Genomic DNA, 57,207 nt, shown 5'->3' on the forward strand with positions numbered 1-57,207 from the left:
CGTCTTTGCGCCATGCCTGCCGCATGATTGCGGCATGGCGCGCCGACTACAATCACAACCGGCCTCACTCCAGCCTCGCTGGCATGACGCCACACGAATATGCTAACCGGTCAAAGGAAGACCAAAACCTGAACAGAGCTAACTTAAATTAGCGGACTCAAAGGGGAGCAGGTCAAAAACGCTCTTCGTAGATTTGCAAGCAAACTGTTCGACAGTTTTTTAAAGATAAATATTAGTTTTGCCAGTGCGACCCGCCTTTCCTTTGATGCTGTCATATCTTGGCGGTTAATGTCAGGGTCGGCGAGTTTGACATAAATGATAAACTTGCTTCCGATTGAACGGAAGTCGATTAGAAACGTCGTGCTTATTGATATTCCCCTTCATGCACGACTTGACTTCCGGTGCGCCAAACGGTGTATCTGGCTCGAATTTCAGAGCCCCGAAGGGATACGACAATGCATGCCTACCGTAGCCATAGCTGCGCTGATCTGACTGCTGGAAACGCGGGCGAAAATGTGCGCCTGTCCGGATGGGTGCACCGAGTTCGTGATCACGGTGGCGTGCTTTTTATCGACCTACGAGATCATTACGGGCTAACGCAGGTTTTGTGTGATCCGGATAGTCCTGTTTTTGAGCAGGTCGAAAGAGTGCGGGCGGAGTGGTGTATCCGTATTGACGGGACGGTTAAGGCGCGTGACGAGTCATTGGTGAATTCCAAGATTTCCACAGGGGAAATTGAGGTGTTTATTGAAGATATAGAAATACTCGGTGCTTCAGGTGAGCTGCCGCTTCAGGTGTTTGGGGATCAGGAGTATCCTGAAGAAACACGCCTCCGTTACCGCTACCTCGATCTGCGCCGCGAAAAAATGCAAGCGAATATGGTATTGCGTTCAGACGTTGTAGCTTCTCTGCGCCGACGAATGTGGGATGCCGCCTTTCGAGAGTTTCAAACCCCGATCATTACCGCGTCAAGTCCGGAAGGTGCCCGGGACTTTCTGGTGCCGTCCCGTTTGCATCCTGGCAAGTTCTATGCGCTGCCTCAGGCCCCTCAGCAATTCAAGCAGTTGCTGATGGTTTCCGGGTTCGATAAGTATTTTCAGATTGCGCCTTGTTTTCGTGATGAGGACCCGCGGGCTGACAGATCACCTACGGATTTCTACCAACTCGACCTGGAAATGAGTTTTGTAACTCAGCAGGATGTTTTCGACACTATTCAACCTGTACTGACCGGCCTCTTTGAGGAGTTCGGCGGCAAAAAGTCCGTTGACCAGGAGTGGCCGCAGATTTCCTACAAGGATGCCGCGCTGTGGTATGGGACCGACAAACCAGATCTGCGTAACCCACTCAAAATGCAGGTTGTTTCGGACCATTTCGCCGGATCAGGCTTTGCAATCTTTGCCAAGCTTTTGGAGCAAGAAGGTACGGAAATCAGAGCAATCCCGGCACCTACGGGTGGCAGTCGCAAATTCTGCGACCGTATGAATGCTTTCGCGCAAAAGGAAGGCCTGCCCGGAATGGGGTATATTTTTTGGCGCGATCAGGGTGAGGGCATGGAAGCAGCTGGTCCTTTAGCGAAAAATATTGGACCCGAAAGGACTGAGGCCATTCGTCAGCAGCTTGGACTCGGTGTCGGGGACGCAGCCTTTTTCCTGGGCGGCAAGCCCAGAACCTTCGAAGCCGTCGCGGGAAAAGCGCGCAACGTTATCGGTAACGAGCTTAACCTTACCGACACGAACCGATATGCTTTTGCATGGATTGTCGACTTTCCGATTTATGAAAAAGACCCGGAAACCGGTAAAATCGATTTCGAACACAACCCATTTTCTATGCCGCAAGGTGGTATGGAGGCTTTGAATGGCGATCCGCTGGATGTGCTCGGCTATCAATACGATCTCGCCTGTAACGGGTATGAATTGGTTTCAGGTGCGATCCGTAATCACAAGCCGGAAATCATGTTCAAGGCGTTTGAAATTGCGGGCTATGGCCAAGATGAAGTGCGCAAACGGTTTGGGGGTCTGGTCAATGCGTTTCAGTATGGCGCGCCGCCTCACGGTGGATGTGCGGCTGGCATCGACCGCATTGTTATGCTGCTCGCCGATGAGAGCAATATCCGTGAGGTAATACTCTTCCCAATGAACCAACGGGCAGAAGATTTGATGATGTCCGCCCCAGCAGAGCCGCAAAGTGACCAATTGATGGAGCTTGGGCTGCGGGTGATCCCACAGGATTGATATCGGCCGTTAAAACCAAAATGCTCAAGCCGGGCAAGTCGTGTTATGCGGGTTGGGTATTGGCCTCTGACCTTCTAAAGTGCGGGCCATGGCGCACAACAATTACGATACTCCGCAGTTTGGCCGAAAGGTAACAAACTGGACATCACCTTCGGTGCCGGATGCCGATGTTTTGCAGGGACGGTATGCAGAGCTGGTGCCTCTGAAAGCGGACGATCATGCCGACATGCTATACAAGGCTTATGAGGGACACGATCAGCTCTGGGATTACATGCCTTATGGCCCATTTTCGTCGGCTTCCGAGTATCGACGGTGGATCCAGCAGACAGTGAATACCTCTGGCCATCGGTTCTATGCGATCAGAAATCTGGAAACCGAGACCTGGGAGGGGGTGGCGAGTTATCTGCGGATTGATCCCGCGAACGGGTCTATCGAAGTTGGCAATATAACATACAGTCCCGCCTTGCAGAGGACCCGCGCCGCGACGGAGGCCATGTTTCTCATGATGCAATGGGCCTTCACCGCCGGATATCGGCGATATGAATGGAAATGCAACGCGCTGAACCTGCCGTCCCGCCGTGCGGCTCAACGCCTCGGCTTCAGCTTTGAAGGCGTTTTCCGGCAGGCAACGGTGGTCAAGGGGCGTAACCGCGATACCGCTTGGTTCGCGGCCATTGATGGCGAATGGCCCGCCTTACAGAAGGCCTTTGACACATGGCTGTCATCGTCGAATTTTCGCGAAGGGGTCCAGATTAAGCGACTGGCTGACCTGACGCAGGCGATCCGCGTCAGCAGTGACCCTTTGTTGCAGAACCGAGGCTGACGCTAAATCGCAAGTTTTTGTGTTAGTCGCTGTTGGACCAAGCCGACCAGATTGTCGGTTTCTGACCGGAAGGAGGCCCCTGATGCACGCGCTTTTGCCAGCGCAACTGCAGCTTGCTCAAGACGAGTGTCCTGGGCAGAGCGCGCGACGCCGCCGATGAATTGCGCGACATAGTCGAGCGCGCTGTCATCACCGGGATCATCGAGGACATCCGCAATATGTGCCATATCATCCTGAAACGCCATGATGTCAGGTTCAATGACCTCATCGGGAATGGACCGCAGACCGGAGGGTTGCCGCTCAGCCGGCAGGTTTGACAAGACGGCCTGCTGGAAAGCCGCCAGCGAAGTGATTGGTTTTTCCAGATACCCATCGGCACCGGCACCCATCGCCATTTCTTCGCCGGTCAGGTCGCCCGATGTGCCCAGAACGACATCGACGCGGGGTTCGGTCGTGACCAGTTCACGAATGAGATCGACGCCGTTTCCATCCGGCAGGCCAAGATCAACAATCACAACCGAGGGGCGGTAAACCTGCAGATGGCGCCGTGCAGACCGCAGACAGTCGGCCCGGCGAATCCGGGCACCGCTGCGCAGGCACAAAAGGCGCATCGCTTCACAGGCAAATCTGCTGTCTTCGATCACCAGAACGGTGAGCCCCAGCAAAGGGCGTGTGGCTGTCGGCGCGGGAATCGTCGCCGCAAAAGGGTCCTTTTTGTCCATCTTCGGCTCCTGACTGAATCGGTCTGAGCGTCACCATGGCGCATAGATGGATAACAGGTCGTTAATGGCCACCCAGATCCCTGCGGCGCTGCGTCTCTTGCGCTCGACTTCAGTGCGCCGCATAACCACTGAAATAGCTCAACACCGGAGAAACATCATGATCGGACGTCTCAACCACGTCGCCATTGCCGTACCTGATCTGGAGGCCGCGGCGGATCAGTATCGCTCTGCTCTGGGGGCCAATGTAGGTGCCCCGCAAGATGAGCCGGACCATGGTGTCACGGTCATTTTCATTGAGCTGCCGAACACCAAGATCGAACTGCTCTACCCCTTGGGCGACAACAGTCCGATCCAGGGGTTTCTGGATAAAAATCCCTCCGGTGGCATTCATCACATATGTTATGAAGTAGACGACATCCTGCAGGCGCGGGACCATCTGCTGGAGACTGGCGCGCGCGTGTTGGGGACGGGCGAGCCCAAGATCGGGGCGCATGGCAAACCGGTTTTGTTCTTGCACCCCAAGGATTTCAACGGCTGTCTGGTCGAGTTGGAACAGGTCTGACCCAAAGGAGGGGATAAAATGGGTATTACCTCTGCACTGGTTCTTTTGGCGGTGATCTGGTCGCTGATGTTCCTCATCATCCTGCCGATCCGTGTGAAAACGCAAGGGGATCTGGGAGAGATCGTGCCCGGCACGCATGCGGGTGCGCCGGAAGTTCACAACATCGGCAAGAAGGCCAAGATCACCACGGTGCTGAGCCTGATCCTCTGGGTAATCATTTCCACGATCATTCTGTCAGAGTGGATTACGGTACGGGATCTAGACTGGTTCGATCGTATGGAGGCTGAGGGTCCAGCCGGTGAAACAGATGGGTAAAGGTGGCCGCCCCCAAAATCGGAATGATGAGGTTCAGGAGCGGCACCGAAAGAGGGATGGCCATGAGGACTCCTGCGGCCCAGATCCTCAACAGGTAGCGGGATCGCAGGGCTTTGGCCTGCTGACGCCCGACGCGCCGAATCGCGGCGAGGGTGAAATATTCACGACCAAGCAGGAACCCGTTCAGCCCCCAAAAGATCAAAGGGGCAAAAGGCGTCAGAAACAGATAGAGGATCAGCGCCGAGAGGTTGGCGACAATCAGCACACCCAGAAAGCTCACCGTGTCGCGTAGCGCATCCATCAGCGGGACCGGGCGTGCGACATTGAGCATCGGGTAGTGTTCGTCCTCCACGGCTTGCGCCACGGTATCGAGAAACATCGAGGTGATCGCAGAGGCGACAGGGACCATCAGGAAGGTCGAGAGCACCGCCAACAGCACTGCGGATCCCCAGCCGACCAGATCGTTGAGCCAGGTCACTTCGCCAAGGAAGGGCAGGGAGACCACATCCCCTACCAGCCCGCCCAAAAGCCACACAAAACCCGCAGATATCGCGATCAGCAGGGCGAGTGTCAGCCCGACACCGGTCAGCAGAACTTTCCTGAACCGAGGGTCCGTGAGCTGGTTCAGGGCGGCAAAGAAAGACGCAAGGATCATGCCGACACCCAGCTTGTCACCGCATCAAGATCAGGGCGCGGACGTTCGGGTGCGGCAGAGGTTTCAGTGGCGATATGAATGATCCCGGCGATGCGTTCGTGTGAGGCGAGCCCCAGCGCCTCGGTCATGAAGCCCCGGTCGTGACTGGGCCAACCCGAAAGCCAGTTCGCCCCCCACCCAGAAGCCAGTGCCGCATTCAGAAGGGCCAGACAGACCGCCCCGGCAGAGTAGGTCTGCTCAAGAGCCGGAATTTTTTCCGACGGCTTCGGGCTTTCGATCACCGCAACGGCGAGCAGCCCCTGGTCAAACTGCGCGCGGCCTTTGTCGATCTGGTCGGGGTCGAGGCCAAGCGCTGCCCCACGGGTTTGAACAACCTGCGACAGCCGTGCCATTGCAGGCTGTTCAATGACGATAAAACGCCAAGGCTCCAGCTTGCCGTGGTCCGGCGTGCGGGCGGCTGCCTGCAACAGGGGACGGAGTTCATCCGCATTGGGTACGGGGGGCTGCAAGGTCTTTGCAGGCCGCGAGCGACGGGTCATCAGAAAGTCCAGAGCAGCTTGGTTGGGCGCGGGCATGTAAAACCTCAATGGTCAGAGTTGGCGGGCCAGATGGTCGATTTCGGCCTTGATGAAAGCATCGAAGCGTGGACCGGGTTGTCGGATGGTCAGCGCTTCGGCAAGCGGGTCGGGCGCTGAGATATCGCTGCCTGACAAGGCCTCTAATGTCGCATGGCCACAAAAGGGGACATAAACTTCGGAGTATCCACCTTCGTGCACCAGAACCAGCCGCCCGTCACAAAGATCCTCTGCCGCGGCCCTGATCCGCAGGGTCATCTGGCGGAAGGTTTCTGCCGTGGCAAGCATCCGGGCCAAGGGGTCGGTCGCCCCGGCATCAAAGCCGCAGGCCACAACGATGAGATCCGGTTCAAAGGTGGCAATCTGCGGCAGGACAACGGTGTCCATCGCATGCAGATAGCCGGTATGGCCGGTGCCCGCAGGCAGCGGCAGGTTGACGTTATAGCCAAGCCCCGGACCCCGCCCGCGATCCGCGACAGCGCCTGTGTCCAGCGGGTAGTTGCCTTCCTGATGCAGTGAGAGGGTCAGCACGTCGTCGCGATCATAGTAAATCGCTTCGGTGCCGTTGCCGTGGTGCACGTCCCAATCCAGCACAACCACCCTTTTGGCCATGCCTTTGGCGCGCGCCGCCTCAATCGCGATGGCGATGTTGGCCAACAGGCAAAACCCGTTCGGGAAGTCCGGCAGGCAGTGATGGCCGGGGGGGCGCGACAGCGCATAGGCGTTTTGCAAATCTCCTGTCATCACCGCGTCCACCGCGGCAACGGCCAGGCCCGCAGAGAGGGCGGCAATCTCGTATCCCCCCGCGGCAAAAGGCGTCCGCCGGCCCAACTCGCCCCCGCCACTGTCGGACAGAGTTTTGAATTCAGTCAGGTAACTCTCCGGGTGAACCCGCAGCAAGTCCTCGGTGCTGGCCTGCGGGGCGGTGCGCAGATCGAGATCCTCCGAAAGCCCCGTGACATCCATCAGGTTTTTCAAACGCCGCTTGGTCTCCGGGTTCTCCGGCAGCCCCCCTGCCGCGAGCGGCTGGACATGGCCCCCGATGGGTAGGGTGAAGGCATAGTTGCCCCCCGCATGCCAAAAGCATTTTTCATCCCAAAAAAAGCCGGTGGCCATTTCATCGTCTCCCTGTCACTCGGGCGTGAAATTGACCGAGCATCGTGGAATTGTCCATCCATCCCGGCATCTCGGCAGGAGGGGGCGGAACTGCCTCTTGCCTCGATGTAGGCATTGCCCACTCGAATGCGATCCACGCCGCGCTTGATTCTCCGGATTGGCGTTCGTTTGTGCCGCTGATCGGTCGACCGGCTTGCCACGCATCGGCGGAAACCTGCGCGTTATGGTGTCTGGCATAGGACTCATTTCGCCACCTATGATAGTCAAGCGTATTGCCAGATGGAGGATATCTCTATGTTGCGCTTTGTGAATGCCCTGATGTTGCAGGATAAATTTCAAAAACTAATTATGTCGCCGCGCCGTCTCGCGCTATGTCTGCTGATCATCGTGTTAGTGTTGATTGCGGTCCTCTTCACCAAGGCGTTCTTTGTTGCGGTGTTGGGCCTTGCCGGGATGGCGGCCGGATATCTTTTCCATGCAAGGCAGGAAGATGACAACCCGATCCGCGCGCTGCGGTCGATCCTGAACATGCGCCGGATATACGCCCTCACCCTTGGCAGCGCGCTTTGCGCCGTTGCGGCGGTCTTCCTGCTTTGGGAAGGTGTCTCCATCGCGGAGGCATCGCCCATCATCAGCACGATCTGCACCTCCTGCGCTTATGCGTTCTTCTCCTTTAGCCTGTCGTCCTATGTCTTTGGTAGGCAGGCGATCTCACGGGCCAGGCGAAAGCTGGCCAAAGCAAGTGTGGAGCAGCGGCACCTGTGGGAAGCGCAGGCAGAGGCGGGTCAGAAAAGCGCCGCCCTGGGGGATGCCTTTTGAAAGGGCGACCTGCCGTTAGCGCACCATCCCGATGATTTCATATGTTTTTTCAAGGATTGGCGCAGTGATTTCGCGCGCCTGTTCCGCGCCACGACCAAGGATGCGGTCGATCTCGGAGGGATCATTCATCAGCCGCGCCATTTCCTGAGAAATCGGCGAGAGCTTTGCAACGGCGAGGTCGGCTAACTGCGGCTTGAAGGTCCCAAACTGCTGACCGCCGATCTCTGCCAGCACCGCATCGACGGGCTGGTCACTGAGGGCGGCATAGATATTCACCAGATTGCGCGCTTCGGGCCGGTCCGCCAATCCCGCCGCTTCGGAAGGCAGCGCGTCCGGGTCGGTCTTTGCCTTGCGGATTTTCCGGGCAATCGTGTCCGCGTCGTCTGTCATGTTGATCCGGCTGGCATCTGACGGGTCGGATTTCGACATCTTCTTGGATCCGTCGCGCAGCGACATGACACGTGTCGCGGGCCCTTCGATCACCGGTTCCGTCAGCGGAAAGAATTCGACGCCATAGTCATGATTGAACTTGGCGGCGATGTCGCGGGTCAGTTCCAGATGCTGTTTCTGATCCTCGCCTACAGGCACATGGGTTGCATGATAGATCAGGATATCCGCCGCCATCAGCGCCGGATAGCCAAAAAGCCCCAGCGAGGCTGCTTCGGCATTCTTGCCTGCTTTGTCCTTGAATTGCGTCATCCGTTTCATCCAGCCCATGCGGGCCACGCAGTTGAACACCCAGGCCAATTGCGCATGTTCGGGCACCTGGCTTTGGTTGATCAGGATGGATTTTTCCGGATCGATCCCGCTGGCGATGAAACCTGCCGCCAGTTCGCGCGTGCTGTGGCGTAGATCGGCGGGCTCCTGCCAAACGGTGATCGCATGCAGGTCGACCATGCAATAGATGGATTGTATCCCCTGGTTCTGCGCATCGACAAAGCGTTTGAGCGCGCCCAGATAGTTGCCCAGATGCAAATCTCCCGACGGCTGGATGCCCGAAAAAACGCGGGGGACAAAGGGTGGGGTCGTCATGCAAAGGCTCCATTCTCGCTGGCAATGCGGTTCGCGCTGGCTTACCCATGAGGCAGAGCATCGTCAAGGAAGCCCGACCATGAATGACCCTTACAACGCGCCTCCGGTGAACCCGTTACCGCCGGTGGTGGTGATCCTCTTTATGTCCATCGCGCTGCCCGAAGTTGTGTTCAGCCTCGGGGCGCAGGGCTGGATCGGCGGGCCAGAGGCGGTGGGCTGGCGACTGGCAGCCGTGCAGCAATACGGGTTCTCCGGCGATCTCTTTGACTGGATGCTGGAAAACGGGCGCTGGATACCCGAGCATCTTTTGCGTTTTGTTTCCTATTCCTTCGTACATGGTGCCTTTACCGCCACGCTTTTTGCGGCTGTGCTGCTGCTCGCTCTTGGCAAGCTTGTAGGCGAGACCATGGGGCAGGTAGCCGTCGTGGTGCTGTTTTTCGGAGGCAGCATGTTTGGCGCGCTGATCTACGGGCTTTTTCTGAATGATACAGCCTGGCTGGTGGGGGGCTTTCCGGCCGTCTACAGCCTGATTGGCGGGTATTCTTTTTTGATGTGGCAAAGACTGGCAGAGACCGGGCAGCAGCAGATGCGCGCCTTCAGTCTGATTGCCATATTGCTCGGCCTGCAATTGATCTGGGGCGTGTTTTTCGGCCCCACAACGCAGTGGGTGGCCGATCTTGCCGGGTTCGGCTTTGGCTTTGTGGCGTCGGTTTTATTGGTGCCGGGCGGGCTGGCGCGGCTGCTCTATCACCTGCGCCGCGACTAGGGCGCGCGCCGCAGGGCAGCCTTGAACTCTGCCAGGCGGAAGGCGCCCAGCAGTTGCCCGGCGCCAAAATAGGTCACGATCCCGACGGCAATGAGAGCTGCAAGCGCCAGCGCCCGCCACCACGGCAGGCTCAAAAACGGGCTGAGCATCGCCGCCGCGATCCAAAGGGCGACCCCCATCACAAGCGAGGCCGCCACCATGCGCCAGATGCGGGCGCGAAACCGGTCGTCAAACTGCGCCACATCGCCGTAGGTTTGCGCGCCCTGTCGCAGCAGGCCCACCATGACCCAGGCGGCCACGGTCGTGGCAATGGCGGGGGCAAACCACCCGATGACCGGGGCCAGCCCGATGGCAAGCACCGCGTTCACCACCATGGAGACAACCGCATATTGAAAGGGTCGCTTGGTGTCTTCGCGGGCAAAAAACACCGGCTGCATGATCTTTTGCAGCACAAAGGCGGGCAGGCCAAGACCATAGATCGCGACGGCCAGCGCGATGGCTGCGGTGTCGTCAACGGTGGCCGCCCCCCGTTCGAACAGCACCGACACGAGCGGCAGCGGGATGATGATAAGCGCCACCGCCGAGGGGATGGTCAGCGCCAGAGCGATCTCGCCCGCCCGGCTGAGGGCGGATTTTGCGCCGCTGTCATCCCGGGTCTTGAGGCGGCGCGAGAGGTCCGGCAGCAGCACAACCCCTACCGCAATGCCGACAACGCCGAGTGGCAACTGATAAAGCCTGTCTGCTGCAAAGAGCCAACCCACCGCCTTGTCGAAATAGCTGGCCACCTGCTGGCCCACCAGCAGGTTGATCTGGACCACCCCGCCGGCCAGAGCCGCCGGGAACGCCACACGTACGAGGTTGCGCATCTCAGGCGTCAGTCGCGGGCGTCTGATAGAGAGGGTGAAACCCGCCCGGCGGACTGCAATCCACAGCAGGCCGAATTGTGCCACGCCTGCCAGCGGGATCGCCCAGATCAGCGCGCGGGCCACGTCCCCACCGGCCCAGGCCGCCAATGCCATCGCGGCAATCAGCAGGACGTTCAGCAAGACCGGAGCAGCGGCAGCAGCCGCAAACCGGCCCGCCGCGTTCAGCATGCCCGACAGCAGCGCTGCCAGAGAGATAAAGAGGATATAGGGAAAGACGATGCGCCCGAATTCAACCGACAGGCCGAACTGCTCTTGCCCCGCAAAGCCGGAGGCCAGCGCATAGACCAGCCAAGGCATCGTCGCCAGCGCCAGCAGTGTCAGCGCGATCAGCACCGTGGCCAGCCCGGCAAAGGCGTCCGAGGCAAAGCCATCCGCGTCTTCGCCACCTTCCATCCGCTTGGAGAACATAGGCACGAAGGCCATGTTGAAGGCCCCCTCGGCAAAGAACCGGCGGAACATATTGGGCAGACGGAACGCCACCACATAGGCCTGATAAAGGGGTCCGGTGCCCAGATAGGCGAGGATCATCGCGTCACGGACAAAGCCGAGCACGCGGCTCATCAACGTCCAGCCCCCTACCGTGAAAAAGCCGGACATGAGCCGGATGGGTTTCAACTCTCGGCCCTTTCGACGCCCTGGTCGATGGCCGCACGCAGGCGGCGTTCAAGGCTGCGCTGCTTGCTTTCGGAGTAGTATTTCAGCCCGAACATATCCTTGACATAGAAGGTATCGACCACCTGCTCGCCGTAGGTCGCAATCACGGCATTGGCGACATAGACGTTCGCCTCTGCCAGCGTGCGGGCCAGATCATGCAGCAGGCCGGGGCGGTCGCGGGTATCCACTTCGATGATCGTGTAGATTTCCGAGCCTTCGTTGTCGAAGGTGATATGGGTCGGCACCTTGAACGCACGTTCGCGCTTTTTGACCTTGTCGCGGGATTTCATCGCCTCGGTGGTGACCACTTCGCCCTTCAGGGTCCGCTCGATCATCTTGCGCAGGCGGGGCAGACGGGCGGCGTCGTAAGGGTTCCCATCAGCATCCTGTATCCAGTAGGCGTCCGTGACCATGCCGTCCTTGGTGGTGTAGCTGCGCGCGTCGACCACATTGGCCCCCACAAGCGCCAGCGCCCCCGCAAGTCTCGCAAAGATGCCCGGGTGGTCCGACATGACAAAGCAGGCGCGGGTGGCGTCCCGCTCTTCGTCAGGGTGCAGATCAATGAGGATCTCGTCCTCTTTGACGTTGCGCAGCATTTCGGCAAAGACCTTATGCGCGGTGACATGCAGACCCTGCCAATAGGGATCGTAATGGCGGGCGGTTTCGGTCTGCAAATCCTTGCGCGACCAGTCGCTGAGCGCCTCGCGCAGGGCTCGTTTTGCTTCCACCCCACGGTTCTCGCGATTGAGATCTTCGAGACCGGTTTCAAGCGCCCTTTTGGTCTGACGGTAGAGCGCGCGGATCAGAACGGCTTTCCAGTTGTTCCAGGTGTTCGGGCCGACACCGCGAATATCGCAGACCGTGAGAACGCAGAGCAGATCAAGCCGTTTAACCTCTCTCACGGCCTTGGCAAAATCGCGTACCGTGCGCGGGTCCGCAATATCCCGCTTTTGCGCCATGTCCGACATCAGCAGGTGATAGCGCACCAGCCAGTCGATGGTGTCCGTATCCGCCTTGCTGAGCCCCAGACGGGGGGCAATCTTGCGGGCCATCTGTGCGCCGAGAATGGAATGGTCTTCGGGGCGGCCCTTGCCGATGTCATGCAGCAACAGCGCGGTATAGAGCACCTTGCGATCCACCCCCTTCTTGAGGATGGAAGACACAACGGGCAGGTCTTCCTCCAACTCGCCGCGTTCGATCTGGGCGAGGTTCTTGATGCATTGGATGATGTGCTCGTCCACGGTGTAGCTGTGGTACATGTTGAACTGCATCATGGCCACGATGGGCTCGAACTCGGGGATGAAACTCGCCAGCACCCCCAGTTCATTCATGCGCCGCAGCGCCCGCTCCGGGTTGCCATGCTTGAGCAACAGATCAAAGAAAATCCGGCGCGCTTCGGGGTTGGCGCGCATGTCGTCGTCAATCAGGTGCAGGTTGGATTTGACCAGACGCATGGCATCTGGATGGATCAGCATGCCGGTGCGCAGGGCTTCTTCAAAAAGCCGCAGCAGATTGACCCGGTCTTTGAAAAACACCGCGTCATCGGCAATAGCTATCCGGTTGTGTACGACCTTGTAGCCGGGTTTGACCTTTGGCTTGCGGCGAAAGATGCGGTCCAGCAGCGGGTCGTCCTTGACGTGATCCGCCTCCAGTTTGGTCAGAAAAATCCGTGTCAGATCGCCGACCTCGGTGGCATGCAGAAAGTACTGCTGCATGAAGACCTCGACCGCGCGGCGGCCGTTGACGTCTTCGTAGCCCATGGCCTCGGCGACCTGCACCTGCATGTCAAAGGTCAGCTGTTCGATGGCGCGCCCCGAGAGCAGGTGCAAATGCCCGCGCACCGCCCAGAGGAAATCCTCGGCGGCCACAAAGCTTTCAAACTCTTCCGCCGAAAAGACTCCCAGGCCGACAAGGTCCGCGGCATCCTTCACCCCGTGAATATGTTTGGCGATCCAGAACAGGGACTGCAGATCCCGCAGACCGCCTTTGCCCTCCTTGACATTCGGCTCAACCACGTACCTTTGACCGTATTTCACATGACGGTTTTCGCGTTCCGCCAGCTTGGCCTCGATGAACTGCTTGCCGGATCCGGTAAAGAGATCGGTGCGCAAGCGATCCGCAAAGGTTTGCGCCAGCGCGCTGTCACCGGCCAGAAAGCGGTGTTCCAGCATGGCGGTCTGGATGGTGAAATCGGATGCCCCCAGACGCAGGCAGTCTTTGATCGTACGGCTGGCGTGGCCCACCTTGAGCTTGAGGTCCCACAGGATGTAGAGCATTGATTCGATCACGCTCTCGGCCCAGGCGGTGATCTTGTAGGGGGTCAGAAACAGCAGGTCGACGTCCGAAAAAGGCGCCATTTCGCCCCGCCCGTAGCCGCCAACAGCAATCACAGCGAGATGTTCGCTGGACGTCGGGTTTGGTTTGGGATGCAATACGTCTTTGGCCACATACAACGCTGCTGTCACCAATCGATCTGTCAGGTAGGTATAGGCCCGCGTCATCGCGCGGGCCTCAAAGGGGGCGTCTGAAAAAGCCTCCGCAATGGCCTGACGGCCCGACCTTTGCGACTCTCGCAGCAGCTTGACGGCCGCCGCCCGCACCTCCGAGGACTTCCCATGATGGGCAGTTGCCTCGGTAAACGAGCGATGAAAGGCTGCCGTGTCAAAGATGCGTTCAGGGGCGCAGATCAACTGGGCCGGGGGGCGTTGATCTGCCGATAAGGCGGGTGAATTCATGCAGTGTGCCTTAGAATCCCGCCCCGCCAAAGCGTTGGGGTGCCGGGCTGATGATTGAAACCTGTGCATTAGCGATGGTCGCCACCGCGAGGCCACGGGTGTTGGTCCCGTTGGCGTTCAACCGAAAGATACCGCTTGCCCCGCGAAACCCGGCACCCTGGGTCAGGGCCGCTGTCGTGAGCGCGTCGGACTGACCTTGGCTTGCAAGCGCGCCAATGGCGGCAATGGCATCGAATGCAAGCCCGCCGATGGGGTGCGGTGCCGCGCCGTAGGCCGCTTGATACTGGTTGCTGAAGGCTGCTGTTGCGCTTTGATCCGGAATGGCGAACCAGCCGTTTTGTACACCGGGCAAGCTCAGGGTCTGGGCCGGAATATCCCAGCGTGTCAGACCGATGAACTGGGTCACATCGCTTGATACGCCCGCCTCTGGCAGGAGCTGGGACAGAAGTGGCAGGGCTGTGGCCGTATCAGTGGTGAAGAAAACGGCGTCTGCACCGTTATCCGTCACGGCGGCCTTGATGCGGGGAATGGCTGCGATCACATCCTGCTGAGACAGCGCATATCCAACCGTTTCAACAACGCTGGCACCCTGCGCTGCGACCGCTTGCTGGATGGCATCTCGGGCCTGCATGCCGGCGGCATCCTGTCCGTAAACGGTCACAAACCGTTGCTTGCCCTGCGATGCGGCGTAGCTTGCCATCCGGCGCGCTGTATTCTGAAAGGTTGGACCCAGAACAAAGAGGTTTCCGCCGGCAATGGCGGCGTTATTCGAGAACGACAGCACATTCACACCCCGGCCGGCCACGGCTTTGCCAACGGCGTTTGCCGAGGCGGCAAAAACCGGCCCAATGATGATCTTGGCGCCTTCATCCACGGCCTTGTTGGCATTTGCAGCCGCCAGCGCGGCATCCCCCGCAGTCTGGTAAACCCGCAGGTCAATCTCCACACCGTTGAGGTCACGCATGGCCAGGCGCGCGGCGTTCTCAAGGCTGCGGGCCAAGAGCTCATCGGTGCCTTGGCCCGATCCGCTTGGGACCAGCAAGGCGACCGGAACCGGGTCACCCGTTGGCCCGCCTGCACCTGAAAGCCCACCGGGGATGGTGTCGCAGGCCGCCAGCGTCAAGGCGAGCAAAGGCAAAACCAGCGCACGGAGTGTCTTGCGGGCGGAGGGGAAAACGGCAAACATAAGGTGGTACTCCAGCAGGGGTGGCGCGGCTTTTCGGGGCCGCACCAGGATGGGGCAATCATAGTCGTCACGAAAGGCGGGTCCAGCGTTGAATTTTCGAAAGGTGCCTTTGGCGGCGGGGCTCCACTTTGTCGGGGTGCCGATTGGAACGGCGCGCGACATCACGTTGCGCGCGCTTGACGTGCTGGCCAGCGCGGACATTCTCGCGGCCGAAGACACCCGCACCCTGCGGCACCTGATGGATATTCACGCCATCCCCCTGGCGGGTCGGACGGTGATCGCGCTGCACGATCACAGCAAGCGCGGCGTGTCAGACCGGCTTGTGGCGGCGATGGCAGAGGGGAAATCCGTCGCCTATGCCGCGGAAGCGGGCATGCCATTGATCGCGGATCCGGGCTTTGAACTGGGCCGCGCGGCGATTGCCGCAGACCAGCCCGTGACCTGTGCGCCGGGACCTTCGGCGGCTCTGACGGCGCTGGTGCTTGCGGGGCTTCCCACGGATGCGTTTTTCTTCGCCGGTTTTTTGCCCAGTGCCAAAGCGGCGCGACGCACGGCGCTCGAAGGGTTGCGAGAGGTGCCGGGGACGTTGGTTTTCTACGAGTCGCCAAAGCGTCTGGCGGCGATGCTTGAGGATGCCGCGGACGTGCTCGGCCTGGCTCGGGCCGCAGCGGTTGCCCGTGAAATCACAAAGAAATTCGAGGAAATACGAAGAGGTAGTCTGCAGGAATTGGCGGCAGGTTTTGCGGGTGAAACCGTCAGGGGTGAGATCGTCGTTCTGATTGATCGTGCGCGTTCAGAAAAAATTACCGAATTGGATATAGAAGCCGATCTTGAAACGGCGTTTGCGGCACATTCCATGCGGGACGCGGTTGATCTGGTCGCCAAGGCCCATAACCTGCCACGCCGCCAAGTTTACCAGATGGCGTTGGCGCTGCGTAAGGAATGACATTGTGCAAACCGGCGTGTCTAAAGGTCATACCGGCAGAATGGCCTATCATGCCGGCCTCGCTGCGGAGGATATCGTTGCGCGCACCTATCTTGAGTGCGGCTATGAGGTGGTTGCGCAGCGTTGGCGCGGATCTGGCGGAGAAATTGATCTCATCCTGCGCGGCGGCGATGTCCTGGTCTTTGCCGAGGTCAAGAAAAGCGCCACCTTTGCGCGGGCGGCAATGCGGATTACGCCCAAGCAAAAGCAGCGTATTTTTGCCGCGGCAAACGAATTTGTCCTCGAAGAACCCAAGGGGTTGCTCACCGACATGCGGTTCGACGTGGCCTTGGTGAACGGGATCGGTGACGTTGATATCGTCGAGAATGCGCTGGGTGATGGCTAGTTTCTGAGCGGGTTGGCATTGCGTCCCTGCGCTGGCTGCGCCATTTAGGCGCCAGCAGTGCAAGGAACAGCCATGAAAATCTCTTTTCAGATGGACCCGATCGAAAGTGTCGATATCAACGCCGACAGCTCCTTCAGGCTGGCGGAGGAGGCACAGACACGTGGACATACCCTGTTTTTCTATACGCCGGATCACCTTGCCTATCAGGAAGGGCGTATAACAGCGCGAGGCCATGATCTGAAGGTCCAGCGGGTTCAAGGCAATCACGCCCTTTTGGGAGAACGCCGCGAGGTCGATCTGGCGGATTTTGACGTGGTCTGGTTGCGCCAGGACCCGCCTTTCGACATGCACTATATCACATCGACACATTTGCTGGATCGGCTGGCCCCGCAAACTCTGGTGGTGAATGATCCGTTCTGGGTTCGAAACTACCCGGAAAAGCTGCTGGTTCTGGATTTCCCGGACCTCACGCCCCCCACGACCATTGCGCGTGACCTTGAGACCATCAAAGCCTTCAAGAAAAAGCACGGCGATGTGATCCTCAAACCCCTCTATGGCAATGGCGGGGCAGGGGTGTTCCGGCTGGATGCACAGGATCGTAATCTGACGTCCTTGCATGAATTGTTTTCGGGTTTTTCGCGTGAACCGCTGATTGTTCAGAAATTCTTGCCCGCAGTCTCAAATGGTGACAAGCGTATCATTCTGGTCGATGGCGCACCGGTTGGTGCCATCAATCGTGTTCCCGCGACAGGTGAGACGCGATCCAATCTGCACGTTGGTGGCCGACCGGAAAAGATCGGACTGTCTGACAGAGATCAGGAGATTTGCACGCGGATCGGTCCTCTGTTGAAAGAAAAAGGTCAGATTTTTGTAGGGATCGATGTGATTGGTGACTACCTGACTGAGATCAACGTCACATCGCCGACAGGTATTCAGGAACTGGAGCGGTTTGACGGTGTCAACATTGCCGCGAAAATCTGGGATGCTATCGAGGCGCGTTGCGCCTAGCTGCCGCCCATACGGTATCCGACAGCTTCGGCGACATGGGGCCTTCTGACGGTGTCTGAATGGTCCAGATCAGCAATGGTACGCGCAACCCGCATCACGCGGTGATATCCCCGTGCCGAAAGACGGAACCGCTCTGCCGCGCGCAGCAGCAACTCGCGCCCTTCGCTGTCGGGTGTTGCAACCTCTTCAAGAGCCTCGCCTGCGGCATCGGCATTCGAGCGCATGTCGGGGTGTGCGTCAAACCGTGCCCGCTGCACCGCCTGCGCCGCTGCGACCCGGTCTGCAACGGTGCTTGACCGCTCGCCGGCCTTGGGCAGATCGAGATCGGTGTAGGACACCGGTGGCACATCCACGCGCAGATCAAAGCGATCCATCAGGGGGCCGGAAATCCGCCCCAGGTAGTCGTCGCCACAGGCCGGAACGCGGGCACAGGCGCGCTCGGGGTCCGTCATGTAGCCACATTTGCAGGGGTTGGCCGCGGCCACAAACATAAAACGGCAAGGGTATTTTACATGGGCATTGGCCCGTGAAATCATGACGTTGCCTGTCTCCAGTGGTTGGCGCAGGGTCTCAAGCACATTTCTAGGGAACTCGGGCAGCTCATCCATGAATAGGACACCGTTATGGGCCAGTGAGACCTCCCCCGGTTTAGCCATTCTACCGCCACCGATGATCGCCGCCATGGAAGACGTGTGGTGCGGGTCACGAAAAGGGCGTTCGCGCGAGATGCCGCCTTCGTCGAGCAGGCCCGCGACAGAGTGGATGATCGACGTCTCCAGGGCCTCCTGCGCCGAAAGAGGGGGCAGAATGCCGGGCAGGCGGCGTGCGAGCATGGATTTACCGGACCCGGGCGTGCCCACCATCAACATGTGATGGCGGCCTGCCGCGGCGATTTCCAGCCCACGTTTGGCGCGCTCTTGGCCTTTCACATCATGTAGATCCAGTGTGGTGGGGGCGGCGAGCACCTCGCCCGGTTCGGCGTCGCTGATGGGGTTCTGACCGGTGAAATGGCGCACGACATCGCCAAGATTTTTGGCGGCGACGACCCGCGCGCCGCTGACCCAGGCGGCTTCCTTGCCGCAAGCCAGCGGGCAGAGCAGGATGTGCGCGTCCTCCGCCGCGGTCATCGCAGCGGGCAGCGCCCCCGTGACAGGTACCAGCTTGCCGTCCAGCGAGAGTTCACCCAGAGAGACGACGGACATGATGATGTCATGGGGGATGATGTTCAGCTCGGCCAAAAGCGAAACTGCGATTGGCAGATCGAAGTGGCTGCCTTCCTTGGGCAGATCGGCAGGGCTCAGATTGATGGTGACCTTTTTTGACGGAAAGGCGATCGCCATGCTGGCGAGAGCCGCGCGCACACGCTCCTTTGCCTCGGACACCGCTTTGTCGGGCAGGCCCACAATGCTGAAGCCCGGCAACCCCGGCGAGAGCGAGCATTGAACTTCAACCGGGCAAGCCTCAACGCCCCGAAAAGCCACAGAATAGGTCAGTGACACCAAAAACCCCCAAACATGTTGTCGAGATTAATCGCTAAGTCACTTAAGTTACCGAAAGGTTAAGGCGGGGGGAGATCAGTCGAGCGGCCAGGGCCTTGCCGATGCGCTGATGGGGTAGGGGAAGGGGTCGTAGGTGACTTGGAGCCCATCCCGACGCCACTGTCTGAAACTGGGGTCAGAGACCGTTTTGAGACAGTATTCTCTGACCTCTGTCGAAACGGGCAGGTCGTAGCCGATAATGCGCGCGGCGACTGGTGCATAAAACACATCCGCCAGCGAATAGGCTCCAAACAGCCATCCATCTTTTGCGCCGGAAATCCCGCGGGCACTGCGCCAAAGGACCTCAACCCGGGCGAGATCGGTTTGGACGTCCGGCGTTGTGTCAAACCCTTCGTTCACATGTTGGAGCTGCATTGGACATGACGCGCGCAGCGCTGAAAACCCCGACGCCATTTCGGCGCAGAGCCACCGCGCCCGCAGGCGGTGCGCGGCATCCTTGGGCCACATCTCTGCCTCCGGGTGGCGTTCCGCCAGCGTTTCAGCGATGGCGAGGCTTTCACCAACCACGTCGCCCTCTGGCGTTCGGAGCACAGGCACCAGGATCGCTGGGGCGAGCGGGGCGAGGTCTTTCGCCATCGTGCCGGCGTAAAGACCGACCATTTGCACGCTGTGTGGCAGGTTGAATTTCTCAAGCATCAGCCAGCCGCGCAGCGACCAGCTGGAGAAGGTGCGATCCCCAATAAATAAAGTATAGCTCATCTCGCCACTTTGATGCTCTGTGGTATCACAGGCAAATTCCGTTCTGTGCGGTGATCGATCAGGGAAGGTGATTGATGTGCGGCACGGTTGCAGAGGCCCTGTGCCAATCGATCCGGGTCACAGAGAGATTGTCGATCCTTTGTGCCAATGCTTCATAGGGTGCAATGGCAAGAGCGCGCTGCAGCTGCGTCAGGATCACGCCGAAATGGGCCACCGCGATGATGTGCTGATCCGGGTAGCGGCTGGAGATACTTTTCACCGCTGCCGCAACCCGTGCGGAGGTCATGTTCCAGCTTTCCCCCCCTGGGGCTGTGATGTCGCCCGGTGCCTCCCAGAATGCGCGGCTCAGGACCGGATCACGCTGTTCCACGGCTTCGAAATGCAGGCCGTCCCAGAGACCGAAGTGCATTTCCCTGAGGTGCGGATCATGGGGCAGGCGTCTGTGCCCCGGGCCCAGGATCGCATCCGCAGTGTCCCGGGCGCGCGACAGATCGGAAGAAACGACAACCGCGTTTTCAGGCAGATGGTCGCGCAGTCTCTTGATCTGGTCCGAAGCGGATAGATCCGCAGGGACATCCCGCCAGCCGACAAAGGACTTTGCATGTGTCGGACCATGGCGAACCCAATGCCAGGTGGTCATGGCAGGTCCCCTTTCAGCACCTGTGGCAGACCAGCCGTGACAAACACCACCAGATCTGCCTGTTGGGCCAGCGCGATGTTCAGCCTGCCCTGTGCTTCCCGAAACCGGCGCGCCAGCGCATTATCGGGTACGATGCTCTGGCCGACTTCATTAGAGACGACGATTGTCGGGGCGGCGCAGTGCCCCAGTGCAGACAAGAGACCGCCCTGGGCTGCATCAAGATCATGGTCGTCCATCATCCGGTTGCTAAGCCACATCGTTGCACAATCGATCAGAACGGCTTGAGTCGATTCAAGCGGTACAAGCGCCGTCCCGATGTCGGAATCCGCCTCAATCGTGTGCCATCGATCATTTCTACGTGATCTGTGAAGGTCTATTTTCAATTTTATTTCGTCATCGAAAACTCTGGAAGTGGCAAGGTAAACCGGAGCTAAACGACTGCTTAACAAAAGGTTTTCGGCCCAGAGAGACTTGCCGGATGCTGCCCCGCCCAGAACAAGAGTCATTTTTGGCAACATTTTATCAACCTTTGCGGTGAACCAATCACGTGTATGGTGCGTACCTATATCAATTGTACACGGCAAGGTGTGCTTCATCTGACTGGGAGATGTCGCTATGGCTTTGGACACCGCAAGAGATATGACCCTCTCGCGCACAGCTATGAAAGCGGAATTACTAGACGCTGAGACTGAGCTAAGACTGGCATATGCGTGGCGCGATGATCGCTGCGAGGAATCGCTTCACAGGCTCATCACGGCGTACATGAGGTTGGCAATTTCCATGGCGTCGAAGTTCAAACGCTACGGGGCGCCGATGAACGACCTGATTCAGGAAGCAGGTCTGGGCCTCATGAAAGCCGCCGATAAGTTCGATCCGGATCGTGGCGTTCGGTTTTCAACCTACGCGGTCTGGTGGATCAAGGCGTCCATTCAGGACTATGTGATGCGCAACTGGTCCATGGTGCGCACCGGCTCGACATCCTCCCAGAAATCCCTGTTTTTCAACATGCGCAGGGTTCAGGCGCGGTTGGAGCGGGAAAGTGCTGCCGCAGGCGAGGTGTTGGACCGACACCAGCTGCGGCAGATGATCTCCACCGAGATCGGTGTGCCGCTGCACGACGTCGAGATGATGGAGGGGCGCCTTTCGGGCTCCGACTATTCGCTGAACGCGACCCAATCGACAGAAGACGAGGGGCGCGAATGGATCGATGCGCTGGAAGACGACAGCGCGCAGGCTGCGGAGACCGTCGAACATCAGCACGATACCGAACAACTGCGGGCATGGTTGCTGCAGGCGATGAACGATCTGAACGAGCGCGAACGTTTCATCGTCCGCGAGCGCAAGCTGCGCGATGCGCCGCGCACCCTGGAAAGCCTGGGTCAGGAGCTGAGCCTCAGTAAAGAGCGTGTCCGGCAGCTGGAGGCCGCTGCTTTTGGCAAGATGCGCAAATCGCTCGAAAACCAGTCGCGTGAGGTAATGCACTTTCTGGCGTGACAGGAATCAGGCATCTTTCCCGAACAGTTCTGGGCGCGCTTTTGCTGGCCGCGCCTTTCTCAGTTGCGGCGGATGCCGAGCCCTCAGAGCCGCCAGCTGAGGTTTTCGCGGCTCAGGTTATTTTTCTGGGGGAACAGCACGATAACCGTGGCCATCATGAGGTTCAGGCCTTATGGACGTTGAAGCTGGCCCCCCGCGCGATTGTTTTTGAAATGCTGACCGCGGATCAGGCTGCAAAGATTACACCCGAGAACCGTCAGGATGAAACCATGCTTGAGCAAGCCCTTGCGTGGGAAGCATCAGGCTGGCCGGATTTCTCCATGTATTACCCGATATTTGCCGCCGCCCCGAAGGCAGAGATCTATGGTGCAGGCGTGCCGCGAGACCAGCTTCGTGATCTGATGGCGGAGGATCTTGCGGATGTCGTCGGGGCTGAAACCGTTGCGCGCTTTGCACTCGACCAGCCTTTACCTGCCTCAGAGCAGACGATACGGGAGGATTTGCAACGCACTGCCCATTGCGATGCGCTGCCCGAAGAGCTTTTGCCGCGAATGGTGAGCGTACAGCGTCTGCGGGACGCCAACCTGGCGCAGGTGGCCCTGCAGGCGTTAGAGACCCATGGCCCCCCGGTGGTCGTTATCACCGGCAATGGACATGCACGCGAAGACTGGGGCGCGCCCTTTCTGCTGCGGCAGGCGGCCCCCGAGGTTGCGGTATTTACCCTCGGTCAGGGCGAAGCGGGCCGGATGCCAGAGGGTGGGTTCGCCTTTGTGGTGGATGGCGCATCGGTTGATCGCGGTGATCCCTGCGCGGCCTTTAACTGACACCCTCTCTGGGATGAAGGGCTGGCGGTTGCCGGACCTGCGGATTATGGTCCGTGTAGCACCCGGGCTGGACAAGGGCATAACATGCTGAGCGGAAAACATATCTTGCTGATCATCGGCGGTGGCATTGCGGCCTTCAAATCACTCGATGTGATGCGTCGCCTGCGCGAGCAGGGGGCGGCCGTGACGCCGGTTCTGACCAGGGCTGCCGAAGAATTCGTCACGCCGCTCTCCGTCTCTGCATTGGCCGGGGCCAAAGTATACCGTGATCTCTTTGACCTGACGGATGAGGCGGAGATGGGGCATATCCAGCTCAGCCGTGTTGCGGATTTGGTGGTTGTCGCCCCCGCCACTGCAGATCTGATGGCCAAGATGGCCCAGGGGATGGCCAATGATCTGGCGAGCACACTGCTTTTGGCAACCGATACGCCCGTGATGATCGCGCCCGCGATGAATGTGCGCATGTGGGAGCATCCCGCAACACAACGTAATGCGACCCGGTTGCAGGACGATGGCGTGGCTTTTGTTGGCCCCGTCGCAGGCGACATGGCCTGCGGAGAGTTCGGCCCCGGCAGGATGTCGGAACCACTGGAAATTGTCGCGGCGATTGCGGCGCATTTTGACGGGGGGCCTTTGAAGGGGCGGCGGGTTCTGGTCACCTCCGGCCCGACGCATGAGCCGATTGATCCGGTGCGCTATATCGCGAACCGCTCTTCCGGGGCGCAGGGGGCGGCCCTGGCCGAAGCGTTTGAGGCCAAGGGAGCGCATGTGATCTTTGTCACCGGCCCTGCGGATTGTCCGCCGCCTGCGGGTGTCGAGGTGTTGCGCATTGAAACGGCTCAACAGATGCTGGAGGTCGTGACCGCCGCGCTGCCGGTTGATGTCGGTGTCTTTGCAGCCGCCGTGGCGGACTGGCGGGTGGCGATGGCGAGCGACCGGAAGTTGAAAAAGACCAAGGACGGGATACCGGAGATCGCCTTTGCCGAAAACCCTGACATTCTGAAGGAAATCTCCAGTCTGACGCAGGGTCGACCGAGGCTGGTTATAGGGTTTGCCGCAGAAACAGATGACATGGTGGCCCACGCCACCGCCAAGCGGGCGCGCAAGGGCTGTGACTGGATCATTGCCAATGACGTTTCTCCGGCAACCGGGATCATGGGCGGAGAGGAAAATGCCGTCACCGTGATCGACGCGGGGGGGGCGGACACATGGCCTCGCATGTCCAAAAAAGCCGTGGCAGAGCGGATCGCGGACCGGGTTGTCAGCTATCTCGCTGCGACCCCGTTCTGAGCATTCCGGAGGCTGCCCCATGATATCGATCCGCCTGAAATGGGCCGAAGGGGCGGATCGCGACCTGCCGTTGCCGTGCTACCAGACGGCGGGTGCGGCGGGCGCGGACATTCGCGCGAACCTGCCCGAAGCGCCCATAACCCTTGCGCCCGGTAGGCGTGTGCTGGTGCCGACGGGCCTGCATATGGAAATCCCGCCTGGCTACGAGGTGCAGGTCCGCCCGCGTTCAGGCCTTGCGCTCAAACACGGGATCACGCTGGTCAACAGCCCCGGCACAATAGACAGTGACTATCGCGGTCCGGTCGGGGTCATTATGCTCAACACCAGCGACACCGCATTTGACGTCACCCACGGCATGCGAATTGCGCAATTGGTGGTTGCCCCGGTCATTCGATCTACCTTCGACATCACAGACACCCTGGAGGATACCGACCGGGGGGCTGCCGGGTTCGGCTCAACAGGGAGCAGCTGATGGTTTTGGTTCTGGGACTATGCGCCGTTCTGTGGGGCGTTGGCAGCCTGATGGGCGCGCCCCGCTCTGCGCGACTCACGATGATCGGTCTGCTTTACATCAGCGTGCTGGCGCTTCATGTGGCGCTGCCAAACGGACATCCCCTGCGGATGGCGACAGGGGAAAGCCCCGCACTCTGGCTTATCATCGGTGGGTTTGTCGTCCTCATTGTCATCTACCGCAGCGGGCTGGCAAAGCTGCGAACCCGCGCGGATGCCAGTGAAACCCGGATACGTGCCTCTGAAAAGCAACCGCTCTTTAACGACACCGAACTCAACAGATATGCGCGGCATATGGTGCTGCGCGAGCTTGGGGGACCAGGTCAAAAGAAGCTGAAAGAAGCCCGCGTGCTGGTCATCGGCGCGGGGGGGCTGGGTGCGCCTGTGCTGCAGTATCTGGCGGCGGCGGGGGTGGGCACCATCGGTGTGATCGATGATGACACTGTCGAGAATGCGAACTTGCAGCGTCAGGTGATCCACCGCGACAAATCCATCGGAATGCCAAAGGTTTTTTCGGCCCAGGCCGAGATGGTGGCGCAAAACCCTTACGTGGTCGTACGCCCCTATCATCGGCGCCTGACAGAGGATATCGCGGCAGAGCTGTTTGCGGACTATGATCTGGTGCTGGACGGGACCGATAACTTCGAGACGCGCTATCTTGTGAATGCCGCTGCGGTGACCGCAGGTATTCCGCTGATTTCAGGGGCATTGAGCCAATGGGAGGGCCAGTTGAGCGTTTTTGATCCCGCGGCAGGGGCTCCCTGCTATCGCTGCGTCTTTGACAGCCCCCCTGCGCCAGAGCTTGCACCCTCTTGCGCCGAGGCGGGTGTTGTCGGGCCGCTGCCTGGTGTCATCGGCGCGATGATGGCTGTCGAAGCGATCAAGTTGCTGAGCGATGCAGGTACTCCGCTGCGCGGACAGATGGTGATTTACGATGCGCTCTACGGGGAAAGCCGGACGATTGCGGTGACGCGGCGGGCGGATTGCCCGACCTGCGGCAGTATCGAGGCCAAAGCCTCCTGATGCGCGTGGTGAATTCCCGCCGGTCCGGTTGCAGGCGCATGCCTCCCGACCTAGCTTTGTTGAACAAAGGAGTTTCGTCATGACCAATCCGCTTTTGCAAGACTGGGCCACCCCCTTCGAAATTGCCCCCTTCGATACGATTTCGGACGATGATTTTGCGCCGGCTCTGGACCAGGCTCTGCAAGAGCACATGGCGGAGATCACAGCCATTGCCGGGGCAAAGGAGCCGGCAAGCTTTGGCAACACCATCGAGGCGCTCGAAGCGGCAGGAGCGGCCCTCGACAAGGTGCTCGGCGTCTTCTTTAACGTGGCCGGCGCGGACAGCAATCCGGTTCGCGAAGACCTGCAACGGCAGTTTTCACCCAAGCTGGCGGCTCACTTCTCTGAGATCTCCAGCAACAAGGCGCTCTTTGCGCGGGTGGCGGCTTTGTGGGCGGAGCGTGACAGGCTTGATCTGAGTGCCGAGCAGGCGCGGGTTTTAATGTTGACGCACCGTGGATTTGTGCGCGCCGGGGCCGCGCTGGAGGGGGCGGCAGAAGTGCGCATGAAAGAGATCAAGGCGCGTCTTGCGGTCCTGGGTACGGAATTCACGCAGAACCTGTTGGCGGATGAGCGGGACTGGTTCATGCCCCTGACCGAAGAGGACCTGAAAGGGCTGCCTGAATTCGTCGTCGATACGGCGCGTGCGGCGGGGGAGGAAAAGCAGGCCAAAGGGCCGGTCGTGACCCTGTCACGATCTTTGATCGTGCCGTTTTTGCAGTTTTCGCCCCGGCGTGACCTGCGCCGGAAGGCCTTTGTGGCCTGGGCCGCGCGGGGCGCCAACGGCGGTAAGACCGACAACCGGGCGATTGCCGCCGAGATCCTGTCCCTGCGCCAAGAACGCGCACAGCTTCTGGGCTATGGGAGTTTTGCCGCCTTCAAACTGGAAACGGAAATGGCCAAGACGCCGGAGGCCGTGCGCGATCTGCTGATGTCGGTCTGGGCCCCTGCGCGCGCGCAGGCTGACGCGGATGCGGCGCGTCTGACTGAGATGATGCACGCGGACGGGGTGAACGGAGATCTGGAGCCATGGGACTGGCGCTACTATGCCGAAAAGCGGCGCGCGGTCGAACATGATCTGGATGAGGCGGCGCTGAAGCCCTACTTCCAGCTGGACCGCATGATCGAGGCGAGTTTCGCCTGCGCCGAGCGGCTTTTCGGTCTGGCTTTCACGCCCCTGGAGGTGCCGCTCTATCACCCCGATTGCCGGGCGTGGGAAGTCACCCGGGACGGCAAGCATATCGCGGTCTTTATCGGGGATTACTTTGCCCGCGGCTCAAAACGCTCAGGCGCATGGTGTTCTGCGATGCGGGCGCAGGCAAAGTTTCCGAAAACGCAGAGCCCTGTGGTCATAAACGTGTGCAACTTTGCCAAGGGGGACCCGGCGCTTTTGTCTTATGATGATGCCCGGACGCTCTTTCATGAATTCGGCCATGCGTTGCACCAGATGCTGTCTGACGTGACCTATGAAAGTGTTTCCGGCACGTCTGTGGCGCGCGATTTCGTTGAGCTGCCGAGCCAGCTTTATGAACACTGGCTGGAGGTGCCCGACGTGCTGGCGGAATTTGCAGTGCATGCCGAAACCGGCGCCCCGATCCCGCAGGATATGCTGCAAAAGGTGCTGGATGCCGCAACCTTTGACATGGGGTTTCAGACCGTCGAATACGTGGCCTCTGCGCTGGTTGATCTGGCGTTCCATGATGGTCCGGCCCCGGCTGATCCGATGCAGAAACAACGCGAGGTGCTGGAGGCCATCGGGATGCCTCCCGCCATTGCGATGCGGCATGCGACCCCGCATTTCGCGCATGTGTTTGCAGGGGACGGCTATTCCAGCGGGTATTACAGCTACATGTGGTCGGAGGTGATGGATGCGGACGCTTTCGAGGCCTTTGAGGAGGCAGGTGATCCCTTTGACGCTGAACGCGCCGCAGCGCTTGAAAAGCATATCCTGTCGACCGGTGGAAGCGCGGATGCGGCAGAGCTCTACACCGCGTTCCGGGGGCGGTTGCCGGGGGTGGAGGCTTTGCTGAAAGGGCGCGGTCTGGCGGCGGAGTAGGGGCTAGTAGCCCTGCGACCGGTCCACCAGATTAAGCAGCGCCTCGCCGGCTTCTCCGCGACGGATGTTATTTGCAATCTCGACAGAGGCGGTGGCGGCCTGGGTTGCGGCCGCAATATGAGGTGTCACGGTGACCTTGGGATGGGCCCAATAGGGGTGGTCCGGGGGGAGGGGCTCCACGCGAAAGACATCCAAGGTCGCATGGGCGATCTGTCCGCTGTCGAGGGCATCAAGCAAGGCATAATCGTCGATCAGCGGCCCGCGTCCTGGGTTGAGAATACGCGCGCCTTTTGGCAGCAGGGCCAGGGTTTCCTTGTTCAGCGTGTTTTCGGTCTGTGGCGTGTCAGGCATGAGCAAAACCACAATTTCCGCGTGGCGCAGCGCCCCTGTCAGGCCCTCTGGGCCGTGAAAGGTTTCTATGTCTTTTATCTCCTTGGGGCTCCGGCTCCAGCCGGTGACATTGAAATTCAGGGCCTTCAGCGTGAGGGCGGCGGACCGGCCCAGAGCGCCCAGTCCCAGGATGCAAACGCTGCGCTGCCGTGCCAGCGGGGCCGCCTTCGGGCGCCACGCATGACCGGGGTTCACGATATGATCGTCCATTCCCAGATGATAGCGCATCACATGCCCCGTGACCCATTCGACCATGGATTGCGTCATGCCGGGGTCCACCATCCGCACCAATGGCATGGTCAAGGTTGGATTGCTCACGATCCTTTCGACGCCTGCCCAAAGGCTCAGGACGGCCTTCAACTTGGTATAAGGGGTAAAATCCTGCAGGGATGAGGAAGGCGAATAGACGATGTAGTCCACCTCCTCCGGATCGGCGGTTGTCACGAGGTCTGCGTCAAGCTCTGCCGCGGCAAAGGCTTGCTCCAGGGCCTCATGATAGGTATGCCAGTCATCGTTGCGGGCCGCGAAAAGGACAGTCAGTGACATGGGGTAAACCTATCTTGGGCGATGGACATGGGCGCTTTGCATCAAGCCAAAGGCCAGCATCAGCACCAACATGGCAGAGCCGCCAAAACTGACCAGCGGCAGCGGCACGCCAACCACCGGGGCCAGCCCCATCACCATGGACATGTTAACGGCAAAGAACAGAAAGAAGTTCAGCGCGATGCCCAGGATGAGCAAGGAGGAAAAACGGTCTTTGTTCAGCAGGGCGGACCAGACGCAAAAAACGATGATGAGCGTGTAAAGGCTCAGCAGCGAGATCGCGCCGACAAATCCGAACTCTTCAGCCAGCGTGGTAAAGATGAAATCGGTGTGCTTTTCAGGCAAGAAATTCAGCCGGCTCTGGGTGCCTTCCATAAAGCCGCGTCCGGTCCAGCCGCCCGACCCCAGCGCGATCTTGGATTGCGTGATGTGGTAGCCCGCGCCCAGCGGGTCGGTGCTGGGGTCCAGGAACGTGTCGATGCGGCGGAACTGGTAGTCCTTGATGAGCTGCCATGGTGTGCCGCGAGACTGGAACACCGTCGTCACCAGACCGATTCCGCTGGCCACGACCGCTGCAAAATAAGCCCAGTGGACACCGGCCAGAAACATCAAACCGCCCCCCGCTGCCAGCAGCAGGATGGAGGTGCCCAGATCAGGTTGCCGCAGGACCAGCAACACGGGAATGAGAATGATGATCACCGGAATGATGACCCAGATCAGCCCGGAGGTTTTTTTCGCGGGCAACCAGTCGTAATAAGCGGCGAGCAGCATCACGAGGGTGATCTTCATCAGCTCGGAAGGTTGCAACCGCATGAAGCCCAGATCTATCCATCGCTGTGCCCCCATGCCCACGGTGCCAAAGAACTCCACCGCGACCAGCAGGATCAGTGTTGCCAGATAGGCAAGACCTGACAAGCTGCGCCAGAACCAGATCGGCACCATTGCGACAAAAAGCATGAGCATGAAGCCCACCGCAAAGCGCTTCATCTGGGGTTCGGCCCAAGGGGTCATGGACCCGCCTGCCACCGAATAGAGCATCAAAAAACCCGCTCCGGCGACGGTGGCCAGCAAGATCGCGACCGGCCAGTTCAGATGGAGCACCTTGCGCAGCCCCGTGGGGGTGGATTTTACGTTGTGCTCAAGATAGCTCATGCCTGATCGCGCCCGGTGATCGCCGCGCGGGGCTGCATGGCGCGCAGCTGCTCTTGGAGGGTCTCGATACGTTCCCGGTCTTTCGCGGGATAAGCCTCCAACGGGGGTTCGCCGCCATAAAGCGCTTGCAATGTGATATCGCGTGCGATGGGGGCGGCCGCTTTTGAGCCCCCGCCGCCATGTTCGACAATCACGGCAACAGCGTATTTCGGTGTCTCATAAGGCGCGAAATTCACAAAAAGCGCGTGGTCGCGCCGTTCCCAGGGCAGATCCTCATTGCGGATCACACCTGCGCGCCGCTCAGCCGCGGTGATGTTGCGGACCTGGCTGGTGCCGGTCTTGCCGGCCATGCGCATGCTGTCTTCGATGATGCGTGACCCGTAAGCGGTGCCGCGTCTGTCATTGACCACGGCATACATGGCGCGGCGCATCTTGCGCAGATTGTTTTCATTCATGCCGAGGCTTTCGCCGCCTCGCAAAGGCTGCTCCACCCCATCGATGGATTTGACCAGCCGGGGCGACACGTCGCGACCGGTGGCGAGACGCGCGGTCATCACCGCCAGTTGCAGCGGAGAGGCCAGCAAAAAGCCCTGTCCGATTGAGGAGTTAACGGTATCGCCGACCCGCCAGGGCTGACCATGATAAGTCTGTTTCCAGTCCATCGTGGGCGTAAGCCCTTCGGCGACCGCTGACATTGGCACATCGTGACGGATCCCAAGCCCGAAGCGTTGCGCCATGGCGGAGATCTTTTCGATCCCGACCTTGACCGCGAGGTCGTAGTAGTAAACGTCGCAGGACCGCTTGAGCGAGGTCTGCAGATCAACCCATCCGTGACCCGCGCGTTTCCAGCAGTGAAAGCGGCGCCCCGAGACGGTGAGATGGCCGGGGCAATAGGCGGTTTCATCGGGCCCGATCAGCCCGGCCTCCAGTGCGGCCATGGCCGTTATCATCTTGAAGGTGGAGCCGGGGGGGTAGAGACCCTGCACGGTTTTGCTGGCCAGCGGGCGGTATTTGTTGCTGGTCAGCGCGCCATATTCCTTTTGCGAGATGCCTCGCACAAAGAGGTTCGGATCAAACGTGGGCGCAGAGGCGCAGGCAAGCAGATCACCGGTGTCGCAATCCATGACAACCGCGCTGGCGCTTTCACCTGTCAGACGCGCCTGCACGTAGCCCTGAAGGGCGGCATCTGTTGTCAGTTGCACGTCTGCCCCCGGCGTTCCCTCCTGCCGGTCAAGCTCGCGCATCACGCGCCCGGTGGCATTAACCTCGACCCGCTTGGCCCCGGCCTTGCCACGCAGCATCGGTTCCAGTTTGGTTTCGACGCCCACCTTGCCAATCTGAAAACGGGGGATCCTCAAAACTGGCTCCGGGTCTTCGATCTTGGACAGATCATAATCCGATACCGGGCCGACATAGCCCAGAACATGTGCAAAATCAGAACCCTGCGGGTAAACCCGGCTGAGCCCTACTTCGGGTGTGATGCCGGGCAGGGCGGGCGCGTTGACCGACACACGGCTGATCTCATCCCAGGTTACGTCCGAGGCAACGGTGACCGGCAAAAAGGGGGCCGAGCGACGCATCTCCTGCTTGACGCGGTCGATCGTGCCTGGCTCAAGCTCGATGATCTGCGACAGGCGTCCCAGCGTGGCGTCCACATCGCCTGCATCTTCGCGCACGATGACGATCCTGTAGGAAGGTGCGTTCTGCGCCAGCCGCACGCCGTTGCGGTCAAAGACCTCGCCGCGTGACGGAGGAATCAGCCGAATGTTGATGCGGTTCTCTTCGGCCAAAAGCCGGAACTGATCGGCTTGTTCGACCTGCAAAAAGCGCATGCGTGCCGCCAACCCGCCAACAAAAAGCAGCTGCGCCGTTCCCAAAAGCGCTGCGCGACGCGAGATGAGGCTGTGGCTGAAATCGGTTTCTGCACGCGTCCGTCTCAACGGTGATCCTCCTGCGGTTCTCGGCACGCTGTCATGCGGTTCCTCCGCCAGCTTCAATATCCCCCGGTGCCGCCTTGCGAACCCCCAACAGCCCGTGCGTCACTGCCACAACCATCGGGTAGAATAGCATGGTCATCACAAGTTCAAAGGCAGAGAGGCCAAGCGGGGGCAAGTCCACGAAGGTCACCATCAAGACAGTGCGGTAGGCCAGGGCCGTGAGGGTTATCACGATGCAGACGGTCAGCCACTCGTTGGCGAAGCTGCTATCGCGCAGGCTGCGCGCCCGGCCCTTGAGGTGCTCACATGCCAGCAGCGCCAGCACGGCCCAAAGGCCCGGTGGGCGAAAGAGCAGCAAATCTGCAAGCAGAAACAGGCCGGCGAGGGCAAGGCTTGGCACATACTCTGGCCGACGCAGCGACCATGCGCAGGCAAATGCGAGCAACAGGTCAGGGCCAACCCAAAGCCGCGGCGAGGTCTCAAGCGGCAACAGGTTGAAAAACAGAATTGTACAGACCACCAACGCAAAGGTCAGACGCATGCCCCAGATTCGTGCCAGCGTCTGCTCGCTCATTGCGTTGCCTCCGGCTGCGGCAGCTGGGGTCCGATGATCTGTGCGGTGTCAGAAACCGGCGTGGTCCCGTGGTGCCGCAAGACGCGCAGAAACTCCAGCCGCTGATAATCCGCCGCAAGGATCACGCGCAGCTTGCCGGAGGGGTCTGCCGCCACCTGCCCGATCAGCAGACCTGCGGGAAAGACGCCCCCATCACCGGAACTGATGACGCGATGCCCGGGGCGCACAAGCTCGCTGTCTTCCAGAAAATCAATTACGGGGGTTGCCGAGTTATCGCCCGAGACAATGACGCGTTGACCTGACGGCTGCACAATCGCGGGGATGCGGCTTGACGCATCGGTCAGCAGGATCACCCGCGCCGTATTGTCTGCAACACCCGAGATGCGCCCAACAAGGCCGATACCGTCCATCGTGGCCCACCCGTCCTGCAGACCGTCACGTGCCCCGACGTTGAGCAAGACGGACTGCCGGAAGGGCGAGCCGCTGTCTGCCAGGACCACGCCGGTGATGTAGGTCAGCCGCGGGTCAAGCCGCACGTTGTTAAGGTCGAGCAGCCGCGCGTTTTCCTGCTCCAGCTGAAGGGCAGCCTCTTTCCAGGCCTGCATGCGTCTCAGCTCTGAACGGAGTTCGCGGTTTTGCTGTGCAAGCCGCTGATAGCTTTCAAAATCGCGCAGAAGGTTCATGGTGCCGGTGATCGGGGCCATGGCCCAGGTCAGGTTCGGCACAAATGTGTCAGTGATCTGTGCACGAAACCGTTCCACACGCGGGCTGTCGATGCGCCAGATCAGGAAAACGCCCAGCAGACACAGGATCAGAACACTTAGAAGCAACCGGCGCAAAGGGCCGGTGAAATCACTTGCGTTTGATCTGTCCTTTGCCATCAGGCGTCGGGCTCCTGCCCCGGTTCAGGCAGGGCACGCCTGCCTTTTCGTGGAGATATGGTTAGCTTGACGTGCTCAACTGTCGTAATCAATCGCGTGGCGTAGCTGTTTCTCATATTCTAGTGCCTTGCCGGTGCCCAAAGCTACGCAATTCAACGATTCGTCCGCAATTGAAACCGCCAGCCCGGTTTGTTCGCGCAACGCAAGGTCAAGATCTCCCAGCAGCGCGCCACCCCCCGTCAGCATGACGCCGCGGTCAACGATGTCGGCGGCCAGATCAGGTGGTGTCGTCTCAAGCGCGGTCATCACCGCCTCGCAAATCTGCTGGACCGGCTCCGCCAGGGCTTCGGCAATCTGGGCCTGTGTGACCTCGATCTCTTTTGGCACGCCGTTGAGCAGGTCGCGCCCGCGGATTTGCATCGAGGTACCGCGCCCGTCGTCGGGCATCCGGGCTGTCCCGATGGAGGTCTTGATCCGTTCCGCCGTGGTTTCGCCCACCAGCAGGTTCTGCTGACGCCGCAGGTAGCTGATGATCGCCTCATCCATGCGGTCGCCACCCACCCGCACCGAGCGGGCATAAACGATATCGCCGAGCGACAGAACGGCCACTTCTGTCGTGCCGCCGCCGATGTCGACAACCATATTGCCGGTGGGATCTGTGATCGGCATGCCTGCACCGATGGCCGCGGCGATGGGTTCGGCAATCAGCCCCGCGCGGCGCGCGCCGGCACTCAGTACCGATTGGCGGATCGCCCGCTTTTCCACAGGTGTCGCCCCATGTGGCACGCAGACGATGATCTTTGGCTTGGAAAAGGTCGACCGTTTGTGCACCTTGCGGATGAAGTGTTTGATCATCTCTTCAGCGGTGTCGAAATCGGCGATAACCCCTTCGCGCATGGGCCGGATCGCCTCGATGCTGCCCGGCGTGCGCCCCAGCATCAGTTTCGCGTCCTCGCCAACGGCCAGCACTTTCTTGACCCCGTCCTTGACGTGGTAGGCCACAACCGAAGGCTCCGAAAGGATCACCCCCCGGCCTTTCACGTAGACCAGCGTGTTTGCAGTGCCGAGGTCAATCGCCATATCCGACGAGAAAAGACCACGTAAGCTATCGAATAGAGCCATGACGCTAAAAACCTTGCCCGAATTCCACTTGTCCGCGCCCTGTAACGGGGCGGTTGCCCGATGTTATATGCTTAGGCGCGATATGGTGAAAGGGGCGTTAACGATGTTCTGCTTTTCATCTTGCCCTGCGTGTCAAAAATGTCTGGGCCAGTTTTGAAGACCTGGCCCAAAGCGCGCTGTCAAGCGTCACGGATTTGTCGGGGACAGTAGAAACATCGCGCTTAACGCAAAGCCCGGTTCAGCGCCGGGCAGCGTCTTCTCGAAAGCCTTTTGTATCGACCCGTTCTGGAACAATTCCGACAGTCCACGATCTACCGCCAATCGGAATTCCGTGTCGCCTCGGGCCAGGGCAAGGCCTTGTTTTTCAACCGTCAGGATCTGGTCAAAGACCTTGAATTCTTCCGCGTTTTCCTTTTGCCGCACAAGGTTCACGAGGATCGACTGGTCGGCGAAATATGCTTTTATTTCATCGTTTTCAAGTGCTGCAACCCCTGCCGAATGGTCGTCAAACGCGACGATTTCCACGTCGATGTTTTCGACCGCGAGGGTGTTTTGCAGCGCGTCGAATGTGGTGGTGGCGCGTCTGACGCCAATTTTTTCGCCCGCCAGTTCTTCGAGCGTTTCGGGGGCATCTTTTTTCAGCGCAACAGTCGTGCCATCGACATAGACCGGGGTTGAGAAATCAACGATTTCACGCCGCTCCAGGGTGATCGTCGCAGCGCCGCAGAGCAGGTCGATCTCTCCGCTGGCCACCTTGTCAAAGCGGTCTTCTGTCGTGACCGGAATAAAGACCACCTCCAGGTCCGGCAGGTCAAGCGCTTCGCCGATCAGCGGCGCAAGCGCAAAACAGACCGTGGGCGTGTAGCCTTGCGGGCGTCCGTCGCTCTCATAAGACAGCGGGGGCGCATCGGTACGAAAACCGATCTTGATCTCCCCGCTCTCTTTGATTCGCTCAAGGGTCTGTGCCCCAAGGGCTGCCGGAAGCAGCAAGGCTGTCGCGAGAATTATCGGTAGAAGGCGCATGTCAGGGTCCCGTCCTTATGATCCGCTGTGGGTATATTCACCCTACCATCAAAACCAGAAGATGCCGCGCGTTTCACTGCGGGATCTTCACGGCGGCAAGTCGTGGCCTACCGCGCATTATGGATCGGCAGTGCTCAGCTTAGCTCACGTCTTTGTAGCTGATCTCGCGCCGGTCTGAGCCGGTTTTCTCGCGCCGTACCAACAAGCGGTTCAGGGCGTGAATATAGGCCAGAACAGAGGCTACGACCGTATCGGTATCGGCAGACTGGCCGGTGACGATGCGCCCGTCTTCCTCCATCCGCACAGAGACAGTGGCTTGCGCGTCGGTGCCTTCGGTCACCGCATGGACCTGATAAAGCTGCAGACGGGCATTATGATTGACCAGCGCCTTGATCGCGTTGAAAGACGCATCCACCGGGCCGTCTCCGGTCTGCGTCGTGCTGTGCTCTGCCCCGTCGATCTCCATCACCAGATCGGCCTGCTGTGGTCCATCGGTGCCGCAGACCACGCGCAGGGATTTCAGCTTGAGCCGGTCATTCTTGGGGTCCGTCGCCGTGCGCATCAGGGCAATCAGGTCGTCGTCATAGATTTCCTTCTTGCGGTCGGCCAGTTCCTTGAACCGCACAAAAACATCCCTAAGCTGGTTGTCGCCCAGCTCAAAACCGAGATTTTCAAGCTTGGAGCGCAACGCCGCGCGGCCCGAGTGTTTGCCCATGACGATGTTAGTCTCGGTCAGGCCGACGTCCTCGGGGCGCATGATCTCAAAGGTCTCAGCGTTCTTGAGCATGCCATCCTGATGGATGCCCGACTCGTGCGCAAAGGCGTTCTTGCCCACGATGGCCTTGTTGAACTGCACCGGAAAGCCCGAGACAGCCGCCACACGCCGCGAGATGTTCATGATCTTGGTGGCGTCGATGCCGGTGTGGTAGGGCATGATGTCGTTGCGCACCTTCATGGCCATGACGACCTCTTCGAGGGCGGTGTTACCCGCCCGCTCGCCCAGACCGTTGATGGTGCATTCGATCTGACGTGCGCCTGCCTCAACCGCGGCAAGGCTGTTGGCCGTCGCCATGCCGAGATCGTTGTGACAGTGGGTGGCGAAGGTGATCCCGTCCGCGCCGGGGACCCGCGCCAGCAGCATCGCAATCAGGGCGGCTGATTCGCGAGGGGCGGTATACCCAACCGTGTCGGGGATATTGATGGTGGTGGCCCCGCATTTGATCGCAATCTCCACCACGCGGCAGAGGTAGTCTTCTTCGGTGCGGGTGGCGTCCATGGGCGACCACTGCACGTTGTCGCAGAGGTTGCGCGCGTGGGTGACCGTCTGCTCGATCCGCTCGGCCATCTGATCCATATCGAGATTGGGGATCGCGCGGTGCAAAGGCGACGTGCCGATAAACGTATGGACGCGCGGGCGTTTGGCGTGTTTTATCGCCTCCCAGCAGCGGTCGATGTCGCCGATCTGGGCGCGCGCCAGCCCGCAGATCACCGCGTGCTGTGCGTTCTTTGCGATCTCGCTCACGGCGGCAAAGTCGCCATCCGACGCGATCGGAAACCCCGCCTCGATAATGTCGACGCCCATCTCATCCAGCAGCCCTGCGATCTCAAGCTTTTCGGCGTGGGTCATGGTCGCGCCCGGGCTCTGCTCGCCATCGCGCAAGGTGGTATCAAAGATCAACACGTGATCCTGTTCAGAAGTCTTTGTCATGGTAGGTCTCTCGTTTTCTGCTGATGGTCTTGGCGCGCGACACAGTCCTCTGAGCGGGCGCGCCGAAAGGCACGCTCAGAGGCGTGTTAGCAGCAGCAGGGCAGCCGGGGCGCGCAAGGTCGTGTTACGCTGGGCGATATGGTCAGCTTGAGCCATGTGGTGAGTTATACCGCAGCCCGGCAAAATGGAAAGAGGGTTTCTTGGCGCTTGCCTGTTCCGGCTTGATCCCGGTCGTCTGCCGCCTAGGTCGCTGCTGATGAAACAGATTTTGATACTTGGGGCATCGGGCGGCATCGGAGCGGCGATGGTGGCCGCTTGTCGCGCACGGGGCGATCAGGTCACCGGGCTGTCGCGGTCGGGTGACGGCTTTGACATCACCGATGAGGCCTCCGTGGCGCAGCATCTGGCGGCGACAGGCGGGCCGTTCGATCTGGTACTGGTGGCTACCGGCGCGCTGGAAATCGCCGGAGCCGTCCCGGAGAAGACCATAAAGGGTCTGAGCGCGTCTGCGATGCTGGACCAGTTTGCGCTGAACACGGTGGGGCCTGCCCTGGCGCTGAGCCACGCGGCTCGGCTGCTGCCGAAAGACCGGGCTGCGGTCTTTGCGGTACTCTCAGCGCGGGTCGGTTCGATCGGCGACAACGCCATCGGCGGGTGGATCAGCTACCGCAGCGCCAAGGCCGGCGTCAATCAGGTGGTGCGCACGGCGGCCATCGAACTGGCACGTTCCCATCCGCAGACCGCCTGCGTCGCCTTGCATCCCGGCACGGTGCAGACGCCGTTCACCGAGAAATACCTCGGGCGGCACCCCTCGGTCCCCGCGGCGGAGGCCGCAGACAATCTGCTGCAGGTGATGGACGGTCTGACCGCCCGGGACACGGGGCAGTTTTTCGATTGGGCCGGAAAGCAGGTGCCGTGGTGAGCCGTCTTGTTCTGGTGCTGGGCGATCAGCTTTCAGCGGGCCTCAGCGCGTTGCAGCAGGCCGACAAGGCGCGCGATACGGTCGTGATGGCCGAGGTCGCAGATGAGGCGTCATACGTCAAACATCACCCCAAAAAAATCGCGTTGATTTTTGCCGCCATGCGCCAGTTCGCGACGTTTCTTGAGCAAGAGGGCTGGCAGGTCGCCTACGGTCAGCTGGACGATCCGGAAAACGCGGGCTCCATCGTGGGGGAGTTGTTGCGACGGGCAGAGCAGACCGGCGCTGCGGAGGTTCTGGCCACGGAGCCCGGCGAGTGGCGGCTGATCTCGGCGCTGAAAGAGGCCCCGTTGAAGGTCACGATCCTGCAGGATGACCGGTTCATCGCCTCACACCAAGCGTTCGAGACCTGGGCGGAGGGTCGCAAGCAATTGCGCATGGAGTATTTCTATCGCGATATGCGCCGCAAGACCGGTCTGTTGATGGAGGGCGATCAACCTGTTGAGGGGAAATGGAATTTTGACCATGACAACCGCAAACCCGCCCCGGATGAGGTGACGTTTGAGGGCCCCTTAAGGTTTGACCCGGATGAGACCGTCGCGGAGGTGCTTGATCTGGTAGAGGCGCGCTTTGAGGCGCATTTCGGAGATCTGCGCCCGTTCTGGTTCGCCACCACACGCGCGCAGGCGTTGGAGCAGTTGGCGCATTTCGTCACCCACGGGCTGGCGCGATTTGGTGATTATCAGGACGCGATGTTGAATGAAAACCGCTTTCTCTATCATGCGTTGGTCTCCACCTCGCTCAACATCGGGCTGTTGACCCCGTTGGAAGTCTGCGAAGCGGTTGAGGACGCCTATAAGGAGGGTCGCGCACCGATCAATGCGGTGGAAGGTTTCATCCGCCAAATCATCGGCTGGCGGGAATACGTGCGCGGGATCTATTTTCTGGAAGGTCCCGACTATTCGAGCCGCAACGGGTTGGGGCACAGCCGGGCTTTGCCTGCGCTCTACTGGGGGGCGGAGACCCGGATGAACTGCCTCTCCAAGGCGGTGGCCCAGACCAAAGAGGAGGCCTACGCCCACCATATCCAACGTCTCATGGTGACGGGGAATTTCGGGCTTTTGGCGGGTATTGACCCGCATCAGGTGCATGAGTGGTATCTGGCGGTCTACGCAGACGCCTTTGAGTGGGTCGAAGCCCCCAATACCGTGGGCATGAGCCAGTTTGCAGATGGGGGGATCATCGCATCGAAACCCTATGTGAGCAGTGGGGCCTACATCAATCGGATGTCGGATTATTGCAAATCCTGTGCATATAAGGTGGCGCAGAAGACCGGGGAGGGGGCCTGCCCCTTCAATCTGCTCTATTGGCATTTTCTCGACCGGCACCGTGACCGGTTCGAGGGCAACCCGCGGATGGGCAACATGTACCGCACCTGGGACCGGATGGATGAGGCCAAGCGCCAAACGGTCCTTTCAGAGGCGGAGGAATTTCTGACCCGGCTTGAGGCGGGCGAAGCTGTCTGATCGCTTGATTTGAAACACGTGGTTCTGCAGCGGGTGAGACGGCGCTCGGCTGCGCCAACGCCCCGCCCACCCTCCCGCAGGGCGGCATTGCGCGCCAGAGCCGTTAGTTATGGGGCAGGGCGCGGTATCCCTTGACGACCATGGCTGCGCCAACGCCGAAAAGCCCAAGACCGCTGAGGATATTCGCACTCAGCCAGCGTGATGTCGCCCGCCTTACCGTGTGCATGGTCAGCAGGGCGTAGCCGAGAATGGAGGCGGCATCCAGGATCAGGAAGACCGCGCCGTAGACAACGCTTTGCAGCAGAACATTGTGGTCTGGTGAGATGAATGCCGGAAACAGGGCGACAAAGAAAACGATGGCCTTTGGATTGGCGACGCAGGCGAAAAACCCGGCCCAGAACGTCGCCTTGCCAGAGATTTTCAAAGCGTCCCCGGAGTTTCCGGGCGCATCAAAGAAGGCTCGGTAAGCCATGTAGAGGATGAAAACACCGCCTGCGATCTGGAGAAACGGCAAGACATGGGCAGAGAGCGCCATGAGTGCGGTCAGGCTACTGACGGCAACGGCGATGTGAACAACGGTGCCCAGAGCGTCCCCGGCAACGGTAACCACGGCGGCGCGGGCACCATGTTTCAAGGCCTGCGCCGTGGCGAAGGCAACTGAGGGTCCTGGGGCCGCAACGAAAAGAAGTGTCGTCGTCAAAAACCCAAGAAATAGAACTGTATCCATGAGGCGTTTCCTCTTCCCAATTCTGACGTGGAGACTGTGCCGCGGTTCAAAGGGTCTTGCGATGCTTTTGGAGCCGAGCTCGCGGACGTCGTAATTTACGATAGGTTTTCAGCGAGACTGCGAGACTGCGAGACTGTAAAGCGTCTAACGGTGCGCGAGTTTAAGTCTTCTGTGTGGTCAGCCACCTTCGGTCAGCGCGCCGTTTTCCCAAGTGCCTTCGGCTTCTTCGCCCGTGGCATAGCGCATGGTGCCCGTGCCTTGGCGCTTGCCCGCGCGAAACATGCCCTCGTAGATGTCGCCGTTGTCATAGGTGGCCATGCCCATACCTTCGATTTCGCCCTGCATCCACGCGCCTTCGTAGATGAAGCCAGAGGGCATCACAATCTTGCCCTGGCCATGACGCTGGCCCGCATCAAAGGCACCGGTGTAGACGGTCCCATCGGGGTAGGTCGCAACGCCCTGACCATGGCGCTGACCATCCAGCCAATCGCCTTCGTAGCGGTAGCCATCGGCATAGGTCATCACGCCTTTGCCATTGTTGCGCGCGTCCTTGAAACTGCCTTCGTAGATCACGCCATTGGTGTAGACCGCTTTGCCCATGCCATCGATCACACCGGCTTTCCATTCCCCTTCGTAGGTGGAGCCGTCGGGATATGTGATGAGCCCTTGGCCGTCTGCCAGACCCTTTGAGAACTGCCCGACATAGATCGATCCGTCCGGGTAGGTAACACGGCCCTGCCCTTCAATCTCGCCCGCGACCCAGGAGCCGACGTAGATATAGCCGTCCTGAGCGGTAAAGGTGCCCTGTCCGTCCCGCAGGTCGTTGGCAAACTGGCCCTCATAGGTGTCGCCATTGGCATAGGTGACCTTGCCAAGGCCTTCGCGTCGGCCTGACACCAGCTGTCCTTCGTACACATCGCCATTGGCCTGGGTCAGCTTGCCGGTGCCGTCGATCTGCCCGTCCCGCCAGAACCCGACGTAGATCAGCCCGTCGGGCATGGTCAGCGTGCCTTCGCCCTCGCGCTTGCCATTGGCAATCTGGCCTTCGTAGACGGCGCTGTCCGGGTAGGTGATGGTGCCCATCCCCTGCTTGATGCCGTCCACCCAGTCGCCCTGATATTCGTACCCGCCGGGGCTCTGCATGGTGCCCTTGCCGTGGTGCTTGGCGTTGCGAAAATCGCCCTCATAGCGCACGCCATTGGCGTAAAGGGCGATGCCCTTTCCCATGATGGCCCCGGCCTGCCATTCGCCTTCATAGGTGCCGCCGTCTGCAAAGGTGATGCGCCCGAACCCGTCGGGCTTTCCCTTGGCGAATATCCCCTCGTAGACCGACCCATTTGGAAACCGCGCCACGCCTTCGCCCTTGATCTCGCCATCGACCCACTGGCCGGTGTATTCATAGCCGTTGGGCAGCTTGTAGGTGCCCGTCCCATGCTGCACACCGCCGCGGAAGGTGCCCTCATAGACGCCACCGTCGTCATATTGTTTGGTCAGCACCTGACCTTCCTGGGCCATTACAGGCAGCGGCAGCAGGGCAAGGCAAAAGCTCAGGCGACGAAGTTTCATGACAACCCTTTTGGTGTTTTATGCTCGGGCCGCGTCTCACGGCGGCTTGGCGATAATCTAGGCAATGGCGGGGCCTGGGGCAACGCTCTTTTGACGCAATGGGCGGCGATGGGCTTTCATCACCCGCCTGATCTGCTACATGGTGCGCTTTCAGGCAACGGGCAGGCAAGAGGGCCTTAGGCATGGCGGATCGGTTTCGAATTACTCTGGGTCAGTTGAACCCGACGGTCGGCGACTTGGCGGGAAATGCCGGGCTTGCCCGTAAAGCCTGGGAGGCCGGGCGTGATGCGGGGGCGGATCTGGTGGCGTTGCCCGAGATGTTCATCACCGGGTACAACGCGCAGGATTTATGGATGCGCCATGCGTTTCAGTTGGACGTGGCGCGGCACGTTGATGCGTTGGCGCAGGCCTGTGCCGAGGGGCCCGCGCTGGCCATTGGTGCGCCCTGGGTCGAGGGCGCCAAGCTTTACAACGCCTATTTGATCCTGAAGGGCGGGCGCATCGCCTCGCAGGTGCTTAAGCACCATTTGCCCAATGAGACAGTGTTCGACGAGGTGCGGATTTTCGACGCCGGGCCTTTGGGCGGGCCTTATTCGGTGGGCAACAGCCGCGTTGGCAGCCCGATTTGCGAGGATGCCTGGCATGAGGACGTCGCCGAGACCCTGGCTGAGACCGGGGCGGAGTTCCTGCTGGTGCCCAACGGGTCACCGTATAATCGTGGCAAATTCGAGGTTCGGCTCAATCACACCGTGGCGCGGGTGGTCGAGACTGGGCTGCCGCTGATCTATCTGAATATGGTGGGAGGCCAGGACGATCAGGTTTTTGATGGGGCGAGTTTCGCGCTGAACCCCGGTGGCGAGCTGGCGGTGCAGCTGCCGGCCTTTGATGAGATCGTGACCCATGTGGACCTCGCGCGCACTGACGCAGGCTGGCGTGTGGTGCTGGGCGAGAAGGCCGCGCACCCCGACGTTTGGGAGCAGGATTACCGGGTGATGGTGACCTCGCTGCGCGACTATTGCCGCAAAACCGGATTTGGCAAGGTCCTGCTGGGCCTGTCGGGAGGCGTGGATTCCGCGCTGGTGGCGGCGATTGCGGTGGACGCGCTTGGGGCGGACAACGTGCGCTGTGTGATGTTGCCCTCCGAGTACACGTCGCAGGCGTCCCTGGAAGATGCGGAGGCGGTGGCCAAGGCGTTGGGGTGCCGCTATGATTATGTGCCGATTTCCGGGCCTCGGGCGGCTGTGACCGAGGTGCTGGCGCCGCTCTTCGACGGGTTGCAGCCGGATCTGACGGAAGAGAACATTCAGTCGCGGCTGCGCGGTTTGTTGCTGATGGCGCTCAGCAACAAGTTCGGGGAGATGCTGCTGACCACCGGCAACAAGTCCGAAGTGGCCGTGGGCTATGCCACGATCTACGGCGATATGGCAGGCGGCTACAATCCGATCAAGGATCTCTACAAGACCCGCGTGTTCGAGACCTGCCGCTGGCGCAATCAGAACCACCGCGACTGGATGAAGGGACCGCAAGGCGCGGTGATTCCGCCGCGCGTGATTGACAAACCGCCCTCCGCCGAACTGCGGGCAGATCAACAGGACAGCGACAGCCTGCCGGATTATCCCGAGCTGGATACCATTCTGGAGATTCTCGTGGATCGGGATGGCTCCATCGAGGATTGTGTCGCCGCCGGGATTGCGCGCGAGACCGCAAAACATATCGAACATCTGATCTACGTCAGTGAATACAAACGCTTTCAATCCGCCCCGGGGGCCCGGTTGACGAAGGGCGCGTTCTGGCTGGATCGTCGCTATCCGATCGTGAACCGTTGGCGCGATCCCTCCTGATCTCGCGGGGACAGGAGACGCCCAATGCCGTTGAGAGATTTGCCGCGAACGCGGATGTGATGTGTCCAACCGCTCTTGCAGGTCTATGTTGACCCCCAACACACTACCGGAGACCACAGATGCGCCGTTTAATCCTCCTCCTCAGTTTTGTCATGGCAGCACCGGCAGCCTTTGCCTGCGGGCCGAACAGCGATTGCATGGTCGCAGAGCGCCACTACCGGATCGCAATGCCGCAGGAGCATGACGGCGCATCAAAGGTGCCTGCGATTGTCTTTGCACATGGGTTTCGCGGCTCTGCCCGCGGGGTGATGCGCAACATGTCTTTGCGCCGCTTGGCCTCTGAACTGGGGGCGGCGCTGATTGCGGTCAAATCCGACGGGCCCGGCTGGGATCTGCCGAATGGTCCCCGCACGATGGACAGTGACGGATCGGCCGAGTTCGCTTATTTCGAAGCCGTCATGACGGATGTCGCCTCACGGTTTCCGATAGACGCGAGCAAGGTCATGGTCACCGGGTTCAGCGCCGGGGGGATGATGGTCTGGAACCTTGCCTGCGCGCGCCCACAGCAGTTTGCGGGCTTTGCGCCGATTGCCGGGACGTTCTGGCTTGAGCCACCGGTCGACTGCGCGCAGCCCGTTGCAAGCCTGATCCACATCCATGGTGACGCGGACAAGACCGTGCCGTTACTGGGGCGCGCCATCGGGCCCACGAAACAGGGCAAGGTGCCCCAGGCTCTCGATATGTATGCGCGCTCTGGCGGGTTCGGTGCACCGGAGCGGGCGCAATACGATGGTCTGGCCTGCAAGGACCGCCGCAATGAACGCGGCGATCTGCTGTCGTTTTGCCTGTTTCAGGGCGGGCATTCGTTTCGAACCGAACACGTGCGCCATGCCTGGGACCAGCTGGTCAAGGCGGGCCGGCTTTAGGCCACCCTTACCGGTCAGGTTACAGCATCAGCTGGTAGCTGTGCGGGACGTAAACGAACCCGCTGTCGCGCGTCTCCACATAGCCCACACCCGGCCAGGGCATGTGATAGCCCACAAAGGCGACCTTGTCGGCGGCCAGCATATCGAGGATGCGGCGGCGCGTGGCGGCGGCGGCGGGTTTGTCCATGTCGAAACTGACCTCCCAGTCGGGATGGCCCAGCGACCAGACGTAGTGGTTGGCGAAATCCGCCCCGAGGTAGAGCTGCGTGTCATCGGACTCGACCATGTAATTCATGTGACCCGGCGTGTGGCCAAAGGCGCCCATGGCTGTCAGTCCCGAGGCCACCGACCCACCATCTTCGATAAAGGTCATCTGGTCTGCAAAGGGTTCGACCTTGGCCTTGAAGTTATCGTTGTCCTGTTGCGCCCAGGCATCGTATTCCACCCGGCCCGTCACGTAGCGGGCGTTGGGGTATGTCGGGGTACCATCCTCCATCGTCATCCCGCCGATGTGATCGCCATGCATGTGTGTGATGACCACGACGTCGACCTGATCCGCCGTATACCCTGCCGCTTCAAGGGCAGCGGTGGTGCCTTCGCCGGACAGACCGGTATCGAACAGCACCAGTTCCGCGCCTGTGTTCACGACGGTGGGCGTAAAGAAGAACTGCGCCGCATCGGTCGGCAGGTTTGCGGCCGCCGAAACGCTTTTGAAGGTGTCGGCGTCCACGTTCAGCCCGAAAATGCTGTGCGGGTCTTTGCGCGGGACAGAGCCCGCAAGCAAGGTCGTCGCCTCAAAAGAACCGATTTTCAGCCGTTGGAAAGGAGCCACCTGAACACCCATCATGGGGGCGGCAGCACGTGTGGCACCCGCGGTTGCGGCGGCCAGCGGCAGCGCCGCAGCCCCGGCGAGGGCGGTGCGACGTGAAATCTTGGGCGATGAGGACATGGCAGGTCTCCTTTTTGACTCAATGCCAGAAACATAGCGTGCGGCAAGATTTAAGCCATCAGAACTTTGCCCGCCTCGCGGGAAGTTCACCGCGGCGTGAAGAGCGTTCCAGCGAGAGGATTGCTGGACAAATCTGCCCCCCTGTGACAACACCGCGCCAACAGGAGACACCAGATGACCACCACCCGCTTTGCCCCGTCGCCAACAGGCTATATCCACATCGGAAACCTGCGCACTGCGCTGATGAACTATCTGATTGCCCGCAAGGCAGGGGGCAGCTTCATCCTGCGGATCGATGACACCGACCCGGAGCGTTCCAAAGAGGAATACGTTGACGGGATCAAGCGCGATCTGGAATGGCTGGGGCTGCACTGGGACCGGGTGGACCGCCAGTCCGCGCGGCTCGACCTCTATGAGGCGGCCGCACAGAAATTGCGCGATATGGGCCGCTTCTATGAAGCTTTCGAGACCCCGACCGAGTTGGACCTCAAGCGCAAGAAACAGCTCAACATGGGCAAGCCGCCGGTTTATGACCGGGCGGCGCTGGCCCTGTCGGAGGCGGAGAAAGAGCGCCTGCGCGCCGAGCGGGGCAACGGCGTCTGGCGGTTCAAGCTGAACCATGCGCGGATCGAATGGGACGACGGCATTCTGGGCGATATCTCCATTGATGCCGCCTCCGTTTCCGATCCGGTGCTCATTCGCGGCGATGGTCAGGTGCTCTACACGCTGGCCTCCGTTGTGGATGATACCGAAATGGGTGTGACCCATGTGGTGCGGGGCTCGGATCACGTCACCAACACGGCGACGCAAATCCAGATGATCGAGGCTTTGGGCGGCACCCTGCCTGTTTTTGCGCATCATTCCCTGCTGACCGGCCCGCAGGGCGAGGCGCTGTCCAAACGGCTCGGCACGCTGGCACTGCGCGATCTGCGCGCGCAAGGCGTGCAGCCGGCGGCTTTGCTGAGCCTGATGGCGCGACTCGGCTCAAGCGATCCGGTGGAGTTGCAGACCGATATGGCTGCCCTGATCGACGGTTTTGACATCAGCCATTTCGGATCGGCACCGACGAAGTTCGACGCGGAGGACCTCTATCCGCTGACTGCACGGTATCTGTCCGGTCTGCCGCTGGAGGCTGTCGCGGAGGAGGTCTCGGCCGCCGGCGTGCCCGACGACAAAGCCGAGGAGTTCTGGGCGGTCACGCGCGAGAATATCAGAACTCTCAAGGATTTGGGCGGCTGGTGGACGCTGATGCAGAACGGCGCAGAGCCGCAGATCGATGCCGAAGACGCGGATTTTGTCGCCGAAGCGCTGGCGCTTTTGCCGGAGCCCCCGTTTGACGCAGAAACCTGGAGCACCTGGACCGCAGAGGTCAAGGCGCAGACCGGGCGCAAGGGTCGCGGGCTCTTCATGCCGCTGCGCAAGGCACTGACCGGTCAGGCGCATGGGCCGGATATGTCCGCGCTGATGCCGCTTTTGCAAGTGGTCAAGGCAGGTCGGTGACCAGACTGCTGCGTGCCATAGGCAAGGTCCATGGCTGAGCCGCAGGCGAAATTCCTGACCGGCAATCTCTTTCGTCACATCACCGTGATGTCGCTGACCTCCTCTGTGGGATTGATGGCGATCTTTGCCGTCGATTTTGTCGATATGATCTTTATCGCCATGCTGGGCAAAGCCGAGCTGGCCGCCGCCGTGGGATATGCCGCCACGGTGCTGTTTTTCACGACCTCCTTTGGCATTGGCATGGCGATTGCCGCAGGCGCACTGGTGGCGCGGGCGCTGGGGGAAGGCGACGCGCAGCTGGCGCAGGAGCGGCACACTCATGCGCTGACTTATGGCGTGGTGTTCGGCATTGTCTTTTCGGCGCTGGTCTGGATGAATCTGGAGCCCGTTGTGGCGCTTTTGGGAGCCACGGGGCGGACGGCAACACTGGCGGTGCAGTATTTGCAGATCGTCGTGCCGAGCCTGCCGTTTCTGATGGTCGGGATGATGGGCGGCGCCATCCTGCGTGCGCATGGGGATGCGCGCCGCGCGATGATGGCCACCATCTGGGCGGGGCTTGTCAATGCGGTGCTGGATCCGATCCTGATCTTTGGCCTCAACCTGGAACTGACCGGTGCGGCGCTGGCCTCCGTGGCGGCTCGGATTGTAATTGCGGTGACCGCGCTGATGCCGATTGTCAAACACTACGGCGGGATCGGGCGGCCGCGTTTGGGCGGGATGATCCGTGATCTGCCGCCCATCGCAGCCATCGCGTTTCCGGCGATCCTGACCCAATTGGCCACCCCCGTCGGCCAGGCCATCGTCACCCGTGCCATGGCGGAATTCGGCGAGGCAGCCGTTGCCGGGATGGCCATCGTCGGGCGCCTCAGCCCGCTGGCCTTTGGTGTGATCTTTGCGCTTTCGGGCGCGGTTGGACCGATCCTTGGCCAGAATTTCGGCGCGCGCAACTTTGACCGGGTGCGCGCGGGGCTGCAATCCGCGGTGCTCTTTACCGGGCTCGTGATCGTCATTGTCTCTGCCGCTCTGTTTGCCCTGCGGTCCCCGATTGCTGATCTTTTCAGCGCTACCGGCATCACCCGTGAAATGGTCTACCTCTTTTGTGGACCGCTGTCGCTTTTGTTCTTTTTCAATGGGGTCCTGTTTGTTGCCAATGCGACCTTCAACAACCTGGGCCACCCGTTTTATTCGACCTTCCTCAACTGGGGTCGCAACACGGTCGGGATGGTCCCGCTGGTGCTGCTGGGAGCGGGGCTTTTCGGGGCACAGGGCGTGCTGGTGGGTCAAGCGCTGGCGGGGGTGCTCTTTGGCGGTCTGGCCTGGGTGCTGGCGCGCCGGGTGATTGCGCGCGCCGGACAGGACATGCCCACCGCCCCGTCAGAATTTGGGCGGCAGGGTCGCCTCATGTCGTTGCTGTACCTGCGCCGATAGGCGGTCGAGGTTCTCGTTCACAAGCTCGGTCTGGCGGCGTGTCAGCTTCTGGTGACGCGGGTAGACCGGATCCGCGCGATCATCGAGGATTGTTGTGTGCCAGTTGTCGGTCGTGTCAAAGAAGTGCTGCACGCCGTCTTCGCCGTACACCTCATCAAATCCCTGCACGACAACATCCAGATAGCTGAGCAGGATCATATGGCTGTCGTTTTCCCGGACATGTTCCGGCTCCACGGCATAAACAGCGATGTCTGCTGTGCGGGGCAGGGCGTGGTTTACGTGCTCTGACGCAGGCAGGCGCGCATAGCCGCCTTCGCGTGCATCAAGGGCGGCCCAATCCGCGCCGGGCACAGCCGCAATCAACCCCTGAATGCTGTGGCCGGGCGCGGGCACACCAGACAGCAACACCACGCCGTAGCGCCGGGTGGCCACCCAGGCCCTGCGCCACCCGTTCAGCGTTGCGGGCCGCGGGTCCGGGTAATCATGGCTCTTGGTGTTCACAAGGCTGCCGTAGCCAAAGAAATAAGGATCTTTCATCAGGGACTCATCTGCCGCATCCTCTGCAGTCAATCATGTGGCGCAAAGAGCCACAAGGGGACTTGACCACGCGACGGGCTGCGGCATACCGTGAGGCAACTCTCTCACGGGAGAACTGGCAAATGCCGGTGCCGAAGGAGCAACCGCCCCGGAAACTCTCAGGCAAACGGACCGTGAGGCAGTAAGGACTCTGGAGAGAGGTGCCACGCACCCGCCGAAGGGATAACGATCTCAGGCGAAAAGACAGAGGGGGCATTCACGCGTGGCTGGCAAGCTATGCACAGGATGTCGATGTTTTGCCCAAAAGCTGCAGCGGCCAGAGGTTGGAGACCGGATGAGCGATTTCGCAACGACACCGCTTTTTGCAATGCATGAGGCGATGGGGGCCAAGATGGTGCCTTTCGCAGGCTACAGCATGCCGGTGCAATACCCGATGGGGGTGCTCAAGGAACATCTGCACACCCGCACCTCGGCAGGATTGTTCGATGTGTCGCACATGGGACAGGTCAGGCTCTCTGGTCCGTCCTGGGAGGCCGTCGCGCTGGCGTTCGAGGCTTTGGTGCCCTGCGATGTGCTCGGACTGGCAGAGGGGCGGCAGCGCTACGGCTTTTTTACCAACGGCGCGGGCGGCATCGAGGATGATTTGATGTTTGCGCGCCGAGGAGATGATCTTTTCTTGGTCGTGAACGCTGCCCGGAAAGCGGATGACCTGGCCCGGATGCAGACCGCCTTGCCGGATGAGATCACCGTGACCGAGTTGAAAGACCGTGCGCTGATTGCGTTGCAAGGGCCTGTTGCGGGCAATGTTGTCGCGACGCTCGATCCGCGCGCGGGTCAGATGCGGTTTATGGATGTGGCTGATCTTGATCTAAGCGGGCATGCGGTCTGGGCTTCGCGCTCGGGGTACACCGGCGAGGATGGGTTCGAGATTTCCGTTCCGGCCGAGGAGGCCGAAGCGCTGGCCCGTCGGCTGATCGGGGATGCGGATGTGGCTCCGATTGGCCTGGGGGCTCGCGACTCCCTGCGGCTTGAGGCGGGCCTGTGCCTTTATGGTCATGACATCGACGAAACGACCAGCCCGCTGGCTGCGGGCTTGGGCTGGGCGATCCAGAAGACCCGCCGCCCCGGCGGCGTGCGTGCCGGCGGGTTTCCCGGCGCAGAGGCGGTGTTTGCGGAAATCGAGCAGGGCCCGGAACGTGTGCGCGTCGGCTTGCAGCCCGAAGAGCGCGCGCCCATGCGCGAAGGCGTCTCCCTTTTTGATGCGGAAGCGGCAAGTGCGCCCATCGGTACCGTGACCTCGGGTGGTTTTGGCCCGTCGGTGCAGGGGCCAATTTCGATGGGCTATGTGGCAGCGCCTCTCGCAGGGTCCGGTACCGCGCTCTGGGGCGAGGTGCGCGGCAAAAGGTTGGCCGTAAGGGTGGTGGACCTGCCCTTTGTTCCTGCGCGGTTCAAAAGATAAAACAGGAGATCGAGAATGAAATTTACCGAAGAACATGAGTGGTTGCGCGTCGATGGTGACGAGATCGTTGTGGGCATCACCACCCATGCCGCCGAGCAGTTGGGCGATGTGGTCTTTATCGAACTGCCCGACGAAGGGGTCACCGTCAGCAAGGACGACGAGGTTGTTGTCATCGAAAGTGTCAAGGCCGCAAGTGATATCCTTGCCCCCCTGGACGGCGAAATTACCGAGGTCAACACCGCGCTGACCGACAACCCGGCAGCGGTGAATGACGACCCGCAGGGCGAGGCCTGGTTTTTCAAGATGACGGCAAGCGATCCGTCACAAATGGAAGATTACATGGACGAGGCCACCTACCAGAAGTTCATTGCCTGACGCCATTGCGCAGCCGTACCGGGTTTTTGAGGCCCTCGTGACAGGGCGAGCACAAGGAAGACAAAGATGGGTTACACACCAACCGAATACCTGCCGTATGATTTCGCCAACCGCCGCCATATCGGGCCGTCCCCCGCCGAGATGTCGGAGATGCTGGAGGTTGTGGGCGCGGCAAGCCTTGAGGCGCTGATCGACGACACGCTGCCCGCAGCGATCCGGCAGACGGACCCGCTGACCTTCGGCAAGGCAAAATCCGAACGTGAGGTGCTGGAGTTTCTGCGCCGGGTCGCCTCCAAGAACCGAGTGCTCACCTCGCTGATCGGGCAGGGCTATCACGGCACGGTGACGCCGCCTGCGATCCAGCGGAATATCCTTGAGAATCCCGCGTGGTACACGGCCTATACCCCCTATCAGCCCGAGATTTCGCAGGGCCGTCTTGAGGCGCTCCTGAACTTCCAGACCATGGTGTCGGACCTGACCGGGCTGGAGGTGGCGAATGCCTCGCTGCTGGATGAGGCCACCGCCTGTGCCGAGGCGATGACGATGGCGCGGCGGGTCTCCAAGTCGAAAGCGCGCGCGTTTTTCGTGGATCGCGACTGCCACCCGCAGAACATCGCCGTGATAAAGACCCGTGCGGCCCCGTTGGGGATCGAGGTGATCGTCGGTAATCCTGCCAAACTTGATGCCGCCGCGGTTTTCGGGGCGATTTTTCAGTATCCGGGCACCTACGGTCACGTGCATGATTTTACCGATCACATCGCGGCACTGCATGCGCATCAGGCCATCGGGATCGTCTCGGCGGACCCGCTGTCGCTGACGCTCTTGAAAGAGCCCGGCGCCATGGGGGCTGATATCGCCGTGGGTTCGACGCAGCGGTTTGGCGTGCCGGAAGGTTACGGCGGGCCGCATGCGGCCTATATGGCCTGCCGGGATGCCTACAAACGCGCGATGCCCGGTCGGATCGTCGGTGTTTCGGTCGACAGCCAGGGCCACCGGGCCTATCGGCTGTCGCTACAAACCCGCGAGCAGCATATCCGCCGCGAAAAGGCGACCTCGAACGTCTGTACGGCGCAGGCGTTGCTAGCGGTGATGGCGTCGATGTATGCGGTCTTTCACGGGCCCGAGGGGCTGCGGGCCATCGCGCAGCGCATCCACCGCAAGACCGTGCGCCTGGCCAAGGGGCTGGAGGAAGCAGGCTTCAAGGTTGACCCCAAAGCCTGTTTTGACACGATCACGGTCGATGTGGGGCCGCTGCAGGCGGCGGTATTGAAATCCGCGGTGGATGAGGGCATTAACCTGCGCGCGGTGGGCGAAGCCCGCGTGGGCATCACACTGGATGAACGCTGTAAGCCCGCGACGCTGGAGGCGGTCTGGCGGGCTTTCGGGATCACGCGCGAGGATAAGGACTTCAAGCCGGATTACCGCTTTCCCGAAAAGATGCTGCGCAGATCTGCATATCTCACACACCCGATCTTTCACATGAACCGGGCCGAAACGGAGATGATGCGCTATATGCGGCGTCTGGCGGACCGGGATCTGGCGCTGGACCGGGCAATGATCCCGCTGGGCTCCTGCACGATGAAGCTCAATTCAGCTGCGGAAATGATGCCGGTGAGCTGGCGCGAGTTTTCCCTGCTCCACCCCTTTGCGCCAGCGGATCAGGCCGAAGGCTACCGCGAGATGATCGACGATCTCAGCGCCAAGCTGTGCCAGATCACCGGCTATGACGCGATTTCCATGCAGCCCAATTCCGGCGCGCAGGGCGAATATGCCGGATTGCTGACCATCGCGGGCTATCACCGGAGCCGCGGGCAGGGGCACCGCAACATCTGCCTCATTCCAATGAGCGCGCATGGTACCAACCCGGCGTCGGCCCAGATGGTGGGCTGGAAGGTCGTGCCGATCAAATCGGCGGCAAACGGCGACATTGATCTGGCGGATTTCGAGGCCAAGGCCGCGCAGTATTCAGAAGACCTTGCAGGGTGCATGATCACCTATCCCTCAACTCATGGGGTCTTCGAGGAGACGGTGACTGAGGTCACCCGGATCACTCATCAGCACGGTGGGCAGGTCTATATCGACGGGGCCAATATGAACGCGATGGTGGGGCTCAGCCGCCCCGGTGATCTGGGCGGGGATGTCAGCCACCTGAACCTGCACAAGACGTTTTGCATTCCCCATGGCGGCGGCGGGCCGGGCATGGGGCCGATTGGCGTCAAATCGCATCTGGTGCCCTTCCTGCCGGGGCACGAGGCAACAGACGGCGGGGCAGGTGCTGTCTCGGCGGCCCCCTTTGGCTCGCCGTCGCTGTTGCCGATCAGCTGGGCCTACTGCCTGATGATGGGCGGCGAGGGGCTGACACAGGCGACGCGTGTGGCGATCCTGAACGCCAACTATATTGCCACCCGTCTGGCCGGGGCCTTCGGCGTGCTCTACCGCGGGCCGACGGGCCGCGTCGCGCATGAATGTGTGCTCGATGTCCGCCCGTTTGAAGCCTCCGCCGGTGTCACGGTCGAGGATGTCGCCAAGCGGTTGATCGACTGCGGTTTCCATGCCCCCACCATGAGCTGGCCCGTGGCGGGCACCCTGATGGTCGAACCGACCGAGAGCGAGAACAAGGCCGAGCTCGACCGGTTCTGTGATGCGATGCTGGCCATCCGCGCCGAGATTGCCGAGATCGAGGCCGGTCGCATGGACCGCGCCAACAACCCGCTGAAAAACGCGCCGCACACGGTCGAGGATCTGGTCAGCACCTGGGAGCGGCCCTATTCGCGCGAGCAGGGGTGTTTCCCGCCGGGGGCCTTCCGGGTCGATAAATACTGGCCGCCGGTCAACCGGGTCGACAATGTCTACGGGGACCGCCACCTGATCTGCACCTGCCCGCCGATGGAGGACTATGCCGAAGCGGCGGAGTAAGGCCTATTCCTGGGTCCGCAGAACCTGGGCGGGCTGGGCATTGATCGGGGCCCAGGCAAAGGCAAGGCCCGCCAGCGTGCTGGCCAGAATGCCGCCTGCGATGATGCCCAGGGCCGAGGGCCAGATCACCTTGAAGTCGGTGTCGAGGATATACGTGCTGACCCCCCAGCCGCCTGCGATGCCGGTCGCCAGCGCCACAAGCCCCGCACAGAGCCCAAGCAGTGCGGAGCGCAGGGCAAAGCTCAGCAGGATGTTCTTGCGCGACGCGCCGAGCGTTTTGAGCACGGCGGCCTCATAGACCCGCGCGCGTGTCCCCGCGGCGGCAGCCCCGATCAGCACCAGAAAACCCGTAAGCAGGGTTGCTGCTGCCCCGTATGACGTGGCTGCCGCCAGCCCGCTGACCGCCTCTGCGACCCGGTCGATGGCGTCGCGGACCCGGATGGCCGTGATATTGGGATATGCGCTTGCCAGATCACGCAGGATTTCCGCCTCGGCCGCTTCCTCGGCATAAACGGTCGAGATAAAGCTGTGCGGTGCGCCCGCCAGTGCGCCCGGGTTCATCGACAGGATAAACCCAATGCCCGCCGTCGAAAAATCGACCTCCCGAAAGCTTGCCAGCGTGCCGGTGATATCGCGCCCGAGGATGTTGATCGTCATCGTATCCCCAATCTCCAGCCCCATCTCCGCGGCCTCTTCGGCGGCAAAGCTGATGAGGGGCGGGCCGTCATAATCGGCCTCCCACCAGGTGCCTTCGGTCAGGCGGGTGTTTTCCGGCATCTCGGCGGAATAGGTCACGCCGCGATCCCCCTGCAAGACCCAGTGATTTCCGGCGATTTCTGCCGCGGGCCGATCATTGATGCGGGTGATCACCCCGCGCAGCATGGGCGCAGATTGCACACGGCGCACGGCAGGATCATTCTCCAGCCGGTCTGTGTATCCGGGCATCTGGTCCTTCTGAATATCTACAAAGAAATAGCTGGGGGCCACCTCGGGCAGGTTCCCGGTGATGGCGGCGCGCAGGTTGCCGTCGATCTGGCCCACGGCGGCAAGGACCGACAGCCCGAGCCCCAGCGACAACACCACCGAAGCTGCCCCTTCGCGCGGCCCAGAGATGGCCGTCAGGGCCCACCGCAGACGCGGCCATCCGCGTGCAAGGGACTTGCCGCGCCGCGACAGGCTGCGGATGACAAAGGCCGCCCCCGCCAGCAGGATCAGGGCGCCGGCGATCCCGCCTGCGGTCATGAAGGTCAGCCGCCAGGTGCCCGAAAACCACCCGGCAGTCGCCAGCAGGGCGCCGAGCGCCAACAGCGTTGCGATGATGTAGCGGCGCGCAGGTAGTGTTTTTCCTGTGCTCAGCGCATCGCGAAACAGCGTGGCGGCGCGCACATCTTCCGCCCGCGCCAGGGGCCAGAGCGTAAAGATGAAGGCCGTGAGCCCGCCGTAGAGCGCCGCCTCGAAAAGCGGGCCGGGGTAGAGCGCGAATTCAGCCGGAACAGGCAGCCGGGCGGAGAGGATCGGGGCCAGTCCCAGCGGGATCAAAGCGCCCAAGGCCACCCCGAGAATGACGCCGAGCACGGACAACGCGCCGATTTGCAGGAAATACGTCTGGAAGATCGTCGCCCGCTCTGCACCCAATGTGCGCAGCGTGGCAATGACGCTGGTCTTGTCCGAGAGATAGGCCCGGACGGCTGAGGACACGCCAACGCCCCCGACAGCCAATCCCGAGAGGCCAACCAGAACCAGAAACGCGCCGAGGCGGTCTACGAATTCGGCGATGCCGGGCGCGCCGTTGCGGGCGTCGGTCCAGCGCACTCCGGTGTCCTGAAAGGCGCGGGCAGCCTCCCGCTGCATGCGATCAAGGTCGGTGTCCGGCGGCAGATCGAGGCGGTATTTGGTGGAAAAGAGCGTGCCGGGGGCCAGCAGGGAGGCGTTTTCCAGATCGGCGGTGCGCACGATCGTGCGCGGGCCAAGGGCAAACCCGCCCGCCGCACTGTCCGGCTCACGCTCCAACACGGCGGTCAGGCGGAACTCTTGCGTGCCAAGCGAGAAGATCTCGCCCACCGCCAGACCCATACGGTCCATCAGGACCCGTTCCATGACCGCGCCGGGCAGGGGCCCCTCGGGGGTGAGGGCCTCGGCCAGCGAGATGTCAGGCTGCAGTGCCACCGTGCCGATCAGCGGGTAGGCGTCGTCCACCGCCTTGATCTGGGTGAGCGCGCGGGTGTCTCCGACCACGGCCATGGACCTGAAATCGGCGATCTCCGAGACAGCGAGCGCCTGGGTCTCCATCCAGTCCCGTTCTTGCGGCGTGGCAAAGCGGTAGGTAAAATCCAATTCCGCATCTCCGCCGAGGAGCGCCGATCCTTCGCGCGCCAGCCCCGCTTCGATGCTGGCACGCACCGTGCCGATGGCCGCGATGGCCGCGACCCCGAGGGCCAGACAGGCCAGAAAGATGCGAAAGCCCCGCAAGCCGCCGCGCAATTCGCGCGCCGCAAACCGGGCCGCGACAGCAAGGCTCATTCGGCGGCCTTCTCGAAGGGGGCGATGCGTCCGTCTGTCAGCCGGATCACCCGGTCACAGCGACTGGCCAGCGTGGTGCTGTGGGTCACCAGCACCAGCGTGGCCCCATGCCGGTCGCGCAGGCCAAACAGCAGGTCGATGATCGCGGCCCCATTGGCCCCGTCAAGATTGCCTGTGGGTTCATCTGCGAGCAGGATATCCGGTCGCGGTGCTGCGGCGCGGGCCAGCGCCACCCGCTGCTGTTCACCCCCCGACATCTGCGCGGGGTAATGATCGGCGCGGGCGGCCAGCCCGACGTTGGCCAGCTCGGCGGCGGCCTTGTCATAGGCGTCCCGGTCGTCCGCAAGCTCAAGCGGGGTGGCGACGTTTTCCAGCGCTGTCATCGTGGGGATCAGGTGAAACGACTGAAAGACCACGCCCATATGCGCCCGGCGAAACCGCGCCAGTGCGTCCTCGTTCATTGTGCCCAGATCGTGCCCCAATGCGGTCACTGTCCCGCCGGTTGCCCGTTCCAGCCCGCCCATCAGCATCAGCAAGGACGACTTGCCGGAGCCCGAGGGGCCGATGAGGCCGAGGCTCTCGCCTTTGTGAACCTCCATGCTGATCCCGTGCAGGATATCCACCCGTCCGGCATTGCCATCCAGCGATAAAGCCGCATCTTTCAAGGTCAGGACTGGGTCGGACATGAGGTACCAAGGGTTGCTGTGTTCCTCTTGGCATATGGAGCTTGGATCAAGATGCGCAAGATAATGATTTTCTTTGTCATGGGATTGCCGGGTGTGGTTGCGGCGGAGGATGTGGTGATTGCGGCTTTGGGCGACAGCCTGACGCAAGGTTACGGCCTGACGCAGGAGCAGGGATTTGTGCCTCAGCTTCAGACCTGGCTGACCGCCAACGGGGCGGAGGTGGAGATCATCAACGCGGGTGTCTCCGGCGATACCACGGCGGGCGGGTTATCGCGGGTGGGCTGGACCCTGACCCCGGAGGTTGATGCGATGATTGTCACACTTGGTGGCAACGACCTGCTGCGCGGTCTGGATCCCGAGATGAGCCGCGCAAACCTTGCCGGAATCCTGCAGGCTGCGCAGACCGCGGAGG

52 protein-coding genes and 1 riboswitch (1 of these 53 only partly in view) are annotated in these 57,207 nt (G+C 61.0%); of the genes, 26 read left to right on the top strand and 26 right to left on the bottom strand.

Annotated features, from left to right (window positions below; all coding sequences use genetic code 11):
- The 3 genes from H7847_RS19025 to H7847_RS19035 all read left to right on the top strand — a co-directional run.
- The coding region (locus tag H7847_RS19025; protein WP_227271152.1) for an integrase core domain-containing protein at positions 1-152 on the top strand (152 nt) is incomplete at its 5' end.
- A 303-nt stretch (positions 153-455) separates the two neighbouring features.
- Entirely contained in the window at positions 456-2,231 is a 1,776-nt protein-coding gene (aspS, locus tag H7847_RS19030) for an aspartate--tRNA ligase (RefSeq protein WP_227271065.1), read from the top strand.
- An 88-nt stretch (positions 2,232-2,319) separates the two neighbouring features.
- Positions 2,320-3,054: a GNAT family N-acetyltransferase gene (locus H7847_RS19035; RefSeq protein ID WP_227271066.1), complete on the top strand. Its 735-nt coding sequence runs from the start codon at positions 2,320-2,322 to the stop codon at positions 3,052-3,054.
- A 2-nt stretch (positions 3,055-3,056) separates the two neighbouring features.
- Here H7847_RS19035 and H7847_RS19040 read toward each other — a convergent pair whose 3' ends face one another.
- A complete protein-coding gene (locus H7847_RS19040) occupies positions 3,057-3,776 on the bottom strand; it encodes a response regulator (RefSeq protein ID WP_227271067.1) in 720 nt (239 codons plus the stop codon).
- A gap of 157 nt (positions 3,777-3,933) precedes the next feature.
- On the opposite strand from H7847_RS19040, the gene mce reads away from it, so the two are divergent.
- Both mce and H7847_RS19050 read left to right on the top strand, forming a co-directional pair.
- A complete protein-coding gene (mce, locus tag H7847_RS19045; RefSeq protein WP_227271068.1) occupies positions 3,934-4,338 on the top strand; it encodes a methylmalonyl-CoA epimerase in 405 nt (134 codons plus the stop codon).
- An 18-nt stretch (positions 4,339-4,356) separates the two neighbouring features.
- Entirely contained in the window at positions 4,357-4,653 is a 297-nt protein-coding gene (locus H7847_RS19050) for a DUF1467 family protein (RefSeq protein WP_227271069.1), read from the top strand.
- Here the strand turns inward: H7847_RS19050 and H7847_RS19055 are convergent.
- Genes H7847_RS19055 through H7847_RS19065 form a run of 3 tightly spaced genes read right to left on the bottom strand, consistent with a single transcriptional unit; the run spans position 4,583 to position 6,999 of the window.
- Positions 4,583-5,308, bottom strand: a complete 726-nt coding sequence (locus H7847_RS19055; protein WP_227271070.1) for an EI24 domain-containing protein — start codon at positions 5,306-5,308, stop codon at positions 4,583-4,585. The two genes, H7847_RS19050 and H7847_RS19055, sit on opposite strands and share 71 nt — an antisense overlap.
- Entirely contained in the window at positions 5,305-5,883 is a 579-nt protein-coding gene (locus H7847_RS19060) for a nitroreductase family protein (protein WP_227271071.1), read from the bottom strand. The genes H7847_RS19055 and H7847_RS19060 overlap by 4 nt, the downstream gene beginning before the upstream one ends.
- A 15-nt stretch (positions 5,884-5,898) precedes the next feature.
- Positions 5,899-6,999 (bottom strand): class II histone deacetylase, encoded by a 1,101-nt coding sequence (locus tag H7847_RS19065; protein ID WP_227271072.1) that lies wholly within the window; start codon positions 6,997-6,999, stop codon positions 5,899-5,901.
- Positions 7,000-7,293: 294 nt separating this feature from the next.
- On the opposite strand from H7847_RS19065, the gene H7847_RS19070 reads away from it, so the two are divergent.
- A complete protein-coding gene (locus tag H7847_RS19070) occupies positions 7,294-7,818 on the top strand; it encodes a hypothetical protein (protein ID WP_227271073.1) in 525 nt (174 codons plus the stop codon).
- A gap of 15 nt (positions 7,819-7,833) precedes the next feature.
- Here the strand turns inward: H7847_RS19070 and trpS are convergent, their stop codons facing one another.
- The gene (gene trpS / locus H7847_RS19075) at positions 7,834-8,850 is read right to left on the bottom strand and encodes a tryptophan--tRNA ligase (protein ID WP_227271074.1); all 1,017 of its coding nucleotides are present in this window, start codon (positions 8,848-8,850) and stop codon (positions 7,834-7,836) included.
- Positions 8,851-8,929: 79 nt separating this feature from the next.
- Here trpS and H7847_RS19080 point away from each other — a divergent pair, with 79 nt between their 5' ends.
- Entirely contained in the window at positions 8,930-9,616 is a 687-nt protein-coding gene (locus H7847_RS19080; RefSeq protein WP_227271075.1) for a rhomboid family intramembrane serine protease, read from the top strand.
- Here H7847_RS19080 and murJ read toward each other — a convergent pair.
- Genes murJ through H7847_RS19095 form a run of 3 tightly spaced genes read right to left on the bottom strand, consistent with a single transcriptional unit; the run spans position 9,613 to position 15,117 of the window.
- Positions 9,613-11,157, bottom strand: coding sequence for a murein biosynthesis integral membrane protein MurJ (murJ, locus tag H7847_RS19085; protein WP_227271076.1), 1,545 nt, complete (start codon positions 11,155-11,157; stop codon positions 9,613-9,615). The genes H7847_RS19080 and murJ overlap by 4 nt on opposite strands.
- Positions 11,154-13,931: a [protein-PII] uridylyltransferase gene (locus H7847_RS19090; RefSeq protein WP_227271077.1), complete on the bottom strand. Its 2,778-nt coding sequence runs from the start codon at positions 13,929-13,931 to the stop codon at positions 11,154-11,156. Before H7847_RS19090 ends, murJ begins: the two co-directional genes overlap by 4 nt.
- A gap of 10 nt (positions 13,932-13,941) precedes the next feature.
- A complete protein-coding gene (locus tag H7847_RS19095; RefSeq protein ID WP_227271078.1) occupies positions 13,942-15,117 on the bottom strand; it encodes a penicillin-binding protein activator in 1,176 nt (391 codons plus the stop codon).
- Between the two features lie 88 nt (positions 15,118-15,205).
- On the opposite strand from H7847_RS19095, the gene rsmI reads away from it, so the two are divergent.
- The 3 genes from rsmI to gshB all read left to right on the top strand — a co-directional run bounded on the left by rsmI (position 15,206) and on the right by gshB (position 17,456).
- The gene (gene rsmI / locus H7847_RS19100) at positions 15,206-16,063 is read left to right on the top strand and encodes a 16S rRNA (cytidine(1402)-2'-O)-methyltransferase (RefSeq protein WP_227271079.1); all 858 of its coding nucleotides are present in this window, start codon (positions 15,206-15,208) and stop codon (positions 16,061-16,063) included.
- Positions 16,064-16,103: 40 nt separating this feature from the next.
- On the top strand, positions 16,104-16,448 hold the full coding sequence (locus tag H7847_RS19105) for a YraN family protein (protein ID WP_227271080.1): 345 nt from the start codon (positions 16,104-16,106) through the stop codon (positions 16,446-16,448).
- Between the two features lie 72 nt (positions 16,449-16,520).
- Positions 16,521-17,456: a glutathione synthase gene (gshB, locus tag H7847_RS19110; protein ID WP_227271081.1), complete on the top strand. Its 936-nt coding sequence runs from the start codon at positions 16,521-16,523 to the stop codon at positions 17,454-17,456.
- Here gshB and H7847_RS19115 read toward each other — a convergent pair.
- From H7847_RS19115 to cobU, 4 genes are all read right to left on the bottom strand, one after another.
- The gene (locus H7847_RS19115) at positions 17,453-18,955 is read right to left on the bottom strand and encodes a YifB family Mg chelatase-like AAA ATPase (protein ID WP_406676023.1); all 1,503 of its coding nucleotides are present in this window, start codon (positions 18,953-18,955) and stop codon (positions 17,453-17,455) included. The genes gshB and H7847_RS19115 overlap by 4 nt on opposite strands.
- A gap of 75 nt (positions 18,956-19,030) precedes the next feature.
- The gene (locus H7847_RS19120; RefSeq protein WP_227271083.1) at positions 19,031-19,714 is read right to left on the bottom strand and encodes a glutathione S-transferase; all 684 of its coding nucleotides are present in this window, start codon (positions 19,712-19,714) and stop codon (positions 19,031-19,033) included.
- A gap of 58 nt (positions 19,715-19,772) precedes the next feature.
- Positions 19,773-20,354, bottom strand: a complete 582-nt coding sequence (locus H7847_RS19125; RefSeq protein ID WP_227271084.1) for a histidine phosphatase family protein — start codon at positions 20,352-20,354, stop codon at positions 19,773-19,775.
- A complete protein-coding gene (gene cobU, locus H7847_RS19130) occupies positions 20,351-20,872 on the bottom strand; it encodes a bifunctional adenosylcobinamide kinase/adenosylcobinamide-phosphate guanylyltransferase (RefSeq protein WP_227271153.1) in 522 nt (173 codons plus the stop codon). The genes H7847_RS19125 and cobU overlap by 4 nt, the downstream gene beginning before the upstream one ends.
- Positions 20,873-20,969: 97 nt before the next feature.
- On the opposite strand from cobU, the gene H7847_RS19135 reads away from it, so the two are divergent.
- The 6 genes from H7847_RS19135 (at position 20,970) to H7847_RS19160 (ending at position 27,590) form a co-directional block, all read left to right on the top strand.
- Positions 20,970-21,848 (top strand): RNA polymerase factor sigma-32, encoded by an 879-nt coding sequence (locus H7847_RS19135; protein ID WP_227271085.1) that lies wholly within the window; start codon positions 20,970-20,972, stop codon positions 21,846-21,848.
- Positions 21,845-22,672, top strand: coding sequence for a ChaN family lipoprotein (locus tag H7847_RS19140; RefSeq protein ID WP_319799784.1), 828 nt, complete (start codon positions 21,845-21,847; stop codon positions 22,670-22,672). The genes H7847_RS19135 and H7847_RS19140 overlap by 4 nt, the downstream gene beginning before the upstream one ends.
- Before the next feature lie 84 nt (positions 22,673-22,756).
- Positions 22,757-23,962 (top strand): bifunctional phosphopantothenoylcysteine decarboxylase/phosphopantothenate--cysteine ligase CoaBC, encoded by a 1,206-nt coding sequence (gene coaBC / locus H7847_RS19145; protein ID WP_227271086.1) that lies wholly within the window; start codon positions 22,757-22,759, stop codon positions 23,960-23,962.
- 19 nt (positions 23,963-23,981) lie between these two features.
- Positions 23,982-24,434, top strand: a complete 453-nt coding sequence (gene dut, locus H7847_RS19150) for a dUTP diphosphatase (protein ID WP_227271087.1) — start codon at positions 23,982-23,984, stop codon at positions 24,432-24,434.
- The gene (locus tag H7847_RS19155; RefSeq protein ID WP_227271088.1) at positions 24,434-25,495 is read left to right on the top strand and encodes a HesA/MoeB/ThiF family protein; all 1,062 of its coding nucleotides are present in this window, start codon (positions 24,434-24,436) and stop codon (positions 25,493-25,495) included. Before dut ends, H7847_RS19155 begins: the two co-directional genes overlap by 1 nt.
- 79 nt (positions 25,496-25,574) lie before the next feature.
- Positions 25,575-27,590: a M3 family metallopeptidase gene (locus tag H7847_RS19160; RefSeq protein WP_227271089.1), complete on the top strand. Its 2,016-nt coding sequence runs from the start codon at positions 25,575-25,577 to the stop codon at positions 27,588-27,590.
- 3 nt (positions 27,591-27,593) lie between these two features.
- On the opposite strand, the gene H7847_RS19165 is transcribed toward H7847_RS19160, so the two are convergent.
- The 8 genes from H7847_RS19165 to H7847_RS19200 all read right to left on the bottom strand — a co-directional run bounded on the left by H7847_RS19165 (position 27,594) and on the right by H7847_RS19200 (position 36,920).
- Positions 27,594-28,526 carry a 2-hydroxyacid dehydrogenase gene (locus tag H7847_RS19165; RefSeq protein ID WP_227271090.1) on the bottom strand — a complete coding sequence of 311 codons (933 nt, stop codon included), beginning with the start codon at positions 28,524-28,526 and terminating at the stop codon, positions 27,594-27,596.
- Positions 28,527-28,535: 9 nt separating this feature from the next.
- A complete protein-coding gene (gene rodA, locus H7847_RS19170; protein ID WP_227271091.1) occupies positions 28,536-29,675 on the bottom strand; it encodes a rod shape-determining protein RodA in 1,140 nt (379 codons plus the stop codon).
- A complete protein-coding gene (gene mrdA, locus H7847_RS19175) occupies positions 29,672-31,615 on the bottom strand; it encodes a penicillin-binding protein 2 (RefSeq protein ID WP_227271092.1) in 1,944 nt (647 codons plus the stop codon). The genes rodA and mrdA overlap by 4 nt, the downstream gene beginning before the upstream one ends.
- Positions 31,616-31,646: 31 nt before the next feature.
- A complete protein-coding gene (locus H7847_RS19180) occupies positions 31,647-32,186 on the bottom strand; it encodes a rod shape-determining protein MreD (protein WP_227271093.1) in 540 nt (179 codons plus the stop codon).
- Positions 32,183-33,067 carry a rod shape-determining protein MreC gene (mreC, locus tag H7847_RS19185; RefSeq protein ID WP_227271094.1) on the bottom strand — a complete coding sequence of 295 codons (885 nt, stop codon included), beginning with the start codon at positions 33,065-33,067 and terminating at the stop codon, positions 32,183-32,185. The genes H7847_RS19180 and mreC overlap by 4 nt, the downstream gene beginning before the upstream one ends.
- Positions 33,068-33,142: 75 nt before the next feature.
- Complete coding sequence (locus tag H7847_RS19190; protein ID WP_227271095.1) at positions 33,143-34,189, bottom strand: rod shape-determining protein; 1,047 nt, start codon at positions 34,187-34,189, stop codon at positions 33,143-33,145.
- 186 nt (positions 34,190-34,375) lie between these two features.
- A complete protein-coding gene (locus tag H7847_RS19195; protein ID WP_227271096.1) occupies positions 34,376-35,212 on the bottom strand; it encodes an amino acid ABC transporter substrate-binding protein in 837 nt (278 codons plus the stop codon).
- A 139-nt stretch (positions 35,213-35,351) separates the two neighbouring features.
- Positions 35,352-36,920: a 2-isopropylmalate synthase gene (locus H7847_RS19200; protein ID WP_227271097.1), complete on the bottom strand. Its 1,569-nt coding sequence runs from the start codon at positions 36,918-36,920 to the stop codon at positions 35,352-35,354.
- Positions 36,921-37,176: 256 nt separating this feature from the next.
- On the opposite strand from H7847_RS19200, the gene H7847_RS19205 reads away from it, so the two are divergent.
- Both H7847_RS19205 and H7847_RS19210 read left to right on the top strand, forming a co-directional pair.
- The gene (locus H7847_RS19205) at positions 37,177-37,842 is read left to right on the top strand and encodes an SDR family NAD(P)-dependent oxidoreductase (RefSeq protein WP_227271098.1); all 666 of its coding nucleotides are present in this window, start codon (positions 37,177-37,179) and stop codon (positions 37,840-37,842) included.
- Complete coding sequence (locus H7847_RS19210) at positions 37,836-39,365, top strand: cryptochrome/photolyase family protein (RefSeq protein ID WP_319799785.1); 1,530 nt, start codon at positions 37,836-37,838, stop codon at positions 39,363-39,365. Before H7847_RS19205 ends, H7847_RS19210 begins: the two co-directional genes overlap by 7 nt.
- Before the next feature lie 103 nt (positions 39,366-39,468).
- Here the strand turns inward: H7847_RS19210 and H7847_RS19215 are convergent, their stop codons facing one another.
- Both H7847_RS19215 and H7847_RS19220 read right to left on the bottom strand, forming a co-directional pair.
- Entirely contained in the window at positions 39,469-40,092 is a 624-nt protein-coding gene (locus H7847_RS19215) for a LysE family translocator (protein WP_227271100.1), read from the bottom strand.
- A 177-nt stretch (positions 40,093-40,269) separates the two neighbouring features.
- Positions 40,270-41,658, bottom strand: coding sequence for an MORN repeat-containing protein (locus tag H7847_RS19220; protein WP_227271101.1), 1,389 nt, complete (start codon positions 41,656-41,658; stop codon positions 40,270-40,272).
- A gap of 182 nt (positions 41,659-41,840) precedes the next feature.
- Between H7847_RS19220 and H7847_RS19225 the strand changes: the two genes are divergently transcribed.
- The gene (locus H7847_RS19225) at positions 41,841-43,499 is read left to right on the top strand and encodes an NAD+ synthase (RefSeq protein WP_227271102.1); all 1,659 of its coding nucleotides are present in this window, start codon (positions 41,841-41,843) and stop codon (positions 43,497-43,499) included.
- Between the two features lie 119 nt (positions 43,500-43,618).
- On the top strand, positions 43,619-44,425 hold the full coding sequence (locus H7847_RS19230; RefSeq protein ID WP_227271103.1) for an alpha/beta hydrolase family esterase: 807 nt from the start codon (positions 43,619-43,621) through the stop codon (positions 44,423-44,425).
- Positions 44,426-44,444: 19 nt separating this feature from the next.
- On the opposite strand, the gene H7847_RS19235 is transcribed toward H7847_RS19230, so the two are convergent.
- The gene (locus H7847_RS19235) at positions 44,445-45,374 is read right to left on the bottom strand and encodes an MBL fold metallo-hydrolase (RefSeq protein ID WP_227271104.1); all 930 of its coding nucleotides are present in this window, start codon (positions 45,372-45,374) and stop codon (positions 44,445-44,447) included.
- A 174-nt stretch (positions 45,375-45,548) separates the two neighbouring features.
- Between H7847_RS19235 and gltX the strand changes: the two genes are divergently transcribed.
- On the top strand, positions 45,549-46,874 hold the full coding sequence (gene gltX / locus H7847_RS19240) for a glutamate--tRNA ligase (protein ID WP_227271105.1): 1,326 nt from the start codon (positions 45,549-45,551) through the stop codon (positions 46,872-46,874).
- A gap of 30 nt (positions 46,875-46,904) precedes the next feature.
- Positions 46,905-48,302 (top strand): MATE family efflux transporter, encoded by a 1,398-nt coding sequence (locus H7847_RS19245; RefSeq protein ID WP_227271106.1) that lies wholly within the window; start codon positions 46,905-46,907, stop codon positions 48,300-48,302.
- On the opposite strand, the gene H7847_RS19250 is transcribed toward H7847_RS19245, so the two are convergent.
- A complete protein-coding gene (locus H7847_RS19250) occupies positions 48,249-48,839 on the bottom strand; it encodes a gamma-glutamylcyclotransferase family protein (protein WP_227271107.1) in 591 nt (196 codons plus the stop codon). The two genes, H7847_RS19245 and H7847_RS19250, sit on opposite strands and share 54 nt — an antisense overlap.
- A 97-nt stretch (positions 48,840-48,936) precedes the next feature.
- Positions 48,937-49,023, top strand: a riboswitch (glycine riboswitch).
- A 150-nt stretch (positions 49,024-49,173) separates the two neighbouring features.
- Between H7847_RS19250 and gcvT the strand changes: the two genes are divergently transcribed.
- From gcvT to gcvP, 3 genes are all read left to right on the top strand, one after another.
- Complete coding sequence (gene gcvT, locus H7847_RS19255; protein ID WP_227271108.1) at positions 49,174-50,298, top strand: glycine cleavage system aminomethyltransferase GcvT; 1,125 nt, start codon at positions 49,174-49,176, stop codon at positions 50,296-50,298.
- A gap of 15 nt (positions 50,299-50,313) precedes the next feature.
- Positions 50,314-50,673 carry a glycine cleavage system protein GcvH gene (gcvH, locus tag H7847_RS19260; RefSeq protein WP_227271109.1) on the top strand — a complete coding sequence of 120 codons (360 nt, stop codon included), beginning with the start codon at positions 50,314-50,316 and terminating at the stop codon, positions 50,671-50,673.
- 66 nt (positions 50,674-50,739) lie between these two features.
- Positions 50,740-53,589, top strand: a complete 2,850-nt coding sequence (gene gcvP, locus H7847_RS19265) for an aminomethyl-transferring glycine dehydrogenase (RefSeq protein WP_227271110.1) — start codon at positions 50,740-50,742, stop codon at positions 53,587-53,589.
- 3 nt (positions 53,590-53,592) lie between these two features.
- Here the strand turns inward: gcvP and H7847_RS19270 are convergent, their stop codons facing one another.
- Together H7847_RS19270 and H7847_RS19275 are read right to left on the bottom strand one after the other, a co-directional pair.
- Positions 53,593-56,109 carry an ABC transporter permease gene (locus tag H7847_RS19270; RefSeq protein WP_227271111.1) on the bottom strand — a complete coding sequence of 839 codons (2,517 nt, stop codon included), beginning with the start codon at positions 56,107-56,109 and terminating at the stop codon, positions 53,593-53,595.
- On the bottom strand, positions 56,106-56,795 hold the full coding sequence (locus H7847_RS19275) for an ABC transporter ATP-binding protein (protein WP_227271112.1): 690 nt from the start codon (positions 56,793-56,795) through the stop codon (positions 56,106-56,108). Before H7847_RS19275 ends, H7847_RS19270 begins: the two co-directional genes overlap by 4 nt.
- Before the next feature lie 51 nt (positions 56,796-56,846).
- On the opposite strand from H7847_RS19275, the gene H7847_RS19280 reads away from it, so the two are divergent.
- A protein-coding gene (locus H7847_RS19280; protein ID WP_227271113.1) for an arylesterase crosses the window boundary here: on the top strand, positions 56,847-57,207 show its 5' portion. 275 nt of this gene lie beyond the right edge of the window; 361 of the gene's 636 nt are visible here — the first part of the coding sequence; its start codon is at positions 56,847-56,849; the stop codon falls past the right edge of the window.

Source organism: Roseobacter weihaiensis (genome assembly GCF_020622345.1).
Classification (GTDB): domain Bacteria; phylum Pseudomonadota; class Alphaproteobacteria; order Rhodobacterales; family Rhodobacteraceae; genus Roseobacter; species Roseobacter weihaiensis.

Bases quoted from the DNA above. Each gene is read 5' to 3' on its own strand.
- H7847_RS19135 (WP_227271085.1), top strand. From the start codon at position 20,970: ATGGCTTTGGACACCGCAAGAGATATGACCCTCTCGCGCACAGCTATG.
- H7847_RS19105 (WP_227271080.1), top strand. From the start codon at position 16,104: ATGGCCTATCATGCCGGCCTCGCTGCGGAGGATATCGTTGCGCGCACC.
- H7847_RS19220 (WP_227271101.1), bottom strand. From the start codon at position 41,658: ATGAAACTTCGTCGCCTGAGCTTTTGCCTTGCCCTGCTGCCGCTGCCT.
- cobU (WP_227271153.1), bottom strand. From the start codon at position 20,872: ATGTTGCCAAAAATGACTCTTGTTCTGGGCGGGGCAGCATCCGGCAAG.
- H7847_RS19245 (WP_227271106.1), top strand. From the start codon at position 46,905: ATGGCTGAGCCGCAGGCGAAATTCCTGACCGGCAATCTCTTTCGTCAC.
- H7847_RS19035 (WP_227271066.1), top strand. From the start codon at position 2,320: ATGGCGCACAACAATTACGATACTCCGCAGTTTGGCCGAAAGGTAACA.
- H7847_RS19080 (WP_227271075.1), top strand. From the start codon at position 8,930: ATGAATGACCCTTACAACGCGCCTCCGGTGAACCCGTTACCGCCGGTG.
- H7847_RS19225 (WP_227271102.1), top strand. From the start codon at position 41,841: ATGGCGGATCGGTTTCGAATTACTCTGGGTCAGTTGAACCCGACGGTC.
- H7847_RS19060 (WP_227271071.1), bottom strand. From the start codon at position 5,883: ATGCCCGCGCCCAACCAAGCTGCTCTGGACTTTCTGATGACCCGTCGC.
- gltX (WP_227271105.1), top strand. From the start codon at position 45,549: ATGACCACCACCCGCTTTGCCCCGTCGCCAACAGGCTATATCCACATC.
- rodA (WP_227271091.1), bottom strand. From the start codon at position 29,675: ATGAGCTATCTTGAGCACAACGTAAAATCCACCCCCACGGGGCTGCGC.
- H7847_RS19275 (WP_227271112.1), bottom strand. From the start codon at position 56,795: ATGTCCGACCCAGTCCTGACCTTGAAAGATGCGGCTTTATCGCTGGAT.
- gcvT (WP_227271108.1), top strand. From the start codon at position 49,174: ATGAGCGATTTCGCAACGACACCGCTTTTTGCAATGCATGAGGCGATG.
- H7847_RS19215 (WP_227271100.1), bottom strand. From the start codon at position 40,092: ATGGATACAGTTCTATTTCTTGGGTTTTTGACGACGACACTTCTTTTC.
- coaBC (WP_227271086.1), top strand. From the start codon at position 22,757: ATGCTGAGCGGAAAACATATCTTGCTGATCATCGGCGGTGGCATTGCG.
- H7847_RS19040 (WP_227271067.1), bottom strand. From the start codon at position 3,776: ATGGACAAAAAGGACCCTTTTGCGGCGACGATTCCCGCGCCGACAGCC.
- H7847_RS19205 (WP_227271098.1), top strand. From the start codon at position 37,177: ATGAAACAGATTTTGATACTTGGGGCATCGGGCGGCATCGGAGCGGCG.
- H7847_RS19190 (WP_227271095.1), bottom strand. From the start codon at position 34,189: ATGGCTCTATTCGATAGCTTACGTGGTCTTTTCTCGTCGGATATGGCG.
- gcvH (WP_227271109.1), top strand. From the start codon at position 50,314: ATGAAATTTACCGAAGAACATGAGTGGTTGCGCGTCGATGGTGACGAG.
- trpS (WP_227271074.1), bottom strand. From the start codon at position 8,850: ATGACGACCCCACCCTTTGTCCCCCGCGTTTTTTCGGGCATCCAGCCG.
- H7847_RS19155 (WP_227271088.1), top strand. From the start codon at position 24,434: ATGGTTTTGGTTCTGGGACTATGCGCCGTTCTGTGGGGCGTTGGCAGC.
- H7847_RS19090 (WP_227271077.1), bottom strand. From the start codon at position 13,931: ATGAATTCACCCGCCTTATCGGCAGATCAACGCCCCCCGGCCCAGTTG.
- mreC (WP_227271094.1), bottom strand. From the start codon at position 33,067: ATGGCAAAGGACAGATCAAACGCAAGTGATTTCACCGGCCCTTTGCGC.
- H7847_RS19270 (WP_227271111.1), bottom strand. From the start codon at position 56,109: ATGAGCCTTGCTGTCGCGGCCCGGTTTGCGGCGCGCGAATTGCGCGGC.
- H7847_RS19095 (WP_227271078.1), bottom strand. From the start codon at position 15,117: ATGTTTGCCGTTTTCCCCTCCGCCCGCAAGACACTCCGTGCGCTGGTT.
- mce (WP_227271068.1), top strand. From the start codon at position 3,934: ATGATCGGACGTCTCAACCACGTCGCCATTGCCGTACCTGATCTGGAG.
- H7847_RS19120 (WP_227271083.1), bottom strand. From the start codon at position 19,714: ATGAGCTATACTTTATTTATTGGGGATCGCACCTTCTCCAGCTGGTCG.
- H7847_RS19055 (WP_227271070.1), bottom strand. From the start codon at position 5,308: ATGATCCTTGCGTCTTTCTTTGCCGCCCTGAACCAGCTCACGGACCCT.
- H7847_RS19180 (WP_227271093.1), bottom strand. From the start codon at position 32,186: ATGAGCGAGCAGACGCTGGCACGAATCTGGGGCATGCGTCTGACCTTT.
- aspS (WP_227271065.1), top strand. From the start codon at position 456: ATGCATGCCTACCGTAGCCATAGCTGCGCTGATCTGACTGCTGGAAAC.
- H7847_RS19070 (WP_227271073.1), top strand. From the start codon at position 7,294: ATGTTGCGCTTTGTGAATGCCCTGATGTTGCAGGATAAATTTCAAAAA.
- H7847_RS19165 (WP_227271090.1), bottom strand. From the start codon at position 28,526: ATGTCACTGACTGTCCTTTTCGCGGCCCGCAACGATGACTGGCATACC.
- gshB (WP_227271081.1), top strand. From the start codon at position 16,521: ATGAAAATCTCTTTTCAGATGGACCCGATCGAAAGTGTCGATATCAAC.
- H7847_RS19200 (WP_227271097.1), bottom strand. From the start codon at position 36,920: ATGACAAAGACTTCTGAACAGGATCACGTGTTGATCTTTGATACCACC.
- H7847_RS19065 (WP_227271072.1), bottom strand. From the start codon at position 6,999: ATGGCCACCGGCTTTTTTTGGGATGAAAAATGCTTTTGGCATGCGGGG.
- H7847_RS19235 (WP_227271104.1), bottom strand. From the start codon at position 45,374: ATGTCCTCATCGCCCAAGATTTCACGTCGCACCGCCCTCGCCGGGGCT.
- H7847_RS19160 (WP_227271089.1), top strand. From the start codon at position 25,575: ATGACCAATCCGCTTTTGCAAGACTGGGCCACCCCCTTCGAAATTGCC.
- H7847_RS19125 (WP_227271084.1), bottom strand. From the start codon at position 20,354: ATGACCACCTGGCATTGGGTTCGCCATGGTCCGACACATGCAAAGTCC.
- H7847_RS19050 (WP_227271069.1), top strand. From the start codon at position 4,357: ATGGGTATTACCTCTGCACTGGTTCTTTTGGCGGTGATCTGGTCGCTG.
- dut (WP_227271087.1), top strand. From the start codon at position 23,982: ATGATATCGATCCGCCTGAAATGGGCCGAAGGGGCGGATCGCGACCTG.
- gcvP (WP_227271110.1), top strand. From the start codon at position 50,740: ATGGGTTACACACCAACCGAATACCTGCCGTATGATTTCGCCAACCGC.
- H7847_RS19195 (WP_227271096.1), bottom strand. From the start codon at position 35,212: ATGCGCCTTCTACCGATAATTCTCGCGACAGCCTTGCTGCTTCCGGCA.
- H7847_RS19250 (WP_227271107.1), bottom strand. From the start codon at position 48,839: ATGAAAGATCCTTATTTCTTTGGCTACGGCAGCCTTGTGAACACCAAG.
- H7847_RS19230 (WP_227271103.1), top strand. From the start codon at position 43,619: ATGCGCCGTTTAATCCTCCTCCTCAGTTTTGTCATGGCAGCACCGGCA.